The 57,671-nt window shown below is 39.8% G+C and carries 57 protein-coding genes, 1 tRNA gene and 1 rRNA gene (1 of these 59 cut by a window edge); 1 reads left to right on the top strand and 58 read right to left on the bottom strand.

Annotated elements, in window-relative coordinates; translation table 11 throughout:
- From CEF19_RS10050 to CEF19_RS09805, 50 genes are all read right to left on the bottom strand, one after another.
- Window positions 1-509, bottom strand: a 16S ribosomal RNA gene (locus CEF19_RS10050) (it extends 1,044 nt beyond the left edge of the window).
- Between the two features lie 421 nt (window positions 510-930).
- Complete coding sequence (gene lysS / locus CEF19_RS10045) at window positions 931-2,418, bottom strand: lysine--tRNA ligase (RefSeq protein ID WP_100405962.1); 1,488 nt, start codon at window positions 2,416-2,418, stop codon at window positions 931-933.
- A 122-nt stretch (window positions 2,419-2,540) separates the two neighbouring features.
- Complete coding sequence (gene dusB / locus CEF19_RS10040; protein ID WP_100405961.1) at window positions 2,541-3,542, bottom strand: tRNA dihydrouridine synthase DusB; 1,002 nt, start codon at window positions 3,540-3,542, stop codon at window positions 2,541-2,543.
- Between the two features lie 31 nt (window positions 3,543-3,573).
- Window positions 3,574-3,777, bottom strand: a complete 204-nt coding sequence (locus tag CEF19_RS10035; protein ID WP_100405960.1) for a helix-turn-helix domain-containing protein — start codon at window positions 3,775-3,777, stop codon at window positions 3,574-3,576.
- The gene (folK, locus tag CEF19_RS10030) at window positions 3,729-4,256 is read right to left on the bottom strand and encodes a 2-amino-4-hydroxy-6-hydroxymethyldihydropteridine diphosphokinase (RefSeq protein ID WP_100405959.1); all 528 of its coding nucleotides are present in this window, start codon (window positions 4,254-4,256) and stop codon (window positions 3,729-3,731) included. Before folK ends, CEF19_RS10035 begins: the two co-directional genes overlap by 49 nt.
- Window positions 4,256-4,615: a dihydroneopterin aldolase gene (gene folB, locus CEF19_RS10025; protein WP_100405958.1), complete on the bottom strand. Its 360-nt coding sequence runs from the start codon at window positions 4,613-4,615 to the stop codon at window positions 4,256-4,258. Before folB ends, folK begins: the two co-directional genes overlap by 1 nt.
- On the bottom strand, window positions 4,608-5,426 hold the full coding sequence (folP, locus tag CEF19_RS10020; RefSeq protein ID WP_157800927.1) for a dihydropteroate synthase: 819 nt from the start codon (window positions 5,424-5,426) through the stop codon (window positions 4,608-4,610). The genes folB and folP overlap by 8 nt, the downstream gene beginning before the upstream one ends.
- Window positions 5,427-5,430: 4 nt before the next feature.
- Window positions 5,431-6,291 carry an aminodeoxychorismate lyase gene (pabC, locus tag CEF19_RS10015; protein WP_100405957.1) on the bottom strand — a complete coding sequence of 287 codons (861 nt, stop codon included), beginning with the start codon at window positions 6,289-6,291 and terminating at the stop codon, window positions 5,431-5,433.
- A complete protein-coding gene (gene pabA, locus CEF19_RS10010; RefSeq protein WP_100405956.1) occupies window positions 6,276-6,872 on the bottom strand; it encodes an aminodeoxychorismate/anthranilate synthase component II in 597 nt (198 codons plus the stop codon). The genes pabC and pabA overlap by 16 nt, the downstream gene beginning before the upstream one ends.
- 14 nt (window positions 6,873-6,886) lie before the next feature.
- On the bottom strand, window positions 6,887-8,302 hold the full coding sequence (gene pabB / locus CEF19_RS10005; protein ID WP_100408274.1) for an aminodeoxychorismate synthase, component I: 1,416 nt from the start codon (window positions 8,300-8,302) through the stop codon (window positions 6,887-6,889).
- A gap of 134 nt (window positions 8,303-8,436) precedes the next feature.
- Window positions 8,437-9,363, bottom strand: coding sequence for a cysteine synthase A (gene cysK, locus CEF19_RS10000; RefSeq protein ID WP_198510270.1), 927 nt, complete (start codon window positions 9,361-9,363; stop codon window positions 8,437-8,439).
- A gap of 99 nt (window positions 9,364-9,462) precedes the next feature.
- The gene (hslO, locus tag CEF19_RS09995; RefSeq protein WP_100405954.1) at window positions 9,463-10,341 is read right to left on the bottom strand and encodes an Hsp33 family molecular chaperone HslO; all 879 of its coding nucleotides are present in this window, start codon (window positions 10,339-10,341) and stop codon (window positions 9,463-9,465) included.
- 1 nt (window position 10,342) lies between these two features.
- The gene (locus CEF19_RS09990) at window positions 10,343-11,122 is read right to left on the bottom strand and encodes a type III pantothenate kinase (protein WP_100405953.1); all 780 of its coding nucleotides are present in this window, start codon (window positions 11,120-11,122) and stop codon (window positions 10,343-10,345) included.
- Between the two features lie 84 nt (window positions 11,123-11,206).
- Window positions 11,207-13,216: an ATP-dependent zinc metalloprotease FtsH gene (gene ftsH / locus CEF19_RS09985; RefSeq protein WP_100405952.1), complete on the bottom strand. Its 2,010-nt coding sequence runs from the start codon at window positions 13,214-13,216 to the stop codon at window positions 11,207-11,209.
- Window positions 13,217-13,285: 69 nt separating this feature from the next.
- Window positions 13,286-13,825, bottom strand: a complete 540-nt coding sequence (hpt, locus tag CEF19_RS09980) for a hypoxanthine phosphoribosyltransferase (RefSeq protein WP_198510364.1) — start codon at window positions 13,823-13,825, stop codon at window positions 13,286-13,288.
- 38 nt (window positions 13,826-13,863) lie between these two features.
- Complete coding sequence (gene tilS, locus CEF19_RS09975) at window positions 13,864-15,264, bottom strand: tRNA lysidine(34) synthetase TilS (protein ID WP_100405950.1); 1,401 nt, start codon at window positions 15,262-15,264, stop codon at window positions 13,864-13,866.
- Window positions 15,245-15,694 (bottom strand): threonine/serine exporter family protein, encoded by a 450-nt coding sequence (locus CEF19_RS09970; RefSeq protein WP_100405949.1) that lies wholly within the window; start codon window positions 15,692-15,694, stop codon window positions 15,245-15,247. The genes tilS and CEF19_RS09970 overlap by 20 nt, the downstream gene beginning before the upstream one ends.
- A gap of 20 nt (window positions 15,695-15,714) precedes the next feature.
- Window positions 15,715-16,467, bottom strand: coding sequence for a threonine/serine exporter family protein (locus CEF19_RS09965; RefSeq protein ID WP_100405948.1), 753 nt, complete (start codon window positions 16,465-16,467; stop codon window positions 15,715-15,717).
- A 34-nt stretch (window positions 16,468-16,501) separates the two neighbouring features.
- Window positions 16,502-17,455 carry a serine/threonine protein kinase gene (locus CEF19_RS09960; RefSeq protein WP_100405947.1) on the bottom strand — a complete coding sequence of 318 codons (954 nt, stop codon included), beginning with the start codon at window positions 17,453-17,455 and terminating at the stop codon, window positions 16,502-16,504.
- A complete protein-coding gene (locus tag CEF19_RS09955) occupies window positions 17,421-18,164 on the bottom strand; it encodes a VWA domain-containing protein (RefSeq protein ID WP_100405946.1) in 744 nt (247 codons plus the stop codon). Before CEF19_RS09955 ends, CEF19_RS09960 begins: the two co-directional genes overlap by 35 nt.
- 85 nt (window positions 18,165-18,249) lie before the next feature.
- Window positions 18,250-20,724, bottom strand: coding sequence for a stage II sporulation protein E (gene spoIIE, locus CEF19_RS09950; RefSeq protein WP_100405945.1), 2,475 nt, complete (start codon window positions 20,722-20,724; stop codon window positions 18,250-18,252).
- 289 nt (window positions 20,725-21,013) lie between these two features.
- Window positions 21,014-21,090: transfer RNA gene (locus tag CEF19_RS09945), tRNA-Met, on the bottom strand.
- 181 nt (window positions 21,091-21,271) lie between these two features.
- Entirely contained in the window at window positions 21,272-21,751 is a 480-nt protein-coding gene (locus tag CEF19_RS09940) for a S1 domain-containing RNA-binding protein (RefSeq protein WP_100405944.1), read from the bottom strand.
- A gap of 87 nt (window positions 21,752-21,838) precedes the next feature.
- Window positions 21,839-22,207: an FtsB family cell division protein gene (locus CEF19_RS09935; RefSeq protein ID WP_100405943.1), complete on the bottom strand. Its 369-nt coding sequence runs from the start codon at window positions 22,205-22,207 to the stop codon at window positions 21,839-21,841.
- A gap of 14 nt (window positions 22,208-22,221) precedes the next feature.
- The gene (gene yabQ, locus CEF19_RS09930) at window positions 22,222-22,803 is read right to left on the bottom strand and encodes a spore cortex biosynthesis protein YabQ (RefSeq protein WP_100405942.1); all 582 of its coding nucleotides are present in this window, start codon (window positions 22,801-22,803) and stop codon (window positions 22,222-22,224) included.
- Window positions 22,800-23,081: a sporulation protein YabP gene (gene yabP, locus CEF19_RS09925; protein ID WP_406565386.1), complete on the bottom strand. Its 282-nt coding sequence runs from the start codon at window positions 23,079-23,081 to the stop codon at window positions 22,800-22,802. Before yabP ends, yabQ begins: the two co-directional genes overlap by 4 nt.
- Window positions 23,082-23,331: 250 nt before the next feature.
- Entirely contained in the window at window positions 23,332-23,595 is a 264-nt protein-coding gene (locus tag CEF19_RS09920) for an RNA-binding S4 domain-containing protein (RefSeq protein ID WP_100405940.1), read from the bottom strand.
- Between the two features lie 12 nt (window positions 23,596-23,607).
- Window positions 23,608-25,071, bottom strand: coding sequence for a bifunctional methyltransferase/pyrophosphohydrolase YabN (locus tag CEF19_RS09915; protein WP_100408273.1), 1,464 nt, complete (start codon window positions 25,069-25,071; stop codon window positions 23,608-23,610).
- Window positions 25,072-25,080: 9 nt separating this feature from the next.
- Entirely contained in the window at window positions 25,081-26,685 is a 1,605-nt protein-coding gene (locus CEF19_RS09910; RefSeq protein WP_100405939.1) for a putative polysaccharide biosynthesis protein, read from the bottom strand.
- Window positions 26,686-26,816: 131 nt separating this feature from the next.
- On the bottom strand, window positions 26,817-27,356 hold the full coding sequence (spoVT, locus tag CEF19_RS09905; protein WP_100405938.1) for a stage V sporulation protein T: 540 nt from the start codon (window positions 27,354-27,356) through the stop codon (window positions 26,817-26,819).
- A gap of 173 nt (window positions 27,357-27,529) precedes the next feature.
- Window positions 27,530-31,078 carry a transcription-repair coupling factor gene (gene mfd / locus CEF19_RS09900; RefSeq protein WP_100405937.1) on the bottom strand — a complete coding sequence of 1,183 codons (3,549 nt, stop codon included), beginning with the start codon at window positions 31,076-31,078 and terminating at the stop codon, window positions 27,530-27,532.
- 446 nt (window positions 31,079-31,524) lie between these two features.
- Window positions 31,525-31,752: an anti-sigma-F factor Fin gene (locus CEF19_RS09895; RefSeq protein WP_100405936.1), complete on the bottom strand. Its 228-nt coding sequence runs from the start codon at window positions 31,750-31,752 to the stop codon at window positions 31,525-31,527.
- Window positions 31,753-31,817: 65 nt separating this feature from the next.
- Complete coding sequence (pth, locus tag CEF19_RS09890) at window positions 31,818-32,375, bottom strand: aminoacyl-tRNA hydrolase (protein WP_100408272.1); 558 nt, start codon at window positions 32,373-32,375, stop codon at window positions 31,818-31,820.
- A 78-nt stretch (window positions 32,376-32,453) separates the two neighbouring features.
- Window positions 32,454-33,083 carry a 50S ribosomal protein L25/general stress protein Ctc gene (locus CEF19_RS09885; RefSeq protein ID WP_100405935.1) on the bottom strand — a complete coding sequence of 210 codons (630 nt, stop codon included), beginning with the start codon at window positions 33,081-33,083 and terminating at the stop codon, window positions 32,454-32,456.
- An 87-nt stretch (window positions 33,084-33,170) separates the two neighbouring features.
- Window positions 33,171-34,121 carry a ribose-phosphate diphosphokinase gene (locus tag CEF19_RS09880; RefSeq protein ID WP_100405934.1) on the bottom strand — a complete coding sequence of 317 codons (951 nt, stop codon included), beginning with the start codon at window positions 34,119-34,121 and terminating at the stop codon, window positions 33,171-33,173.
- Window positions 34,122-34,149: 28 nt separating this feature from the next.
- On the bottom strand, window positions 34,150-35,514 hold the full coding sequence (glmU, locus tag CEF19_RS09875; RefSeq protein ID WP_100405933.1) for a bifunctional UDP-N-acetylglucosamine diphosphorylase/glucosamine-1-phosphate N-acetyltransferase GlmU: 1,365 nt from the start codon (window positions 35,512-35,514) through the stop codon (window positions 34,150-34,152).
- Between the two features lie 194 nt (window positions 35,515-35,708).
- Entirely contained in the window at window positions 35,709-36,002 is a 294-nt protein-coding gene (gene spoVG, locus CEF19_RS09870) for a septation regulator SpoVG (RefSeq protein WP_100405932.1), read from the bottom strand.
- Window positions 36,003-36,191: 189 nt separating this feature from the next.
- The gene (locus CEF19_RS09865; protein ID WP_100405931.1) at window positions 36,192-36,569 is read right to left on the bottom strand and encodes a RidA family protein; all 378 of its coding nucleotides are present in this window, start codon (window positions 36,567-36,569) and stop codon (window positions 36,192-36,194) included.
- A gap of 16 nt (window positions 36,570-36,585) precedes the next feature.
- Window positions 36,586-37,419, bottom strand: coding sequence for a pur operon repressor (purR, locus tag CEF19_RS09860; RefSeq protein WP_100405930.1), 834 nt, complete (start codon window positions 37,417-37,419; stop codon window positions 36,586-36,588).
- 58 nt (window positions 37,420-37,477) lie between these two features.
- Window positions 37,478-38,341, bottom strand: a complete 864-nt coding sequence (ispE, locus tag CEF19_RS09855; protein WP_100405929.1) for a 4-(cytidine 5'-diphospho)-2-C-methyl-D-erythritol kinase — start codon at window positions 38,339-38,341, stop codon at window positions 37,478-37,480.
- Between the two features lie 145 nt (window positions 38,342-38,486).
- Window positions 38,487-38,669 (bottom strand): small, acid-soluble spore protein, alpha/beta type, encoded by a 183-nt coding sequence (locus CEF19_RS09850; protein ID WP_100405928.1) that lies wholly within the window; start codon window positions 38,667-38,669, stop codon window positions 38,487-38,489.
- 107 nt (window positions 38,670-38,776) lie between these two features.
- Window positions 38,777-39,043, bottom strand: coding sequence for a biofilm formation stimulator Veg (gene veg / locus CEF19_RS09845; protein WP_100405927.1), 267 nt, complete (start codon window positions 39,041-39,043; stop codon window positions 38,777-38,779).
- Between the two features lie 223 nt (window positions 39,044-39,266).
- The gene (gene yabG / locus CEF19_RS09840) at window positions 39,267-40,124 is read right to left on the bottom strand and encodes a sporulation peptidase YabG (RefSeq protein ID WP_100405926.1); all 858 of its coding nucleotides are present in this window, start codon (window positions 40,122-40,124) and stop codon (window positions 39,267-39,269) included.
- A 49-nt stretch (window positions 40,125-40,173) separates the two neighbouring features.
- Window positions 40,174-41,055, bottom strand: a complete 882-nt coding sequence (rsmA, locus tag CEF19_RS09835; protein WP_100405925.1) for a 16S rRNA (adenine(1518)-N(6)/adenine(1519)-N(6))-dimethyltransferase RsmA — start codon at window positions 41,053-41,055, stop codon at window positions 40,174-40,176.
- Window positions 41,055-41,615: a ribonuclease M5 gene (gene rnmV / locus CEF19_RS09830; RefSeq protein ID WP_100405924.1), complete on the bottom strand. Its 561-nt coding sequence runs from the start codon at window positions 41,613-41,615 to the stop codon at window positions 41,055-41,057. The genes rsmA and rnmV overlap by 1 nt, the downstream gene beginning before the upstream one ends.
- Before the next feature lie 96 nt (window positions 41,616-41,711).
- The gene (locus CEF19_RS09825; RefSeq protein WP_100405923.1) at window positions 41,712-42,944 is read right to left on the bottom strand and encodes a G5 and 3D domain-containing protein; all 1,233 of its coding nucleotides are present in this window, start codon (window positions 42,942-42,944) and stop codon (window positions 41,712-41,714) included.
- Between the two features lie 230 nt (window positions 42,945-43,174).
- Window positions 43,175-43,942, bottom strand: a complete 768-nt coding sequence (locus tag CEF19_RS09820; protein ID WP_100405922.1) for a TatD family hydrolase — start codon at window positions 43,940-43,942, stop codon at window positions 43,175-43,177.
- 125 nt (window positions 43,943-44,067) lie between these two features.
- A complete protein-coding gene (gene metG / locus CEF19_RS09815; RefSeq protein WP_100405921.1) occupies window positions 44,068-46,062 on the bottom strand; it encodes a methionine--tRNA ligase in 1,995 nt (664 codons plus the stop codon).
- Between the two features lie 1,737 nt (window positions 46,063-47,799).
- Entirely contained in the window at window positions 47,800-49,632 is a 1,833-nt protein-coding gene (locus CEF19_RS09810) for an ATP-binding protein (RefSeq protein WP_100405920.1), read from the bottom strand.
- A gap of 137 nt (window positions 49,633-49,769) precedes the next feature.
- Window positions 49,770-50,729, bottom strand: coding sequence for a DNA double-strand break repair nuclease NurA (locus tag CEF19_RS09805; RefSeq protein ID WP_100405919.1), 960 nt, complete (start codon window positions 50,727-50,729; stop codon window positions 49,770-49,772).
- A 210-nt stretch (window positions 50,730-50,939) separates the two neighbouring features.
- Here CEF19_RS09805 and CEF19_RS09800 point away from each other — a divergent pair, with 210 nt between their 5' ends.
- The gene (locus CEF19_RS09800; RefSeq protein ID WP_100405918.1) at window positions 50,940-51,227 is read left to right on the top strand and encodes an AbrB/MazE/SpoVT family DNA-binding domain-containing protein; all 288 of its coding nucleotides are present in this window, start codon (window positions 50,940-50,942) and stop codon (window positions 51,225-51,227) included.
- Between the two features lie 45 nt (window positions 51,228-51,272).
- Here the strand turns inward: CEF19_RS09800 and rsmI are convergent, their stop codons facing one another.
- From rsmI to CEF19_RS09760, 8 genes are all read right to left on the bottom strand, one after another.
- Complete coding sequence (gene rsmI / locus CEF19_RS09795; RefSeq protein ID WP_100405917.1) at window positions 51,273-52,133, bottom strand: 16S rRNA (cytidine(1402)-2'-O)-methyltransferase; 861 nt, start codon at window positions 52,131-52,133, stop codon at window positions 51,273-51,275.
- A 30-nt stretch (window positions 52,134-52,163) separates the two neighbouring features.
- The gene (locus tag CEF19_RS09790; RefSeq protein ID WP_100405916.1) at window positions 52,164-52,904 is read right to left on the bottom strand and encodes a tRNA1(Val) (adenine(37)-N6)-methyltransferase; all 741 of its coding nucleotides are present in this window, start codon (window positions 52,902-52,904) and stop codon (window positions 52,164-52,166) included.
- Between the two features lie 93 nt (window positions 52,905-52,997).
- Entirely contained in the window at window positions 52,998-53,342 is a 345-nt protein-coding gene (yabA, locus tag CEF19_RS09785) for a DNA replication initiation control protein YabA (protein WP_100405915.1), read from the bottom strand.
- A gap of 15 nt (window positions 53,343-53,357) precedes the next feature.
- Window positions 53,358-54,179: a PSP1 domain-containing protein gene (locus CEF19_RS09780; protein ID WP_100405914.1), complete on the bottom strand. Its 822-nt coding sequence runs from the start codon at window positions 54,177-54,179 to the stop codon at window positions 53,358-53,360.
- 4 nt (window positions 54,180-54,183) lie between these two features.
- Window positions 54,184-55,173 (bottom strand): DNA polymerase III subunit delta', encoded by a 990-nt coding sequence (gene holB / locus CEF19_RS09775; protein ID WP_100405913.1) that lies wholly within the window; start codon window positions 55,171-55,173, stop codon window positions 54,184-54,186.
- Window positions 55,174-55,187: 14 nt separating this feature from the next.
- Window positions 55,188-55,517 carry a cyclic-di-AMP receptor gene (locus CEF19_RS09770; RefSeq protein WP_100408271.1) on the bottom strand — a complete coding sequence of 110 codons (330 nt, stop codon included), beginning with the start codon at window positions 55,515-55,517 and terminating at the stop codon, window positions 55,188-55,190.
- Window positions 55,518-55,524: 7 nt separating this feature from the next.
- Window positions 55,525-56,172, bottom strand: coding sequence for a dTMP kinase (gene tmk / locus CEF19_RS09765; protein ID WP_100405912.1), 648 nt, complete (start codon window positions 56,170-56,172; stop codon window positions 55,525-55,527).
- Window positions 56,173-56,174: 2 nt separating this feature from the next.
- Entirely contained in the window at window positions 56,175-57,611 is a 1,437-nt protein-coding gene (locus CEF19_RS09760) for an aminotransferase class I/II-fold pyridoxal phosphate-dependent enzyme (protein WP_100405911.1), read from the bottom strand.
- Window positions 57,612-57,671 lie beyond the last annotated feature (60 nt).

Genomic DNA, 57,671 nt, shown 5'->3' with positions numbered 1-57,671 from the left:
GCTTTCTGGTTAGGTACCGTCAAGGTGCCGCCCTATTTGAACGACACTTGTTCTTCCCTAACAACAGAGCTTTACGATCCGAAAACCTTCATCACTCACGCGGCGTTGCTCCGTCAGACTTTCGTCCATTGCGGAAGATTCCCTACTGCTGCCTCCCGTAGGAGTCTGGGCCGTGTCTCAGTCCCAGTGTGGCCGATCACCCTCTCAGGTCGGCTACGCATCGTCGCCTTGGTAAGCCGTTACCTTACCAACTAGCTAATGCGCCGCGGGCCCATCCCTTAGTGATAGCCGGAGCCATCTTTGAGAACATGCGCATGAACGCTCGTTCTATCATCCGGTATTAGCACCGATTTCTCGATGTTATCCCGGTCTAAGGGGCAGGTTGCCCACGTGTTACTCACCCGTCCGCCGCTAACCTTTAGGAGCAAGCTCCTAAAGGTCCGCTCGACTTGCATGTATTAGGCACGCCGCCAGCGTTCGTCCTGAGCCAGGATCAAACTCTCCATAAAAGTGTTTGAGTTGTTTTACCAACAGGCTCAAAAATATCGCTAACGATATTACATAATAAATTGACGAGATTTGATTTATCGAAATAAAACAATCTCTATTTTTTCGCTTGGCTTTTGTTCAGTTTTCAAAGAACTATACTGTCGCTCGATGGCGACTTTATTAATATACCACAACTGATTTTTAGTGTCAATAACTTTTTTCTATCAACTCAATTGCGTCTGTCGTTGTTTTAGCGACAAGAAATAATATACCATGAATAAATTCTATTAGCAAGTACTATTTAAAAAATCTTTTTTGTTTTCTCCTTTTTTAATTATCCTCAGCTTCACTTAAAATTAAAGGATTCTTTCTACCGAAGCTCAAAAACCTAAATAAAAAAGCAAACACCGTTTCTAAAGATAACGGTGTTTGCTTTTATCTTTATTGATTACGCATTTGTGGGAATAATAATACATCACGAATTGACGGCGAGTTTGTGAGCAACATGACAAGACGGTCTATCCCTATCCCTAATCCACCCGTTGGGGGCATTCCGTATTCTAAAGACTCTACGAAATCTTCATCCATCATATGAGCTTCATCATCACCCTGCTCTCTTTCAACAAGCTGTTGTTCAAAGCGTTGACGCTGATCGATAGGATCATTTAGTTCAGAAAAGGCATTTGCATGCTCTCGTCCCACAATAAATAATTCAAATCGGTCTGTAAAGCGGCCATCGTCCGGGTTCTTTTTCGCTAAAGGCGAAATAGCTAAAGGATGTCCATATACAAAAGTAGGTTGAATTAATGTCTCCTCAACAAAATGCTCGAAGAACTCATTTACAACATGACCATATGTCATCGTATCTTTCACAGGAACCTTGTGTTTCTTTGCGAGATCACGCGCGTCTTCATCGCTCATTTCTGGCCAGAAATCTACTCCAGATTGCTCTTTAATCGCATCAACCATATGAACGCGTCTCCATTTAGGCTCAAGGTCAACTTGATATTCTCCATATGATATACTTGTTGAACCAATTACTTCTCGAGCGATATGAGCGACCAATTCTTCTGTAAGTTCCATAATGTCATTATAATCGGCATACGCTTCATATAATTCAATCATCGTAAACTCAGGATTATGGCGCGTAGAAACACCCTCGTTTCTAAAAACACGGCCAATTTCATAAACCTTCTCCAGTCCACCTACTATCAAACGCTTCAAATGAAGTTCAATGGCAATTCGCATAAAAAGCGTCATGTCGAGCGCGTTATGGTGAGTAATAAATGGACGTGCAGATGCTCCACCGGCAATTGAATGCATCGTTGGTGTTTCTACTTCTAAATATCCACGGTCATCTAAGTAGCGGCGCATCGATTGAAGAATCTTACTACGCAAAATGAATGTGTCTCTAACTTCTGGATTTACGATTAAATCAACATAACGCTGACGATAGCGTTGTTCGACATCTTTTAAACCATGGTATTTATCGGGAAGCGGACGCAATGATTTTGAAAGCAATTGAAAGTCTGTCGCTTTTACAGAAAGCTCTCCTACCTTTGTTTTAAACGCAACACCCGTCACACCAACTATATCTCCAATATCAATACTATCAAAAACTTCGTACCGCTCTTCTCCTACTCCATCTTGACGAACATAGATTTGAACCTGTCCTGTTAAATCTTGAATATGAGCGAAACCAGCCTTTCCTTTACCACGCTTTGTCATAATTCTACCAGCGATGGTAACCTCCTGTTTAGTTTCTTCTAGCGCCTCCTTTGAAAGCTCCTCAAACGCTACTTCCATTGAAACCGCAGAATGTGTACGTACAAATTTCCCTCCAAACGGGTCCAGTCCTTTTTCTTGTAACTGATTAAGCTTTTCCCTGCGAACCGCTAATAAATCATTAAATTCATGCTCCTGGCTCATCGCCTTCTCATCTCCTCATCTAAATTATCTATGTAATAACCTATTATGTACAAAAACTGCCAGTGACACACTGGCAGTACCTTTAATCTCAAGTCGCATTATATTCAAGTCTCTTCTAAAAGTCAAACAACATTAACCTCTTCATTCATTTTTGCCTCAAGCTCTTCAACGAAAGCGTACATCGACTTAGCAACATCATCTCTCGTTTCGAAGCTATTGATTTTATCACGAACACGTCCGTTTCCACGCAAACCTTTTAAATACCAAGCAGCATGCTTTCTCATTTCACGAACAGCTACATTCTCACCCTTTAAATCAATTAAACGTTCTAAATGAATCATACATACATCAATTTTTTCCCTTGCTGTTGGTTCAGGAGCTAGCTCGCCATTTTGAAGATATTGAATTGTACGATAGAGCATCCATGGGTTTCCTAATGCTGCTCGACCAATCATTACTCCGTCAACACCTACCTCATCAAGCATACGTCGTGCATCTTGAGGCGTAGTCACATCACCATTCCCGATAACAGGGATATTGACCGCTTGTTTTACTTCTCTTATAATATCCCAATTGGCGACCCCTTCATACATTTGAACACGAGTACGTCCATGAACAGCGACCGCACTACCACCTGCGCGTTCTACAGCAAGTGCATTTTCAACTGCATAAACGTGATCCTCATCCCAACCAATCCGCATTTTAACGGTTACTGGTTTATCGACAGCATCAACAGTTGCTGCCACCATTTCGTAAATTTTGTTTGGATCGAGTAACCATCTTGCCCCCGCATCACACTTTGTAATTTTCGGTACTGGGCAACCCATATTAATATCAATAATATCAGCGTTCGTATTCTTATCTACAAACTTTGCCGCTTCTACTAATGTTTCCTTTTCTCCCCCAAAAATTTGTAAGCTGAGCGGTTTTTCTCTTTCATCAACATAAAGCATACTTAACGACTTTTCGTTTCCTTGTAAAATCGCTTTATCACTTACCATTTCTGCACAAACTAATCCAGCCCCAAATTCTTTCGCTATTAACCGAAACGCTGGATTACATACACCTGCCATTGGGGCTAGAACAACTTGGTTTTTCATTTCAATATTACCTATTTTCAACATTTCTTTTCACCTCCATACCTTCGCATCTAATTTATTTATAAGTCATTTCATTTCTTGATACCTTTAATACATTTGTAATTCGATCAATAAGATGATCATCCGGATCGCGAACTCCTCTTTCAATTTCACCCAATACAGATACTGACACACCAATTGCCTTGGCAAACCCTTCTTGGGTATAGCCTTTTAATTTCCGGAAGGCTCTAATCCTTCTCCCCCAATTACTGGCCTCCATATCTCTACACCTTCTTTATCTGGTATTTCCTTATATACCTCTTGAATCGTTTTATCCAAAGTTGCCACAAAAAGCTTCGGATTCAACTCGATTAAAGGAACAACGACAAATGCACGTTCCCACATGCGGGGATGGGGGATGCATAGGTTCTCCATCTCCATATTCTCTTCATCATAGAGGAGAATGTCAAGGTCTAATGTTCTTGGCCCCCATCTTACATCTCTTATTCTCCCACATTCCGCCTCGATTTTTTGGACTTCTTCCAGTAATTTCTCAGGGGAAAGTGTTGTCTTCACATTAACCACCATGTTTAAAAATGACTGCTGATCGATATAGCCAACGGGTTCTGTTTCATAAATCGAAGAACGGGATACGAATTCTATTTGGTCATGATTTAATAACTGATTAATTGCTTGCTCTAGGTAAGAAGAACGATCTCCAATATTTGATCCTAACGCTAGATATACATTATGCTTCATTATCTTGACCTCGTAATCTCAACTGCAACGGATCGGTAATGCCCAGGAATAGGTGGGTCGGGTTTTACAACTTTTATCGTACATTGTGTTAATTGATTGTAATTGGCTAGTAACGCGGCTGCAATTCTCTCTGCAACAGCTTCAACAAGTTTATAAGGCTTGCCCTCAACAATCTCCTTCACCCTATTATAAACATCCCCATAATTAATCGTTTTCTCTAAATTATCGTCTTGACCAGCCTGTTGTAGCTCAAGCTCTAGAGTCACATCCACATAAAATCGTTGACCAAGTTTAGTTTCTTCTTTAAAAACACCATGATATCCGAAAAATGCCATTTCATTTAAATATATTTTATCCATACACGGGTGCTCCTTTTCCAAGCATCGTATCCATCATTTTCGCCATGCGACACATCTCTTTTACATCATGAACACGTACGATGCTACAACCTTTTGTAATACCTAAACAAACAGTGGCCCCTGTTCCTTCAACACGGTCATCTACCGGTAAGTCTAAAGCTTTGGCAATAAAAGACTTTCTAGATGTTCCTAGCAAGACAGGATAGCCGATTTCAACAATTTCATCAAGCCGTCTCATCACTTCAAGGTTATGTGCATACGTTTTAGCAAACCCAATCCCGGGATCTAAGATTATTTTTTCTTTTTTTACCCCTTGTTCTAGACAAAGATTAATACTTTCTTGTAAATCCAATTTCATATCAGTTAACAAATCGTGATAATGGCGATTATCGCGATTATGCATCAAAATAATTGGAGCATCGTATTGAGCAGCAATCTCCGCCATGTTTGGGTCTGCCTTTGCCCCCCAAACATCGTTAATGTAGGTCGCGCCTGCATTTAGTGCTTGTTTTGCGACTTCTGCTTTATACGTGTCGATAGAAATTGGCACACTCACCGCTTGGGATACCGCTTGAATAACTGGAATGACTCTTTCTAATTCTTCTGCCTCGTCAACCTTTTCGGCCCCTGGCCGCGTTGATTCACCGCCAATATCAATGATACCAGCTCCTTCTTCAACCATCCTTTTCGCATGTTGGACCGCTGCTTCTAATTCCGTAAAACTTCCACCATCAGAAAAAGAATTTGGAGTGACATTCAAAATCCCCATAATAACCGTCTGGTGAGACTTTCCAAATTGCATTTTATTCATTTCCTCACTCCTTTCTTAACTCATCCTTACTCATCAACATCTTTCTAGCTTGTTTATAAGCTCCCTGTAAGTAAGTTATTACAGGTCTATCCTCTGAAAATAAAACATCGTCACAAGCTGTTAGGGAGATAATCTCTTGAATGGAATTTGTCACGAACGCCTCATCTGCTTCAAAAAGCACTTCTTTTTTATAAAGCCCTTCCTGATAACGTATCCCTTCCCTTTTTAATAAGGCCAACACAAATTGTCGAGTTACTCCATTTAGGATCCCTGTTTCGAGTGATGGAGTATAAACCACCCCATTTTTCACCCAGAAAAGGTTAGATACAATTCCTTCAGCTAAATCTCCTTTTTCTGTTAAAAACAATCCTTCTATATCTAAACGATCCCCAATTTCTCGCTTAGCTAGTACATTATTTAAATAATGATGCGATTTAAGGCGCTCACTTCCCTCAGGTGTGTTACGAGGAATACGAAGTATTTTTGCCTTCTTAGAGGTTTCCATCCTCTTTGGTAATGGTTTCATGTAAACAATTGTAGTTGGTTTGTCGTAAATACCCGTATAGAGACCAACATCCCCATATCCTGCCGAAACATTCCATCTTACGTAAGCATCTTGCAATTCATTTTTTTCTAATAATCCACCTAAAATAGCAAGAGTTTCTGATTTAGTCATTGACCAATGAATAGCAAGATGTTGAAGACCGTCTTCCAAACGGCGAAAATGGTCATCCATAAGGAATGGATGACCGTCATATATACGAAAAGTTTCAAATAAGCCTAATCCGTACATATAGCCGTGATCAAACACAGAGATTTTCGCATGCTCAGCAAGAACAAAGCTGCCATCTATATAGATGTACATGGGGGTTGTTCCTTCTTGTAGGTATCAAGAAAATTACGTAGTAGCTGCTTACCCGCATCTGTCATAATTGATTCCGGGTGAAACTGAACACCCTCTACCGCAAGTTCACGATGCCGAAGGGCCATAATTTCTCCTTCTTCTGTTTCTGCGGTAATCTCTAAACAGTCAGGAAATGTATCACGCTTAACAATTAATGAATGATACCGCGTTGCCGTAAATGGTGACACAATCCCTGCGAAAACGGTTTGCTGATTATGGTTTATAGCAGAGGTTTTCCCATGCATTAATCGATCGGCTCGAATAACGTCACCACCAAACACTTGAGCAATTGATTGGTGTCCTAAACAAACACCGAATATAGGAATCTTCCCTGCAAAGTGTTTGATCGCTTCTAAACTTATCCCTGCCTCATTTGGGCTACAAGGGCCAGGTGATATCATTAAATAATCTGGATTCATCACTTCAATTTCTTGAATTGTTATTTGGTCATTGCGTTTAACAACGAGCTCATGTCCCATTTCACCTAAATATTGAACAAGGTTATACGTAAAAGAATCATAGTTATCAATCATCAGAATCATTTTGCTCTTCCTCCTCAGCTCAGCTGGACTTTTTTTTGTGCAATCTCTTCTTCACTCAACTCAAGCGCACGCCATAAGGCTTTTGCTTTTTTCAATGACTCTTTGTATTCATAGCGAGGATTCGAGTCAATGACAATCCCTGCACCTGCTTGAACATAAGCATATTCATCCTTGCAAACCATCGTTCGAATTGCAATATTCAACTCCATTTCGTCGTTAAACCCAATCCAGCCGATAGAACCAGTATAAACCCCTCTTCTCACAGGTTCGAGTTCTTCAATAATCTCCATCGTTCGGACCTTTGGAGCCCCTGTAATAGTCCCGCCAGGAAACGTGGCACGAATGATATCATATAAATCTACATCGTCTCTAATCACCCCTTGAACATTAGAAACAATATGCATGACATGTGAATACTTCTCGATAACCATTAGCTCGTTTACACCAACAGTCCCATACTTACACACTCGACCTAAGTCATTGCGCTCCAAATCTACCATCATAATATGCTCTGCTCGTTCCTTTTCATTTTCGATAAGCGTTGCTGCCAATACAGCATCCTCAGTTTCATTCTTACCTCTTGAACGAGTCCCAGCAATAGGTCTTGTACTTACTTCGGATCCTTGTTTTTTCACAAGCAATTCCGGAGAAGCACTCACAAATTGAAATTCTGGTGTATGCAGATAACTCATATATGGTGAAGGATTCAGTCTTCTTAGAACATCATACACATGAAAAGGATCGGTTTTCATTTTTTTTGACTGACGGACTGATAAATTAACTTGAAACACATCGCCAGCTTGGATATAACCACGAATTTTTTCAACCGCTTCACCAAAGGCTTGCTCACTTAATGAAGACGTCAAGTGCTGCTCGCCTTCAAAAGGACTCCCCGTCCAATCGAAATGGGCATTTACTTCATTCCACATCTTTTCATGATCAATAAGGCGCTTTTGGATAGCATCTTCCGTTCCTTTTTCTCCATGGACAATGATCCACATCTTCTCTTTTTTGTGCTCATAAATAAAGACATCGTGAAAAAGCATGAAATATAAATCTGGTAAGTTTAAATCATCTTCTGCATCTGATGGAATTTTTTCGATTTCTCGAACGATATCATAGCTTAGGTAACCAATGGCTCCCCCTTGAAAAGGAGGTAATTCAGGAATAGATTCACTTTGATATTCCTTCATCACTTCTTTCATTAAAGTTAGAAGAGATCCCGTTTTCGTATACTTTTGATTGTCGATTTCAACGGTTAGCTTGTCTCCCTTACCTTCAATAACTGCAAAAGGATGTAAACCAATAATACTATATGTTCCACCACGTCCACTTTCCAAGAGAATGTGTCTAGGGTGATTAACGGCCAATTGCTTATAACGAGCAAACCAATCTTCCGCTTTCATCGTAAATGATTTAGCCTTGCTCATCCAGCTTTTCTGTTTTTGTTTTAGTTGCAAGGGCTTCACTCCCGTTTATTCCTTTTTATCTATTCTACATGACATCGAAAAAGAAGAAAAGCAGTCCTAATCAATTAGGACTGCTTAAAAATTTTAATAACTCATTAATCTTCAAAGTTATAAAGTGGTGTGCTTAGGTAACGCTCACCATTTGAAGGAATAATCGCAACGACTTTCTTACCAGCTCCAAGCTTTTCAGCTAATTGAAGAGCCGCAAAGATGGCCGCACCAGACGAGATACCCCCTAGTATTCCTTCTTCTTTTGCTGCACGACGCGCATAATCAAATGCTTCCTCAGTTGTTACTTGGATAACTTCATCATATACTTTTGTGTCTAAAATTTTCGGTACAAAGCCAGCACCAATTCCTTGAATTTTATGTGGACCAGGATTTCCTCCAGATAAGATCGGTGAATCTTTAGGCTCAACTGCAGCGATTTGAAGATTCGGGAAATGTTCTTTTAAGAAACCTCCAGCACCTGTAATCGTACCACCTGTACCAATACCTGATACAAAACCGTCTAATTGCCCCTCGGCTTGCTCTAGAAGTTCCTTACCTGTTGTTTCACGATGAATTGCAGGGTTTGCTTCATTCTCAAATTGTTGAGGCATAAAGTAACCTTCTTCTTCAGCTAAAGCAGTAGCTTTACGAATTGCTCCACCCATACCTTCTGGACCTGGTGTTAAAACAAGATCAGCACCATATGCGCGAAGTAAGTTACGACGCTCTAAACTCATTGTTTCAGGCATAACAAGCTTTGCTTTGTATCCTTTTGCTGCAGCAACCATTGCAAGACCGATACCTGTATTGCCGCTTGTCGGCTCAACGATTGTATCACCTGGCTTGATTTTACCAGCCTTTTCTGCTGCTTCGATCATGGCTAAGCCAATACGATCCTTAACACTACTACCTGGGTTCATGTACTCAAGCTTCAAATAGACATCAGCATGCTTTTCAGAAACAAGACGATTAAGCTTTACTAGTGGCGTTTGCCCAATTAAATCCGTAATTGAATTTACAACTTTCATCATTCGGCCTCCTAATTCCAAGTAACTTTATTGGTTTTATTAAATTTATGATAACAAACGTTTTTATATCCGTCAATTGATAGATTATCATTTTACCATTTTTTATTTTGATTCAGTATAAAGCTCTTCCAAGTCATCAGCAGAGAATTGGTATACTTCGTTACAGAAGTTACAACGTGTTTCTGCCCCACCATCTTTCTCGACCATATCTCTAATTTCCTCTTTACCTAAGCTAATAATTGCATTGGCCACTCGTTGCTTTGAACAATTACATGAAAAGGAAATCGGCATCTTATCAAGGATCTTGAAATTACCATCGCCAAGTAGTGCATTTAGCATCTCTTCTGGTGGCATGCCGGCTTCAACCATTTTTGAAACAGGTGGAATGGATTTTAAGCGATTTTCGATCTCCTCAATAATCGCCTCGTCAGCTCCAGGCATTAATTGAATAACGAAGCCTCCTGCTGCAAGAATTGAATTATCTGGGTTAACTAGAACGCCTACACCTACAGATGAAGGAGTCTGTTCCGATGAAGCAAAATAATAGGTAAAGTCTTCGCCTAATTCGCCCGATACAAGTGGTACACTACCTGTAAAATTATCTCTCATCCCAATATCTTTAACCACTGATAAATATCCATCAGTGCCCACTGCCCTGGCAACATCCAGCTTTCCTTGCGCATTTAAATCAAAATGAGTTTGTGGGTTGCTGACATAACCCCTTGTTTCACCTTTTGTATTGCTATCAATAATTATTGCACCTATGGGTCCTTTCCCTTCTATCTTTACCGTTACCTTAGCATCCCCTTTTGACATTGTCGCTATCATGGTGCTTGCCATCATCGCTCGTCCAAGTGCTGCAGATGCTGTCGGCCAGGTCCCTTGGCGCCGAACAGCTTCATTGACCATATCAGTGGCTACTAGAGCATACGCCCGCACTTTCCCTTCAAATCCAGTCGATTTTATTAAATAATCGCCCATTTTATCTCTCCTTCACCTTAGCATTTTTTTCGTAAATCATTTGAAGTCCTTTCAATGTTAGAAAGCGGTCGACTACATCAATTGAGGATGCTTCTTCTGCAATAAGCGTAGCCAGCCCCCCTGTTGCGATAACAGTCGGATTTGAGGAGGCTTGCTCCTTTAGACGAGTGACAATACCATCAACTTGTCCAACATATCCATAGAATATCCCTGCTTGCATCGCATGAATTGTGTTTTTCCCCAATACGTTTATAGGCTTAGCAATTTCAATACGCGGAAGCTTAGAGGCCCTTGTATAAAGTGCTTCCGTGGAAATTGAGATCCCAGGTGCGATAGCGCCACCTAAATATTGTTGCTTTTCATCGATATAGCAATAGGTTGTTGCTGTTCCAAAGTCGACAATGATAAGCGGACTTCCATATAAATGAATGCCAGCTACAGCATTAACAATTCTGTCAGCACCAACCTCTCTAGGATTTTCATACTTAATATTTAGACCTGTTTTAATTCCAGGCCCAATAATCATCGGCTGTAACTGAAAATATTTTTTGCACATTTGTTCTAATGAAAACATAATGGGGGGGACCACTGAAGAAATAATAATACCTTCCACATTATCAAAACTAAGCTTTTCGTGATCAAAAAACGTTTTGACCACCATCGCATATTCATCCTCTGTTTTCTGACGGCTTGTCGCCATCCTCCAATGATGAAGAAGCTCTTTTCCTTCGTAAACACCTAAAACAATATTTGTGTTCCCAACATCTATTACTAAAATCATTCCAAATCGCAACCTTTATGTCTTGGTATGGACAATCGAGTAGAAAAAAGAGGATGTCAATTGCGGACATCCTCTCCATGTTCATTAGTCATTCTTCTTTGGATCTTCCTTAGTCGATGAATCCTCAGAGATTGATTCTTCCGAAGGTTGTTCAGGCTTATCAGAATCTGTAGGTTTTTCATCTTTTTTAGAATGAATATTAACCTTCATATCTGATTCCTGGCCATCATCCTTCTGCTTATGAGCATTTGTATGATGATTGTCCGGAAGCTTTCCTTCATTTATTAAGGACTTAATTTGTTCTGCATCAAGCGTTTCAAGCTTAAGTAACGTTTCAGCTACTAAGTCTAAACTCGCTTTATTTTCTGTAATGATTTCCTTACAACGCACATAGCACTCTTTAATAATTCGTTGAACTTCAAGGTCAATTTCATATGCAATGGCGTCACTATAATTTTGTTCGTTTTGAATGTCGCGTCCAAGAAATACTTGCCCGCCTGATCCTGATATAAATTGCATCGGTCCGAGCTTCTCGCTCATTCCGTACTCAGTAACCATTTTCCGTGCAATTCCTGTTGCACGTTGGAAATCGTTATGAGCACCTGTACTAACCTCTCCGAATTGTACTTCCTCAGCCACACGTCCCCCGAGCAAACCAATAATTTTATCAAGAAGCTCTGGCTCCGTCATGAAGTAACGGTCTTCTTTTGGAAGCATGACCGCATATCCACCAGCCATTCCTCGAGGTACAATAGTAACCTTATGTACCATATCTGCATTCTCAAGCTTAACTCCAACCACAGTATGACCTGCTTCATGCCAAGCAACTATATTCTTTTCTTTCGGAGAAATCACGCGGCTTTTCTTAGCCGGTCCAGCAATGACCCGATCAATCGCCTCTTCAATATGAATCATACTAATTTTCTTATTGTCTTGTCTCGCTGCGATTAAAGCAGCCTCATTCAATAAGTTTTCAAGATCAGCCCCAGAAAATCCAGGTGTTCTTGTAGCAATTGTTTCTAAATCAACATCGTCATTTAACGGTTTGTTCTGAGCATGTACCTTTAGAACATCACGACGACCATTCACATCAGGACGATTCACTTGAATTTGACGGTCAAAACGTCCCGGACGTAACAAGGCAGGATCTAGTATATCGGCGCGGTTTGTAGCGGCAATAATAATAATCCCTTCATTGGCACTAAAGCCATCCATCTCAACGAGTAACTGATTTAACGTTTGCTCACGCTCATCATGCCCCCCACCAAGACCGGCCCCACGTTGCCGACCGACAGCATCAATTTCATCAATAAAAATGATACAAGGTGCATTCTTCTTAGCATTTTCAAATAAATCACGAACACGCGATGCCCCAACCCCGACAAACATTTCAACGAAGTCTGAACCACTGATTGAGAAAAATGGTACGCCTGCTTCACCAGAAACTGCTCGCGCAAGCAACGTTTTACCTGTTCCAGGAGGACCTACAAGAAGAACCCCTTTAGGTATACGTGCACCAATAGCAGAGAACTTCCGAGGGTCTTTTAAGAATTCAACAACCTCAATAAGTTCTTGCTTCTCCTCATCTGCACCAGCGACATCTTTGAATTTCGCTTTCTTCTTATCATCACTGACCATTTTCGCCTTTGATTTACCAAAATTCATTACGCGGCTACCGCCACCTTGAGCTTGGCTCAGTAAGAAGAAAAAGAGTATGAAAATAATAATAAACGGAATAATCGATGTAAAAAAGGTGACCCAACCACTTGCTTCATCTGCACCTTCAACTTCAAGGTCAAGACCAGCGGTATTTTGAGCGGTAGCGAGTAATTCAGCCGTTTGCTCACTTCTCAATAACCTAGTTTGGAACCCTTCGTCATTTTCCTGATTAGTAAATTGCCCAGTAACTAAATAAACTTGTCGATCAGGCTTTACGGTCAGGGAACGAACGTCACCTTGCTCCAAGCGTTCAATAAATTGACTGAACGTAACTTCTTCGGTTTGTGTTTGATCTGAACTAAATACACTCACAATCCCAATTATGACTAAAAATATAAGTAAGTAGAATATTGTATTACGAAATATCCGATTCATTCTTGACCTCCTCCCACGTGCAACAAAGCTTTGTTTATCGTATCACATCTGTTCTTTTGTTCACAAATATTAGCTCTCATAGATTTCAGGTTTTAGTACACCGATATAAGGCAAATTTCGATATCGTTCCGCAAAATCAAGACCATACCCTACAACAAAAGCATCAGGAACAACAAAACCAGTGATATCCGGTACTAAATCGACCTTTCTTCCCTCTGGCTTATCAAGCAGTGTAACGACTTTTACAGAACTTGCTTTTCGGTAATGAAACAATTTTATAAGATAACTAAGCGTTAACCCACTATCGATAATATCCTCAACAATAATTACGTGCCTACCTTCAACAGATGTATCTAAATCCTTCAAAATCTTCACTTCACCAGAGGTAACCATTCCTTTTCCATAACTTGAAACGTCCATGAAGTCCATTTCAATATGAGTGTCGATTCGCTTCACCAAATCCGACATAAAAGGCATAGCTCCTTTTAAAACACCAATAACTAGCGGAAAACGATTTTCGTACTCATCTGTTATATGTTTTCCTAAATCTCTTACTTTCGCTTGTAATTCTTCTTCAGTAATAAGAATTTCTTTTATCTCGTCCCTCATCAAGTTAGTGTACCCCTCCTGTTTTTACAAATCATACGTTATTTCTTTACATTTGAATTAGGTATAAATGATAGTATGAGTTTTTTTCGTATTTGTAAATCATCATCGAACGTTCGTACTTTCTGAAGCATAGGTACCCAAAGAATTTCACCATTACCACTAACGACTATCGGCCAGACATCTCTCAAATGCTTACTTACTTTTTTGTCAATAAACAAGCGACTAAGCTTCTTTGTCCCCATTATTCCTTGGATTGCGATCCGGTCACCTTCCCGTTTTTGACGAGTCAACAATGGTAACACAATCTCATGGGCATCGAGAATGAGTAATTGTTCATTCTCTTCGAATGTTTCTTCATCCGCGTAGTATGCTTTAATAACACCTAAGGCAGTTTCAATTTCTCCGGGAACGGAGAGACGTCTTTCCTCTTCGGACAGTTTCATTCTCTTTTCATTTGTAAAATGACAAAGCTGATAATCTCTCCAGACAAAAAGGTCACCCGTTAAATGAACCTCATTAGAAGGTGCATCAGTATGAATCAACTCAAGAAGCTGTTCAATATGTATAGATGTAATAATTGGTGAATTTTTCCCTGTAATATACTTTAATATTAGATGAATCAATCTTCTTTGTAAAGGGACGCTTACTTTCATAAAAGCCTCTCTTGAAATTGTTATCAATTGTTCACTTTTTTCAAGAGAAATAGATGAGAGCGTTTTTTCAGCTAACTCCATTAAAAACTGTTGATCTTCTTCCAACCATTCACTATAACGTTGTATATGGTGATGTACTTGCTTATTTTCCTTTTTCATAAACGGCAGCATATGAAAGCGGAAGCGATTTCGCGTATAGTGATGAGACTGGTTGCTTGAGTCTTGGCGAGGATTTATCTGTTCTTCTTTACAATAGTGCTCAATTTCTTGTTTGGTTATTCCTAAAAATGGACGAATAATGACACTTGTTCCTATTTTTCTTTTCACACTAATTCCTGATAAATGAAAAGGAATTGATCCGCGAATTAACTTCATCATCACTGTTTCTACTTGGTCATCTCCATGGTGACCTGTAGCAATATATCTTTTTGGCGTTTCTGACAATAAAGAATCAAACCACCGGTATCTAAGAAGTCTCCCTGCTGCCTGAATATTCATTCGCTCGCTTTTGGCATACCCTCTGACATCTAACTTAGTCCGAAAAAGGGGAATGGCTAAATTTCTACAAAAAGCTTCAATATATTCTTCATCCTCATCGGCCTCAGTCTCTCTCAATTGATGATGAGCGTGAGCTGCATAGACATCAATTTGATACATCTTACGTGCTTCCCAAAGGTAATGGAGCAATGCCATAGAGTCAGGGCCTCCTGAAATGGCAACAATGACTGTTTCTCCTCCATTAAAAAGCCGATGTTTCTTAATAAATTTATGAACGGCCTGTTTCATAACGCTGTCCAATTCCTCCTTTACCGAAAGAGAAGATCGATAATGCAAAAACAAGGCCAGCTGCAATGGCTCCTGCTTGAAGCATCGTCTCAATCCCTAACTGCAAACCAAGTAGATAGTCCCCATCAACAAACGCTCGCATTGTAAAATATGCCCGGCTTCCAGGCACGAGCGGAATAATTCCAGGCACACTAAACGTAGTTACTGGAACACGGTACCACTTAGCAAGAAGGTGGGAACATGTTGCACTGACAATTGATGCAACCGCTGTTGCAAAAACCACCGTAATCCCCAAGCCTGGTAATGTTGAATAAAGAAACCAAGCTATTGTACCGACTAGCCCCCCTAACCAAACAACTCGCTTTGGGACATTAAAAATGACACCAAATGCCACAGTGGCCATAAAACAAAATACTAATTCTATTACCATAATATCCCCCTTTATGAACTCTATAGTAGGAGTGCAATAGCTAAGGCAATCCCTGTCGCTATCGAAAGTGCTGTAATAATTGCTTCAGCCCCTCGGCTAACTCCAGCGAGTAAATCTCCTGACATAAGGTCACGAACAGCATTAGTAAGGGGAATACCAGGCACTAGTGGCATTAGTGTACCTATAATTACTTGGTCCAAATTCTCTCCAATGCCTAGTAAGACAAGACAAATGGCAACTACGCCACCCAAAAAAGCAGACATAAATTCTGCAAAAAACTTTACCTTCATATATTCCTGCAACTTTACTACACACCAACTTGCGGAAAACCCTGCAATAAAGGCTGGGATGGTATCCATAAGTCCTCCCCCAAACAAAAAGGAAAATGCTCCACCCGCTATACCAGAGCAAAAGTGCAGAAGAAGGGCTGAATAATTAAAGGGCGCCCTCATAATTGCCTGCAATTGGCTTAACGCTTCTTCAGCGTCGATAAACCCACTTACATATTCTCGTGATAATTGATTAACGAGCGTCACTTTATTTAAATCTTGCATCCTGTCATCGACTCGAATCATTTGCATTAAATCTTGATCGTCTTCTCCTTCAAATGAGAGAAAGATACCTGTTGTCGTTACAAAGCTATGGACGTTTTTGAAATTTGAAGCCTTTGCCATCCGTTCAAGTGTTTCTTCTACACGGTAGGTTTCAGCTCCATACGTAAGCATAATTTCGCCTGCTAGCATGCAAATATCCATCATTCGATTTGCATTCATGTAAGGGCCCCCATCCTATGTGGCTAATAAATGCCTACATCATTTGTCCAAATAAGTATAGGATATATGCCAGGATAAGAAAAGAGAATAGAAGAAAGAATTCAACAAAATAGGATGACTTTTTCTTTTTTTTCTTATTCTTAAGAGTCTCTTTCTTCGCTACATGTTTATAGCTTGACCGGTTTGATATGGCTTGGACAACATCCTTTCGCATGAATGTTGCTTCACTGTACTTACCTTGAAGAGCCTTAAATAGAACATCACGATATGGCATTAGTTCTGGGTGGGCTTCTATCTTTTGTTTTAACTGTTGTAGCGGTTTTTCTCCCTGTTTATCAAATCGCTTTGGATACATGCAGTTAATAACAATCATCGCAACAGCAAATAAATCATAGCTGGGCTCAGCTTTCCTTGAACCTAGCCCCCAATATCCTCGGTCATAAAATTCCGTATATTCCTTAATCGAACGCCCTATTAATGTCGTCCCTCCCACATCGAGCCAACGAATGCGTGGTGGAGGACCGACAACTAGTAAGTTATCTGGCTTTAAATCACCAAAGACCCATCCTTCCTTATGAAGTCTAGCTAAATCTCCTAATAACTGAATGACAAGAATACCTATCCATTCCGCTCCCTTGTTTTGAGTATAGTCGATGAGACTCTTTCCTTTTAAATATTCCATTGCATAAAAAGGAAAGGTCCCTTGTGCTATGACCAAATCATCAACATCTAGTAAAGAAGGTCCAAGAACTTGACCTTGGACCTTCGAAAAATGCTTTAGTACATTGACTTCGGAAGTAATTGCCATGTTATCTTCCCCGACCTTTAAGGCAACTTGGCCAATATCTGACTCTGCTAAATAAACAGTTCCTGTTGCACCTGAGCCGAGAATACGAATAATTTTATAAGGCTTTGTGTGCCACTTGCCCACAAATTTACTACCTAATTGAAGATTATAAGCCGGATTCTTCGTAGAGTTGTTCTTCATCACCAGCCATCAAACTCCTTCTTGAACTTGATTTTGCAAACTTCTGCAAGGCTGCTTGAAGTGCAGGGCCTGTTGGTGTAATTCCTCCTGAAGAAAGCTTATGAAAAATCCCTGTTAATGAATTTAATTGTGGCGTCCAATCAAGCAAACGATCAATTTCTTTTCGTTTCCCAGGAAATGAATAAAGAGAAAATCGATTTTCCCCCATTCTCGATGTAAGACTAATTGATAAATCTGTTAACGCATCTTGAACCATAGGTAACTTATTTGTCATACTCGCACTTGTATCAACAAGGATAAGCACATCAAGATGTATCGTTTCCCCTAGTTCATCTACGACCTCCATCACTTCACCGCGCTTTTCAGGAGATAAGTCTTCCATCTCATGCGCTTTACCGAGAATTTGTTGAAGCTCCTTGTTCACTACTCCATGAAGGGTTTGAGTCATGGCCTTTCTTGTGACCATTTGAACTGTCTTTGCAAGCTGCTTTGCATAAACAATTTGACTTACTCCCCCTCCAGCCATTGCAATCGCCTCTATTTCTTCTATACCTTGTTCATTTAAATGGTTTCCATCTACGACCCCAATAACGTTGACTGTAATACCCTGTTCCATTGCAAGCGAAGCAATGGCAACAGGATCCTCACCTTGATTTGAGTGACCATCCGTTAATAATAAAATTTGCTTTAAAGTACCCTTAGTAGCCATAATTCATCCCCTCCAAAAAGTCCGAATGTTACCATTATTAACCACTTGGTAGGGTTTTATACTTTTTACGATTTCTATTTTTCTATTATTGCGCCCTCTTTTTCAAAATATTCGGAGACTTATATAAAGGGATAGCAGCCCATTTCGGTGTGTTTTGTTTTACTTGAGCCACAATGACCGTCATATCATCATTAATATTTCCTCGGTCCGAACGAATAACTTTTTCTAGCATCATATCAGCTATTTCTTGTGGATCCTCTGTATCTAACTCACTAATTAATCGTTTCATCCACATATCTTTATTCTCCACATGCTTTGGGGCATCGAATATTCCATCACTCATCATAATGAGTAAATCACCAGGCTTTAATTGTTCACTTACGACATCGACATCAAATTCTTGGATAATTCCCATTGGTAGATTGCCTGCCTCTATTTTTATAATCTTATCACCTCGTTTAATGAAGCTTGGAATTGAACCTATCTTTAAAAATCTAGCGGTTCCATCCTGTAAGTCAATCATCGCTAGATCAAGTGTTGAAAAAATTTCATCCGTCGATCGTAATGAAAGAACAGAATTTACTGACTTTATCGCCACTGTTTCTTCAATTCCGGACTGAAGCACCTTCTGTAATAATTGTAAGGTTTCATTACTCTCCAAATGTGCCCGTTCACCATTTCCCATACCATCACTAATAGCTATCGCATACTTTCCAGCCCCTAGTTCAATCATTGAATAACTATCACCCGATAACCAAGCACCACCCTTTGCTACGTTGGCAACACCTGTTTCAATCACAAACTTCTTAGCCGAACAAAAAGAGACATGACTAAATCCATTTGGGTAAAATGCCATTTCCTCACGTTTGACAATAACGGTTTCTCGTAAAATGTCCGATAAAATTGGCGCAATAATCTTTTCACATTGTCCATTTCCATGATCCGCAGACAAGCTCATCTCGACCTCAATATTCCCTTTTTCTAAACTGTAAATATCGACATGTCCGATTTCAAGACCGACCTCTCTCAGTGCGTCAAGCATTTGTTCCTCTTGATAGTGGTGCGCCTCCTTCTCCTTTTGAATTTCCTTTGCAAAATCCCCCATCACTCGGGAAACACCTAATAGCTGATCTGCAACAAGCCTTCTGCTCTCAAGAACTTGTCGTTTAAGTTTCTGATTTGCCTGATATTGACCGTGTTCATGTTGGATTGATTGAATAACCCTCTCAGACTTTATGCAATGCTTCTTCCATTCTGATAGCAAAGCCTGATCTCTTATTTCACCTAGTTTTTCTGTTTCAGTCATAATTCTCTGCATCGAATCATACGTTTTATTAAAGTTCTCCACCCAACACCGTTCCTTCTTAAAACATGATTGGCATGTCTTCTCCGTGACATTGCTAAGAAAATAGTCTATCTCCTGCTCCTCATCCAAGACTTCTGTTGTTTGCGAAGGAGCTTGAAAGCTATTGGATAACGTTTGAAATAGTGTTGAAAATTGTTCAACCCTACCAGCGGTAACATCTCTTATTTTCCGCAAATATTGTTGCTGTTCCTTAGAGTACTCTACCGTTCCTGGGATAAAGCGGGCAAGTTTACTAACTAAATCCTTAGGTGTTGCGAAGAATATCGCAATCGCCACTAAAGACTCAAGTAAGGTAATAGTAACATTTGCCCCTCCTTCACCATACATTCCTATAAGCAACGTACCAATGAGCAAACCAAGCCCCACGCCTACTTTCTTTCCTTCCTTTAGTAAGCCACCTAGTAATCCTGCAAAGGCTAATAAACTCATTTGGTAGAGACTCGCAACTGTGGCTAAGCTCAGTATCAGACCAGTCACTACGCCAACCGTAGAACCAATTGCTGCCCCTCCTACGAATGCAAACAGCAGAACTAAATATCTAGCTAGTACGTGCTCAACCGTCATCTCATACATCACCCAGCCAACTGTTCCTGTCATTACAGAGGCTAGTAAAATAATAAGGCAGACAATTTCTTCATTTTTCAAAGGTTGTTGTAACTTTTTTGACGTTAGAAGGGGAACACTCTGAAGGAAAATCATTGTTAAAATAAAACTTAGTCCTGCTTCAACTGTCGCCATCATCAATGAGTAATTTGAAATCGTTTGCTCTGTTAAAAAAACGAGGAGCAACCTGGTTACAACACTTGCCGAAAAAACTGTATAAGGAAGTGCCTTCGTCGTGTCATTGATAAACCGACTTACGACTTTTTGCATTAGCACATATATAAAAATGGCCCCGACCACAAAAAGAAACTCTCCATGATAGCTTGTCAGTGCACCTGCTAAAAGCGACAATGCAGCCAAACCCGCCCTCTCTCGCTTAACCATATAAATGGCAGCTAGAAATGGCAACACAAATGGTGTTAACTCTGAAAGAATCATAGCTCGTCCTAATAAAAAACCAATAACAGCAACTAATAAACCCCATTGGTAAAACGCCTTATGAAACAATCCCTTCGTTTTATCGAGTACCAATTCAACGCTAAACGCCATTCGTTCCATTCCTGTCCAAGCCTTCGTTTCCTTTCGTATCATCTTTCTCCACCACCCATTTTTAATCGTGGTTTCATTATAGACAGAAGAAGCTCACATTTTTTGTCAAAATTACCACGTCGAATAAAGAAAACGTTCGACTTCTTTCGGGATAAATAGAAACCAATACACATGTGATCGCAAAATAATCAAAGAGTTGAAGGGATTTAGTGAAGGATTCTTAGGTATGGTGAGGAAACATGAGGATTAAAAGTTTGTCTTTGTAAAAGAAAGGTCGTATAGGATCTAAAAAAACCTACATTCATAGAATGTAGGTTTGAGATTATGTATATGGTAGCGGCGGAGGGAGTCGAACCCACGACCTCACGGGTATGAACCGTACGCTCTAGCCAGCTGAGCTACACCGCCATATGTCACTAATTGCGACAAGTATTAATATACAATCTTTAGATTAAATAGTCAAGTGTATTTAAAAACAAAATTAATTTTATTTAAAAGATCGTTAAGCAAAAAAAGAGTTCTATCATACAAGAAGCTGTTGAGACATCCTCAACAGCTTTTTCTTTATATTCGATAAGCGAGCAACAAGCTACCCTCGACGCGCGCCACGACCACCACGCTTAGACTCTGTTTGACGTTTTATCGTCGTTAAACGTTCTTCACTGTCCTTTAAAAAACGACTGACCTTGTCTTCAAATGTTACAACAGTGCGTTGGTTCATGCCTCCGCGTGGCCCACGATTTCCACCTTGTGGACGTGAGGGACGTTGAGATTGATGGCTACTAGGACGAGCTGGTCGTTCTGGACGAGTTGAACCCTCAGGACGGGCTGGACGATCCACCGCTTTACGGATAGACAAGCCAATTTTTCCGTCTTTTTCTACGTTCACTACTTTAACTAGAACCTCGTCTCCAACTTTTAGAAAATCGTTAATATCTTTAACATAATTATCAGCGACTTCGCTGATGTGGACAAGGCCTGTAGAACCACCTGGCAGCTCCACAAATGCTCCAAAATTCGTGATCCCTGTAACCTTACCCTGTAACTTGCTGCCTGCTTCGATTGACATGAAAAAATAGATCCTCCTTAAGAAATCTGTAAAATGTTCATTTTGATATATTATACCCGAACAAAAAAAATGGTGTCAATCTGATGATTATTCTGGTAATTTAAAAAGTGTTTCGCCTGGCTTAGATAAATAATAATCTCTTCTAGCAATCTCTGCTATATAATCGAGATCATTATAGTTATCAATGTCTTGCTCAAGCTTCTTCTCTTCCGCTTGTAAATGTACTAACTGCTTTTCTAACGCTAGTTTTTCCATTTCTTTATCTTCAATCGTATTTGCTTGGGCGTAAATTGTCACAAAAGCCAAACAAACTAAGCATGAAGCTATAATCCCTAGAACGCTTAGTCGCCGAATTAATCCACGTCTTTTCTTCGATTGCTGCTCAAACTCTTGCTCTTTTTGTTGGATATAAGCCGTATCCATTTCTCGAACCATTGAAGAACGTTTTGTGACCACCGATTTATCACCCCTTACTCCTTCTTTTTCCTCACTCGACCGAGAAACCCTTTTATTTTACGAAAAAAAGGAAAGCCCTTTTCAACAGCCTTGTTTAGTCTTGTTAGTCTATAGATAAAGAGTAGCATCCATTTAATCGGTCTCCAAAAAAGCCGGAACAACCATAATCCTACCGTCAAGATAGCCGATACTATCATAATACATAAGGAATAAAGGAGTTGCAATACGTACTTTATAGGGTTGAAAATAAAAATAAAAAATAGCCTTTTTAAAAATCGGTAAAAACCGACTGCGAATTGAATAATTCGTTCTAAAATTAATTGAAAAAAGCTTTTAAACAGTGCTTGATACGCAGCGTAACCACACAAAATCGCTAAAAATATATAAAACCGGATTTCTCCATTATTTGTTTGCAGGAGGACATAAAAAACAATTAGCCCTTGGATAAGCCAAAATAACACATCGTTCAGGGCGACGAACCAGTTAAACGATTTTTTTTTAGGGGAAAAACGACTATATGTATCAATGGCTGCTCCGATCCACAGACCCATTGCAGCCATTGATAGCATTGTATATAGTTGAACAGTCAAACTCACTTGAATAACTTCCCAAAAAATCCTTTAGATTTATCCTGTTGGTTTTGGTCAAGATACACAAAATCATAGATTTTTCCCTCTATGGAGACAAGCCCCTGTTCAACATTTAGGTTCTTCATGTGCAGATTTTGTCCTCGGATTGAGAGAAAGCCCATTACAGTTTCAAGTAAAAATTCCTCATTATCGAAACTCTCTACTTGCTTGACTCCTGTAATGTCTAATAACTTTCTTCCTTTTAACGTGACATCATGATCATTTGACTTTCGTTCACGTCCCATTGGCGTCCCATATTCATAATCCATGGCTTATTCCTCCTCATGTGCTTTGTTTTTAGTTTATGAATCGGAGCCATGAAATAGAACAAGCCCTTTAGGATACGAACGTTATCCTCTATTATCTGCCATTCTATATGTTTGGCGCTAGGCATCGGCAGTAATTTGTTGATTTGAATTAAATTTTTATAAAGAAAGAGGGTATCCTTAAATTCATTTAAGAAGACCCTCTTATAAATGTAGCATCATCTATGGTTCATTCTTCGTTCAATCGTTCTTCTTTGACAATCGTATACATCATTGCCGCCTCTTCTTTTCGACTCATTTCCTTCACTTCATTTATTTTCACTGTAACGAGCTTTTGACCAAAGCGAACAACTAAGTCATCGCCCGGCTTCACGTTTGAACCTGCTTTTGCGGTTTGTCCGTTAATTTTAATTCTCCCTTGGTCACACACTTCCTTAGCCAATGTTCGTCGCTTAATTAGTCTTGAGACCTTTAAAAACTTATCTAAACGCATCATTCATCCCCCTTATTTGTAAATGGACTTACTTTGCTCCCATTTCTCATCTAACTCCGCTAACGTTAATTCGCTCATTTCTCTACCTTCTGCCCGGACATCCCCTTCAATTTTTTGAAAACGGTTTGTAAACTTAGTATTAGTCATCCGTAGCGCTTCTTCGGGATCAAGACAATAATAGCGAGCTAGATTAACAATGACAAACAAAACGTCCCCAAGCTCCTTATGCATATTATATTGGTCTTTCTTCTTAACCTCCAACATAAATTCACCAAGCTCTTCTTGCAGCTTCATCCACATCGGTGCATCTTCATCCCAATCAAAGCCAACTTTCGCGGCTTTCTTTTGGATATCATAAGCCGCCATTAACGCAGGAAGTCCTTTTGGAATCGAATCAAGCTGTGACTCTCCCGGCTTTCCTCCTTTTTCTAAACGCTTAATTTCATCCCAATTTGTAACAACCTCTTCTGCATCCTTTACCTTTGCATTTGCAAATACATGAGGATGACGACGGATCATTTTCTCTGTTACTGTCCGAATCACATCCTGAACCGAGAACAACCCTTCATCTTCTCCGATTTGTGCATGCAGCATTACTTGTAGGAGCACATCTCCTAGCTCTTCGATAAGATGCTCATCATCCTCTTCATCAATTGCTTCAAGTACCTCATAGGTTTCTTCAATTAAGTATTTCTTTAATGATTGATGTGTTTGCTTCTGATCCCATGGACAGCCATCGGGACCTCGTAAAGTAGCAATCACATCACGTAATGTATCAAATTCTTCATAAAGGAGAGACTCTTCTTTTACAGGCGGAACATAAACAGCGGTTAGGTTGTTTAATGACGTCACACGGTCTAACTCATATAAGGGAATTCGAATGATTTCTTCTCTTTTTGACCCTACAGCTGTTGCAACAACAACTTCATAGTCATCGGGGAGTCGTTCCATTAATGTAAGCTTTACCTCGGAGGCAATCATCGCATCATAGACTTGAACAATAATTTGATGATGGCGTAACTCGAGTTCATCTCTTTTGAGTGCTGTTCCATCGACAATTTGACAGCCTTCAATGGGGTCAATTTTAAGAGCTGTATACATCGAATCTAGAAAACTTTGCCCCCCGAGGAAGGATAGTTCAATATTTTGCCCAGGTGCTTGTTCGATTAATAATTGAATGGTCCGTTCAGCAACAAATGGATGTCCAGGAACAGCATAGGTTAATGACTGGTGTTTGGCCTCTCCCAAAAGTTGATTAACAATTTCGATATATACATCTTCAAACTGATCGTATTGTGTATAGATATCATCAAACGTATGAAACGTGATACCCTCACTTTCTAGTTCATGAAGGGCGGGGTGGTCGCCAGTTCGAACATAAAGATGTTTTTCCTTTTGAATATGTCGGTATAAACCTAAGGACATTTGCTGTAAATCTCCTGCCCCTAACCCTACTATGTAAATGGTATTCATTATACACACACCTTACTTTCTTTTGATAAGACCACGAAGCCGAGATAATTTAGGAATCGTAGCCCACTCTGATTCATCGAGAACGTTAAAACGCAGTAAGCATAGAAACACGGTCAAACCTCCAATAACAACGGTAGATAAAGCTAATATACTATCCGTACTCCTTGTTGGATAATCAATGAAAAAATATTCAAGAGACGTCCGCCATAGCCAGGTTGTGCTAAATAAACAGCCTAGCGTTATCCATACTCCCTGGTATGCTTGCGGTTTTAATAAAAGGATACCAGTTATTCGTTTTAACATGATAAGTTGAATAAAAACGATGATAATAAATGAAAAGACCGTTGCTAGAGCAGCACCCATTGTACCAAATAGAGGAATAAGCAGGAGGTTCCCTAATGTTTTTATCAGAAGCCCTATTCCGATCGTAATGACAGGAAGATGGACATACCCATACCCTTGTAAAATGGCTGATAAGGTAACATACAGTGTACTAACAATAATAGCCAACATTAAAACTTGTAAAACATCTGATCCTTCCCTATCTGTAAAGAGCATGCTGTTTGTTGGTTCAATAATAACTAATAAGCCAATTGTCGCAGATCCACCAATGAGCCATGTCAATCTCAACGCAAGGTCATGATAACGATTTGCCAAAGCTTTTTCTTTATTTGCCGTGGCTCTTGCGATAAGTGGAACTAACGTCAATGAAAAAGCTGTTGTAACGACCATACCCAATTGCAGTAGCGGCTGCCCTCGATCGTAAATTCCTTTTGCCTGATATGCCATCTGCGGCTCAAGGCCATACCAACCAAGAAGTCGAATAACTGAAAAAACATCAACAAATTGAAACAGAATGAACACAAGTGCGCTTAAGCAGATATACAGGCTTTCCTTGAAAACATGATAGCTTTTTTTCAATATGAGTAAAAATGATCCCCCTTTCAGTTGGAACCATTCCCAACGATTTTCTACATTTCTAAAGAAAAAAAATAAAATGCAAATAGAGACGAAGCCTCCAAGTAAAGAACCATATGCTGCTCCTAGTCCTGCTCCATAAACCCCTGCACCACTCTCAATGAAACAGGAAGCGAGAAACAAAATTGCACATACTCGAACAAATTGTTCAATTAGATGAGAAATGGCCGTTGGTTTCATGTTGCCATGTCCTTGATAAAAGCCTCTCGTACTACTTAAAAAAGGAAGCAGTAAAAACGACAAACTAACCGCTCGTAGAGGAGTGGAGAGTAATGGGTCTCCTATCACTTCTGATAACAAAGGGGCCCCTATAAAAAGAAGTATGGTTGAAATAAATGAAAAGATAACCAAACCATAAAACGATAAAGCGAAAAGAAATTTTGATATATCTTCATTTTGATTCACTTGAGCTTCTGCTATATATTTCGAAATAATAACTGGAAACCCATACATCGCCAATATCATCACGAATCCATAGAAAGGATAAATCTGTTGATATACGTAATATCCAAGGTCTCCAGCTATATTTTGATAAGGTATACGGTAACCTGCACTTAATACTTTTGCCAATAAAGCAGCCATTGATAGCAATACGGCACCTTTCCACACGTCTAACTTATTGCCTTTGTCTTGCTCCAAACTCTTTCCCCCTTAAACCTATAACCCTATCATACTCAATTCGAGTTCTATAGCCAAGTTAATTAGCTACTGATGACCTTGACTCAAAAAAAAACCCGCCCTTAATTAGGACGAGTTTATTTGAAATATATTTATTGCTCCATCTGGCGTGCTAAAAAGCTTGCTGCTGTTTCGGCCATTTTCTGCTCAAGCGCTCCAGAGAGAGCTTGTTCCTTACTGAAAATAACAACTGCTCCAATCGGGTCTCCATTGGCGATAATTGGCGAAATAACATATCCTTTTAACTCATCCGTATGGTCACCAACAAGATTATACTCACCAGTATTGGACTCAATTTTTGATTTGCGTTCTTCCATGACCGACTCAACAATTTCACCGATGCTCTTGTTAGCAAATTCCTTTTTTGAAGCCCCTGCTACCGCAATGAATGTATCTCTGTCAGCAATTAGCACATAATGGTTTAGGCTGTCGTGTAAAGCTTCTGCATACTCCTTGGCAAAATCACCCAATTCAGAAATCGGTGAATACTTTTTAAGTATAACTTCTCCATCACGGTCTACGAAAATTTCTAACGGGTCACCTTCGCGGATTCTCAATGTTCTACGAATTTCCTTAGGTATAACAACCCGTCCTAAGTCATCAATACGTCTTACAATACCAGTTGCTTTCATAACTAAGATGCCTCACTTTCTAATGATGTTATCACTTGATGAATGTGTGAACTTGTTGTTAAATCATTTCGTTTCTTACCTCTATTATCCTTCGTTGCATAAGAACTATTCACCAATTTATGAATTTGTTTGTTTACCTAATTATTCCATTTATCATTAGAAAGAGGACAAAGTTAGGATATTGTTGTTTGAGCAGTAGCGCTTTGCTTCTTACATTTAGAAATACTTTCAATTATTTTTTCAAGGATGGAAACAAGTTCTTCATCATTAAGAGTTTTGGTTTTGACTGATAATTTGATTTTCTCCCCGACGGTCCCAATAGAAACCTCTTTCCCGAGTGTATGGGCCACTTCAAAAAGTTTGGCTCCGTCCATTTGATTTGTTGTCTCTTTTGATAACACAATAGAAACTGTATCTTTTTCTTCAATAACCTGTTCAATTCGCTCATAATTTGCAATTAATTTAATTTTTGTTAAGCGGAATAGAAAATCAACTTGTTTGGGATATTCGCTAAAACGATCAAACATTTCATCTTGGAGATCACGGAGTTCTTCAAGATGCTCTATACCTTTAAAACGTTTGTACATCTCAATTTTTTGTTTTGCATCATGAATATATGTTTCAGGAATATATGCATCAACTTTGACATCAAGATCAACCTGAAAAAGTGGTTCCTTTGGTTTATCTCCCTTACGCTCTTCAATTGCCTCTTTTAACATTTGCGAATATAAATCAAACCCAACCGACTCGATATACCCGTGCTGTTGAGCACCTAATAGATTGCCTGCCCCTCGGATTGTCAAATCACGCATAGCGATTTTAAAGCCTGAACCTAGCTCTGTAAATTCTTTTATCGCTTGAAGACGCTTTTCCGCAACCTCGGTCAACACTTTATCTCTTTGGTACGTAAAATACGCATAAGCGACCCGGTTTGAACGTCCGACACGGCCACGAATTTGATAGAGTTGTGAAAGACCCATTTTATCAGCGTTGTAAATAATTAGTGTATTAACATTTGGTATATCAACACCTGTTTCAATAATAGTCGTTGTGACAAGAACATCACTATTTCCTTCCAGAAAATCAAGCATGATTCCCTCTAATTCACGCTCATTCATCTGGCCATGGGCATACGCAACACGAGCATCTGGAACAAGCATTGATATCTGTTCAGACATTCTTTCAATGTCTTCTACTCGGTTATAAAGGAAATACACTTGTCCCCCTCTTGTTAATTCACGCTCAATCGCCTCCCGGACGAGAGAAGCATTATACTCAACAACATAGGTCTGAACCGGAAAACGATTTTCTGGTGGGGTTTCAATCACTGATAAATCTCTTACTCCTAGCATCGACATATGTAGCGTACGAGGAATAGGTGTAGCTGTTAATGTCAACACATCAATATTTGCTTTCATCTGCTTAATTTTTTCCTTGTGCGTTACACCAAAACGTTGCTCTTCATCAACGATTAATAATCCTAAATCCTTAAATACAACATCCTTTGATAAAAGACGATGTGTTCCTACCACTAAGTCAATTGATCCAGCCTTGACCCCTTTTAAAGTCTCATTTTGTTCTTTACGGGAACGAAAACGACTAAGTACGCCAATATTTAAAGGATGGTCAGCAAATCGTTCACGAATCGTCTCATAGTGTTGTTGAGCAAGAATAGTTGTCGGCACAAGAATCGCTACTTGTTTTCCATCCATAATCGCTTTAAACGCAGCTCGAATAGCAACTTCCGTTTTACCGTAGCCAACATCCCCACAAAGCAAGCGATCCATAGGACGCTCTTTTTCCATATCCTCTTTAATTTCAGCAATTGTCCTAATTTGATCCTCGGTTTCTTGATATTGAAAAGAACCTTCAAATTCGACTTGTTCACGATTATCCCCCGAAAATGCAAATCCTTTACTTGCTTCACGTTCAGCATATAACTTAATTAAGTCATCAGCTATATCTTCAACAGATGACTGGACACGCTTTTTAACCTTTTTCCAATCGGTTCCGCCTAATGCGTAAATTTTTGGGTCTTTTTCTTCTGAACCCACATATTTCTGAACTTGGTCTATTTGTTCGACAGGTACGTAAAGCTTATCATTCCCCGCATAACGAAGATGGAGATAATCCTTATGCAAACCATTGATTTCAAGCGTTTCAACTCCAAGGTACTTTCCAATCCCATGGTTGGTATGAACAACAAGATCGCCTACTTTAAGCTCAGAATAACTCTTAATTCGTTCGGCATTAGAAAGTTTTTGTTTTCTTGGTGCCCGCTTCACTTGCTTCGCAAAGATCTCTTCTTCTGTAATAACAACAAGTTTATGCATTGGCAATTCAAATCCACTTTGTAATTGACCGACCATAATGTAAATTTTTCCTGGATTTAGTTCAGTTGCCCGTTCAACAATACTCGTCTTAACGTCTTCATCCTCTAAATTTAAAGAAAGTCGGTTCGCACGTTCCTTTGAACCAGCAATAAAAACAACAGCATTTCCAGCCTTCTCCCACCTTTTCACTTCAGATTGTAGAAGCTGAAGCTGCCCATGAAAGCTCTGCATAGATTTGCATGTAAAACTAACAACGTTTTCGGGATTAGTCGACGTCACATGCTTTAAAAAGAGAGAAAGATAAATAATTGGAACCTGTGAATGTTTCACATCTTCAAACACATCGATTGACATTGTTATATCATGAACCACTTCTCCTTGTTCAAGTAACGCTGTATTCCATTCAGCCTCTTCCTTTTGAAGGTGATCCGACATTTCCTTTACTCGACTCATCTCATCAACAATTAATACCGTATCTTCAGGCATGTAAGATAGAATCGTATTCTTTTTTTCATAATACAGGGACATGTATTTATACATTCCCTGAAAACCGTTTTGTTGTTTTAATTGTCCTATTTCATAGGAAATATTTTGAGACAGTTTTTCTTTTGTTTGTTTTGATTTAACTTTCTTTAGACTAGTAGCTAAGCATTCTGATAACCTACTTGCTGCTTGTTCATAGTGACTTGATAACAATACAACTTCTTGAACTGGCCCAATCATTAGTTTCTTAAGCTCTGACTTTGAGCGTTGATTCTCAATTGTAAAACTCCGAATAGAATCAATTTCCGTATCAAATAGCTCCATACGAATTGGATCTTCGCCTGTAAATGGGAAGAAATCAATAATCCCGCCTCTAACACTGACTTCTCCCGGTGAAGAAACCATATCAACTCGTTGAAATCCTAGTCGAATTAGTTTTTCTAGAAACTCGTGGATATTGCCAATATCCATACCCACTTCAACAAATATTTGCGATTGTTGCCAAAGTGACTTTGGAGGCAATAGACGTCTTACACCAGCTAGAGGCACAATAACAATACCTTTAAAAGGCTTAACAAGTTGGTTTAAGACATCAATTCGCTGTGCTCTCATCTCAGGACTAGCAATGGCAATTTCCGAGGAAATGAGCTCATTCACTGGATAAAGATAGACACTTTCTTCACCTAATAAGTCCGATAAATCATCATAAAGTTTTTGGGCTTGAAACAGATTATGAGTTACCACTAACTGTGTTCTCTTTGTTTCACGAAACAATGAGGCCATGACTAGCGTTCGTGCCGAACCGGTCAGTCCCGATAGAAGTTGCTCTTTCATATTTGACTCTAACGCTGTCGAAACAGCTTTAATTTCATTACTTGAACGAAAATAGTTTTGTAAACCTAACATACCCTTCCCCCTGTTTCCACACCGAAGCTATAATTATTCTCAAAGTACCTCTTTGATTAATCTTAATATTTTTTAAATTACTCTCCGCTTACTTAATTTATGTCTATTACTAGACTTATTCTCTATAAGAAAAACTACGCAGCAGCCTTTTCTTATAAGCAAGTAGCGGAACCACTGTAAGATTTAAAGTCTTCTTACAGAAGACACACAGTGTATGGAGCCATTGCTCTTCTGTGAACAAGCTTCATAGTCGTTTAAACTTTTTCTGAGTTTCCACTCAACTTTTATACTTTTTCCCTTGTTATTTTAAAAGCATAACCAAAAACCTCTATCTCCCTAAATTCTTTGAAAATACGAAAAACCCTCTTTTTTTGAAGGAAATGCTCTTCAGATAGAGAACAGAAAAATGCTTTGGCTGTAAAGCCAAAGCTTTGTTGCAAGTTTTATTATTGAATAAATTGATCTAATTCATAAAAGTTAGGGTTTCTCGTAAGCGCCTCATGACAATCGTCACAAATCACTTGAACCTCTATGTCACCATTATCTTGATAATTTATCATACTCGTTCGTTCCTCAGCATTTAAATGATGAAAACCAAGTGTGTTTGAATCAATTGGCTCTACAAGTTGCCCAACCTTCGTCCCGCAATGACGACATTGATAATGAATTGCCATAGTTGCATACTCCCTTTTTTGTCTCATATAGATAGTATGAGCATCTTAAGGAATAGCTATACAGCTTAATTGAATTGGTTCATCACATCTAAAAATGGAGTTCCGATTGAAGCCTCAATGGCTTTTACTGACTTCAAAATTGATTCGGTTACTGCTTCCCGTTCATCTGGGTGATACCGACCCAACACATAATTCACGATTGGTTCTCCCGATCGTGGACGATCAATTCCAACACGAATACGATTGAACTCTTGTGTTCCTAAATGCTGAATGAGTGATTTCATCCCATTATGTCCGCCTGCGCTTCCCTTTTGGCGAAGCCTAATTTTCCCAGTCGGTAAATCAAGATCATCATAGATTATAATCAGATCTTCAATTGCAATTTGAAAGTAATCCATAAAGGGTCTTACTGATTCACCTGAAAGATTCATGTATGTTAGCGGTTTTAATAAGTAGACTTTTTCACCTTTTATTATCGTTGATCCATAAACGCCCTTAAACTTTGACTGAACTAATTCAATTTTTAACTCTTTAGCGCAATAGTCAATTACATCAAAACCTATATTATGTCTAGTTCCACTATACTTCTCGCCAGGGTTTCCTAGTCCGACGATTAACTTCATTCTTTTCCCTACTTTCAAACAAGCCTTTATATCCTTCGAAAAAGGTATAACCTTCTTGGCTATACCCTTTAACATTATTTATTCTGCTTCGCCGGCCTTTTCTTGCTCAGCTTCACCTACTGCTTCTGGTTCCTCTAACTGCTCAGGTTCTTTCTCAACAGCTGGTGGTTGGATGGTTACAATCGTTTCTTCATCCTCATTGGTGATTTCAACCTTCATCGTTTTACGAATGTCGGCCACTTGAATGGAATCCCCAATATTTAGTGAGGAAATGTCTACGGTTATTTCTTCAGGTATTTCTGAAGGTAAACATCTAACGGAAAGATTATATAGTAAATGAGAGACAACGCCACCTTCATTTGCCCCTGGAGCTTCTCCACTTAGGTGAACTGCTACCTCAGCAACAATTTCGGATGTCATATCTACTTCAAAAAAGTCAATATGAGTATACTCATTTTTTATAGGGTCACGTTGTAAGTCATGAATCATCACTTGATGCTTAGCTTTCCCGTTAACATCTAAAGAGAAAAGCCCATTCTTCCCTACCTCACGTACCATCTTTATAAATTCAACACTTTCTACTGACACAGGTTGGCTTTCAATCTTATTTCCGTATAAAATTCCAGGAACATAACCTTCCTTGCGAACCTTTCTCGTTGCTGAACCCCTTAAATCATTTCGTGGATTTGCTTTTAAGATTGCTGCCATGTTTTTCTCACCTCTATTTAGATTTCGACTACTCTACTACTTGTCTTCCCTCTATATAGAAAAAGTAAACCTGTTTACAAGAAAAGTTTAATCGAATAATGTACTCACTGAAGCATGTTCGTGTACACGTATAATTGCTTCTGCCATAAGTTGAGCTACTGATAATGTTGTAATTTTATCTATTTTCTTTTCTTCTTCAAGTACAATTGTATTCGTAACAACTAATTCTTTAATTTTCGAATTTTGAATTCGCTCAATGGCTGGACCTGAAAGGACTGGATGGGTACAGCATGCATAGACTTCCTTCGCACCATATTCTACTAATGCATTTGCAGCTAATGTGATTGTACCCGCTGTATCAATAATATCGTCAATAATAATGGTTGTTTTCCCTTGAACATCACCGACGATGTTCATGACTTCTGACACATTTGGTCTTGGGCGACGCTTATCAATAATCGCAATCGGTGCTTTAAGACGATCAGCCAACTTACGAGCACGCACCACACCACCATGGTCTGGAGAAACAATAACAACGTCCTCAAGCTGCTTTTCTATAAAGAATTCGGCTAAAATTGGCACACCAACAAGTTGGTCAACTGGAATATCGAAGAAACCTTGAATTTGCGTAGCATGTAAATCTAACGTTAAAACACGTGTAGCCCCAGCTGTTTCAATTAAATTTGCAACAAGCTTTGCGGTAATTGGCTCACGGGCGCGGGCTTTACGATCCTGTCTCCCATATCCATAATAAGGCATAACAACATTGATTGTTTTAGCAGAGGCGCGTTTAAGAGCATCAATCATAATCAACAGTTCCATAATATGTTCATTTGTTGGAGCGGACGTTGATTGAATTAAGTATACGTCACAACCACGAATGCTCTCCTCAATATTAATTTGAACCTCTCCGTCACTAAAGCGCGTGACGGAGCTTTTACCCATAGTAACCCCAATTTTCTCAGTAATTTCATACGCTAAGTCCTTGTTTGAATTTAAAGTAAATACTTTTAAGCTCGGATCGCCATATTTAGCCATTTCTTTTTATTCCCTCCGCATGAATTGATCAGTTATTTTTCTTTACATACTCTTCTTTATTCGTTTGTCTAGCACGTGCAATCGATAATGCTTCACTTGGAACATCGTCAGTAATTGTTGATCCAGCGGCTATTAAAGCATTTTTCCCAATTGTTACAGGGGCTATTAAATTAGAATTACACCCAATAAATGCACCGTCTTCGATCTTAGTTAAAAATTTATTCTTACCATCATAATTAACCGTTACTGCACCACAGCTAAAGTTGACTTCACTTCCAATGTCAGAATCTCCAATATAGCTTAAGTGGGAAGCTTTACTTCCTTTACCGAGAGTTGACTTTTTAATCTCTACGAAATTGCCAATTCGGACCTCATCGTTAATCTTGCTCTGTGGTCGAATATGTGCAAAAGGACCAATTGCTACATTTGCACCAATATAACTATCATATACGACAGATTGTTTAATTGTTGTAGAATCTCCAATTTGGCTATCTTTAATTTCGCTATTTGGTCCAATAATACATTCTGTACCGATTTCTGTAGAACCTGAAATCACAGTCCCTGGATAGATGACTGTATCCTGACCTATCATGGCTTCTGTTGAAATATAGGTCTGTTGTGGATCGATAATCGTCACACCATTTCTCATCCACATTTCATTAATTCGCTTTTTCATTATTGCTTCTGCTTCAGATAATGCAACACGATCGTTTACACCTAAAGTTTCTCCAAAATCCTCTGTTTGATAAGCGGCGATTGTTTCTCCACTTTTCTGAAGGATTTCAATAACATCCGGTAAATAGTACTCACCTTGAGAATTTTTATTCCCAACATGCTTTAACGACTCAAATAATGCTTTATTATCAAAACAATACGTGCCAGTGTTAATCTCGTTAATTTCTTGTTCTTTTTCAGACGCATCCTTTTGCTCAACAATTCGTTCAACAAGCCCATCCTGATTACGAACCATTCTCCCATAACCGGTTGGATTTTCTGCATACGCAGTTAAAACTGTCGCTTTTGCAACTTGAGACTCATGATGTTTCAGCAAATTTTCGATCGTTTTAGCGGTTATAAGCGGTGTATCTCCACAGAGAACGACTGTGGTCCCTTCTTTTATACCAAGCACATCTTCAGCTTGCATAACTGCGTGACCTGTCCCTAACTGTTTCTCTTGAACGGCATAAGCAACTTTCTTGCCAAGCTGTTCACGCACGATCTCCGCACCATAACCAACGATCGTTACGATTTCATCAAAGCCTAGCTCAGTGACTTGATCAACGACATGTTGAACCATAGGTTTCCCGCATACAGGATGAAGAACTTTATAAAGTTTTGATTTCATCCTCGTACCTTGACCTGCTGCTAAAATAACCGCATAACGACTGCTCATGGTTTCCCCCCAAGTGTTCCGTTTTCCCTTACGAATATATCTCAAAATGCCTTTCTTTTCAAGGCTTGATACCATATACAATCAATTAAGTATATGTCAAGTTCATGAACAACGCGAGAGAGTCCTTAAAAACATTTTTTAACTTCGACAAAAAAGAAGCCTCACATATGCTGTGAGACTTCGCAGATACACTTTTAAGAAGCTCCTGCTTCTTCAAACTCTAACCCTTCAAACTCGCCAACGCGCTCATACTCTTCTAGTACAGCGGTTTGAATCTTTTCTCTTGTTTGGGACGAAATTGGATGAGCAATATCTCTAAACTCACCATCTGGTGTACGTTTGCTAGGCATTGCAACAAACAACCCATTGTTCCCATCAATGACACGAATGTCATGTACAACAAATTCATGGTCAATAGTAATTGAAGCAATTGCACGCATACGTCCTTCAGTATTTACACGGCGTAACCTTACATCTGTAACTTGCATGATGACCACCACCTATAGATTGTTTTTCATAATATACCAATTCTCGATAAAAAACCTAATTCCTTCTTTTGCAAAGATTATTTTTTACTTTTTTTCAAAATATTTAAAAAGCGCTTGGCAGCGCTTTCACTCATAAGATATGTAAGTGTGGCAAATGCTAAATTTACCACACTCTAACGTCACCGGTTATTACGCCTTTACAAGTGCAATGACTTCAATTTCCACCAAGGCATCTTTTGGTAGCCTTGCTACCTCTACACAAGATCGGGCTGGTTTATGTTCGCTAAAATACTCTCCATAAACTTCATTAATCGCCGGAAAATCATTCATATCCTTAATAAAGACCGTAGCCTTTACAACGGTTTCAAGGGAAGCTCCTGCCTCTTTTAAAACCGCCTTAAGATTTTTGAAGACTTGGTGTGTTTGCTCTTGAACATCACCTTCTAAAAATGTTCCTTCTGCAGTTAATGGAATTTGACCAGAACTGTAGAACATATTATTTACAACAATTCCTTGTGAATAAGGTCCAATCGCTCCAGGAGCTTGATCTGTATGTACAACTTTCATTCTTCTTTTCCTCCTATCAATACGGAAAAAGTTGCTTTAGCACATTTCCCGTTTCAACTTTGATTTTCTTTTCGCGAACATTTACTTCAGATAATCTGGTAACCGACATATATTCATCGATTAGACGCTCTTCCACTCCAACCGACTCAACGAGAACACCAATACCAACTAAATCTGCTTGAAACTCCTCGAGTAAGTCCATCATTCCGCGGATTGTCCCACCGGCTTTCATAAAATCATCAACAATAAACACACGTGAACCAGGAGAGAGACTACGACGCGCAAGGGTCATCGTCTGAATTCTCTTTGAAGATCCGCTTACATAATTAATACTAACCATCGATCCCTCAGTCACACGATGATCCCTTCTAACAATACTCACTGGTACGTCTAAATATTGACCCACTGCATAAGCTAAGGGTATTCCTTTTGTTGCAACAGTCATCACCGCATCAATCCGTTTATCTGCAAGGACGGCAGCAAATAGACGCCCTACCTCTTGGATAAAACGAGGATTTCCAAGTAAATCCATCATATATAAGTAGCCACCAGGTAAAATTCTCTCAGGCACAGCAAGCTCTTTAATTAGGCTCTTTACAAGTGTTTCCGCGTCTTCTTTTCCAATTCTCGGTATGTACTTCACTCCACCACTAGCGCCTGGTATAGTTAGTAAGGAACCATATCCTTCGTCCTCAAAGATTTCTTTGACAATGACAAGATCTTCGCTAATAGAGGATTTTGCCGATTGATAACGTTCTGAAAAATGCGTAAGTGAAATCACTTCATGAGGATGTTGCAATAAAAAGTAAGTCATGTCAACGAGACGCCCACTACGCTTAAGTTTTTTCATAATACCTCCGCCAAAACCGAATATTTACCTTTAACATTACACTTTCGTACGGTTTTTATCAAGTATTGTTGGAAGGGATTAACCGAACAGCATAGACATTACTACAAAATCCTCTTAGTCCATTATACACACGGTGAAGTCTTGATTCTTTTTCAACTAAGCCGAATACCGTTGGACCACTCCCACTCATCAAAACACCGTCCGCTCCAAATCGTTGCATTTGCTCTTTAATGTGGCGCACCTCTGGGTATAAATCAAGAGTAACTGTTTCAAGAACATTATGAAGGTTGTTACAAATCCCATGAAAGTCTTGAGATTTAATGGATTTAATCATTTCAGCCGTTTTAGCGTGTTGAATAGTACCAACATCTAAACGCTTGTACACATCTGCTGTGGACACGCCAAGGGGCGGTTTAGCTAGAATAACCCAACAAGGCGGAGGAGAGGCAATCTTTTGAATGATTTCACCTCTACCTGTTGCAAGAGCTGTACCTCCATGTACACAGAAGGAGACATCTGATCCTATTTCCGCTCCTAAATCGGCAAGCTCGTCCAAGGTTAGTCCTAATGACCAAAGCTCATTCAAACCTTTTAACGTAGCCGCTGCATCACTGCTGCCACCAGCTAGGCCAGCTGCAACGGGAATACGCTTTGTAATATAAATAAATACACCTTTTTTCACTTGAAAACGCTTTTGTAAGAGATCTGCAGCCTGATAAGCAAGATTTCGCTGATCGTTTGGAACAAAACCCTCTGAGACATCTACCTGAATCTTTCCATCATCTGTCTCTGTTAAATCGATACGATCTGCTAAATCAACAGTAGTCATAATCATTTCGACTTCGTGATAGCCATCATTTCTCTTTCTTAGCGCATCAAGTGATAAATTAATTTTTGCTGGTGCTTTGATTGAACATTTCACACTTGTCACCTACTATAGTTTGCTTACGCTATTTTATCACTTGTTTGCTCAACATACCACAGCTAGTAAAAAATCATTCTAAAAACCACGATTTATAACAAAAATAAGAGCCAAGGCGAATCGCCTTGGCTCTGTCACCACTTCCCTAACGCTGTTGATTATTAGCTAATTGTTGTTCGGCTATTTCAATGGCCCTTTTGACCATATTCCCTGCATCTTTTGCACGGATTCCGCCCCAACCTTCTCTTTGGACCGTTTCATAAAAACCAAGCTCTTTCGCCAACTCTTCCTTAAAGCCTTCTGACATAACTCCTCGTCTTCTGCTCATCGGTCAACAACTCCTTTGTCCTCGAGTAATGGTGACTTTTTTAGTATAATCAAGTACAAATAAAATATGACTTCCTCTATTATCTAAAGGAAGTCAACTTATCGTCGCTACGCCTCAATAACAGGGGCACCTTCACCCTCGTCACAAAGCATCAGTTCAACGGTTTCAGTTAGAATATCAGCATAGCTGTAGGATACTCGTTCAAAGGCATTTTGCTGTTCATCTAGCTTGACAATAAACACTGAAGGGTATGTTTCCTCAAGAAGCCCGGAACGTTCCATCGTTTTCCGACGCCCCCCGTTTGCCTTAATTGTAATCCGTTTTCCAACATTGGCATCTAATGCACGCTTAATGTCAATCAACGTTTTTCCCATTAATACACCCCACCTCACTATAAGTTCAATGATACCATGCAACACGCCTTTTGTCAAATAAATTAAAAATTATATCAACTGTACGAGAGTATTGTCAATGATTTCGACTAAATCTATACATTTTTTTTTACTTGCATGACTCTATACTTAGTTTGTCTTAAACAAACTGAAAATATGTGCAACAAATTCAAAAAAATGCCTGCTCATCATGCAGGCATTTTCACTAATCTTCTTTCATTGGCATTCCTCTACGCATAACTCCTCGCGTTTCAACACCACCTAAGCCCTTTTCCCCAGTAATTGTATTACGGAGAACATCCCATAATCCAATATTATCCATAAATGAGGTCATACTCACTTTTGCAGCAATATACACAGGATCTAAAGCATGAATGTTAATTCTATCAGGTGAACTAGCAAAATTTGCTCCTGCTTTAATAAGCGTCTCAAAATGGGACTGGCATGCACCTGCAAAAATAATTAAATTATCCCGATTCATTACTTGCTTTCTTGCAATTCGTACACACTCTGCGAAATACTTTGTATTGCGATAAGCTCGAATATCTTCACCTGTACCTCTAGACTTTAAGTAAGCATCATGCCCTGTTACGACTACAATATCTGGCTGAACCATTTCTAGTAGAGATTCCATTTGTTCTGGCATTTCCTTTTCATGAAGATGGACACCATAGACAGGTACCCCTAATCGCTTATAAAGTTCGGTGCATTTTTGCAAATATAGGGGATCGCCATCAATGTGTAATACCCTACCTCGCAACTCAAAAAAAGAGGAATCTGTTGAATATCCTGACGTAACGTCGTAGCCATTTCTATATTTAAGCAACTTGGCATCTTGACGAAATAGATAATACGAATTCTCTTCTTTCTCCTTGGACTTTTTTCTTCGTTCTGCTTGTTCAGATTCAGTTATTTTAACGAGGTCATCAATATATGCATCCGCTAATAAGCGCATATCTTCTCCAGCTAACTCAACGTGTTTCCCAATTATAGAGACAACACGAAATAACAAATCACATTTATAGGAAAGACGGGCCACAATATCTCCAGCTTTAAATGTCATCGGCACTCCTCCTCTTCACTTAGCCTATGTGTAAAGGGGGAGAACGGTGCTACACGTCAAGAAATTTTAATAATGAATCACTCAGTTTCGCAAATTCCTCTATAGATAAAGTTTCTCCTCTTCGTCTTGAATCAATATCAGCCTCTTCTAGCGCAGCTTCAATTTCCGATTTTCTTTCTTTTGGGCCTAAATTATGAACCAAGTTATTTAAAATCGTTTTTCGGCGGTTAGCGAAGCTTGCGTGAAATACTTTAAAGAAATATTCCTCATCCTTAACAGCAACGGCAGGCTCCTTTCGAATCGTTAACCTTAAAACTGCTGAGTCCACCTTAGGCTGAGGGACAAATACCGTAGCCGGGACCGTCATAACTTTTTCTGCGACCGCATAATATTGGGCTGCAATCGACAATGACCCATATTCCTTCGAGCCCGGTTTAGCTGCTATTCGGTCCGCAACCTCAGATTGAATCATCACAACGATACCGCGAATTGGAAGTTTTTCTTCAAGCAATTTCATTAAAATTGGTGTTGTAACATAATACGGTAAATTAGCAACGACCATTAAGTCTTGTCCATCGTCAAACTTGTCGTTAATGACTTGTTGCAATTCTGCCTTTAGAACATCCGAATGAATAATTTCTACATTTGGATATGGACTTAATGTATCAGCTAGTACTGGTAGCAACCGCTGATCAATTTCAAAAGCAATCACCTTTTTGACTCGCTTTGCCAACTGTTCAGTTAGCGCACCAATTCCAGGACCAATTTCAATAGCTCCTGATTGTTCAGTAATATTTGCTGATTCAACTATATTTCGGAGAATATTTGTATCGATTAAAAAATTTTGACCTAAGCTTTTTTTCATATGAAATTGGTACTTTTCTAATATCTGCTTCGTACGGATCGGAGTTGCTATATCTTTTATTGTCATTATTGCCCTTCCTCCTCAAACACTTGCTGTATAGCTTGCGAGAATTCGATTTCACTAATCTTAAACATATGTAAACGTTTATGCAGTTGTTTTCCATTCGCATACCCAATACTTAAAATATCACCGAGTCGTTCACGTCTTTGCTTTGCACAATGACCTGCAATAAGTCCCGCTGCATGCAAGTCTTGCCACGTCACAATTTCTTTTGGTTCATCATCATATTCTTGTTGCAATTTATTTAACGCTTCCCTTATTACCTCAGGTGAAGCATTTTCCACGCCTAAATCATCTCCATTTTTAGAGATTGCTTTATGCTTTGGAATAAACGCATGCTTACATCCTGGTACATGCGAACTAACGATTCGACGAATTCTATCCCCCGGATAATCAGGATCTGTTAAAATAATAATCCCTCGACGTTCTTGTGCTAAAGCAATTTGAGCAAGAACTTTAGCATTGACGGCCGAACCATTTGTCTCAATGGTATCTGCATCTACGGCTCGTTTTATTGCAACAGTATCATCTCGCCCTTCAACCACGATTATTTCCTTTACTTTCAATTTACTCGCTCCTCAAATCTTTGTCCTTTTATTGTAGCCTGATTCAGGGTAAAACAAAAGCACAGAGCAAAATGAGCTCTGTGCAAAAAGAAGAACTTAATCTAATATTGTTATTTTGACTTGCTTGCGTCCCCAGCGGCGAGCTTCTGCCGTAGATGGAACATGCACATCAATTTTATGTCCATTTATTGCTCCCCCGGTATCGCCAGCTATCGCGTTGCCATAGCCTTCTACATACACGCGGCTCCCAAGCGGGATCACATTCGGATCCACTGCAATGACTTTCATATTACGGTTATTATTTAAATTAATACCGGTCGCTGTAATCCCACTACAACCAGCACAACTAGCCGTATAAGCAGTTGCAGTTACGGTAAATGAACGTCCACTTGGACTTTTAGAGGACGGACTTGCACTAGTTTTTGAACTTGGACTCGAACCACGTGAAACTGTTGGAGCAGCAGGACGTGTTCCAACTGCAACAATTCGATCCGTGCTTTCACTAATGGTTTCTTTTTCAATTAATTCACGTGAAATTTCCTTGCCATCTTCAAGGACGACTTCATAATGCTTATTAATGCGTCCTTCTTTACCTGCTTCTATAACTTTCTCTTTTCCGTTTTCTAGCTTATTATCTTTTCGAGTAACCGTACCAAATGCTACGGTTTCTTCCACCACATCGGTGACTTTTTCTACACGAACCACTCGAATGTCAATTCCTTCGTCCACTTGTTCATCCAGCGCTGGTTCAACGCGGTCAAGTTCTCCTAATGAAACATTCTCTCTCTCTAAAAAGTCAGCGACAGTCGTCGAAGTTGTCCAGATCTCTTGTTGCTCACCATCACTTGTTAACTCAACTTGAAAAGCAGATTCATAGATTACATTCATTTCTTCAGAAATTTCTGCTGAAAGTGCTGGTTCAATTTTGTCATGTTCAGTGAAAACAATATCTAGTTCTTGTATTAGTTGTTTTACGGTATCTGCTGTTGTCCAAACAGCTTGCTCCGTATCCTCAATTGTCACGAAGACTTCCTTAGCAGGCTTCCAGGCTATTGTCATATTACCAGTTATTCTCTCTTCTAGTCCTGGCTCAATGGCATCAAAGTCTTTTACTTCCCATTCTTGCTCCATCATCAATTCAGCAACTGTCGATGCATGTGTTTGCACCCTGAATTCTTCCCCATTTAGTGAAATGGTTACCGTTGCCTTCGTTGTCTCGTATACAGCGTAAATCATCACGCTAACGAAGAGAATGAGACTTATGATGGAGATGACTAACCTCTTTCCAAAAGCTTTCTCTGGAAGAAGTTTGCGTTTGCTCGCTTCCATGTCATCAATTCCTCCTTCTCAACGACCGAATTATAAACACTGTACCTCCCTTTTGTCAACTTTTTATTTTATTTCAATTGTTACAACGTCCTTATTATCTATGATGTTAGAGCCAATTGAAATAAAATTTTCTCGACACGTCCAATCTATGCATGCATGCTCTTTTGTAGAACAAAAACGAATAAGAGAAATGTTTGACAAGCTTAGACAACGGTCTCCACTATTCGTTATCAAGTTATGCCAAAAAGTTTTTTTGCATTTATCCTTGTTTGGTTTGCTAACTCTTGATAATTCATTTCTCTTAATTCGGCTATCTGTTCCGCAATTAATTTAACATAGGCCGGTTCATTCCTTTTTCCACGAAAAGGATGTGGCGCTAAGTAAGGACAATCCGTCTCTATTAATAACTTTTCTAAAGGTATTTCTTTCACCACTTCCTTAGGTCGTTTTGCGTTTTTAAACGTAACAGGCCCACCGAAAGAGATATGGAAATTCAAATCTAAACACATGCGAGCAATCTCAAGGCTTCCTCCAAAGCAATGCATAATTCCACCAACTTGATCTGCACCTTCCGCTTTGAGGATGTCGACGATATCTTGGTCTGCATCGCGGTTATGTATAATAATTGGTAAATTTATTTTTTTAGCCAAGTAAATTTGCTTACGAAACACTTCTTTTTGGACCTCTTTTGGGGACTTGTCCCAATGATAATCGAGTCCCATTTCTCCTAAGGCAACAACTTTGGGATGTGACGCTAATTCTTCTATCCATCTCAAATGCTCTTCAGTCATATCAATAGCGTCAACTGGGTGCCATCCGATTGCCGCATAAAGATGTGAATAAGATTCTACTAATTCCATCGCTCTATTAATCGTCTTTTCATCAAAACCGACAACGACCATCTCTGTTACACCTTTTTCTTTAGCTCGCTCAATGGTTTCTGTCACATCTTCATCGAATTGATCTGCATTTAAGTGAACATGTGTGTCAAAAAGCATATTAGATAACCTCCTCCTTACTTTAATTTCAGCTAATAGTATTTTAATATAGTATGTTCTCTTTAGAAAAACAAGGGAGGAATCAGTGACTCCTCCTATATAACTGATACCTTTTCTGGACTTTTTTATTTAACTTGAGCTCCATTTGGCAAGCTTCCATCAATGGTTGCAAGCTTTAGTTTTTTTCCTTTCGATCCTGCCAATATCATCCCTTGCGAAAGTTCTCCACGGAGTTTTACAGGCTTTAAATTCGTTACACAAATAACCTTTTTTCCAACAAGTTCATCAGGAGAATAATATTTTGCAATACCTGATACGACTTGTCGTTGCTCAGAACCTAAGTCTAGTTGAATTTTTAAGAGGCGATCTGCTCCTTCAACAGGCTCAGCCCGTAAAACCTCTGCGACTCGTAGTTCAACCTTTGAAAAGTCCTCAATGGTTATTTCATTTTCATCTTGGACTTCTTTGATGTCTTGATTTTCTGTTACTTCCCCTTTTTTAACTGTTCCACCCATTTGTTCAACAATGTATGTAACTTCTTCTTCGACTTCCAAACGAGGAAAAATTGGCTCGCCTTTTTGAACAATTGTATCCTTTGGTATTTGCGCAAACGATGAAAGTGAATTCCATGTCGTTATCTCCTCTGTTAAGCCGAGTTGTTGCCAGATTTTTTTCGGTGTTTCCGTCATAAAGGGCTGTATTAAAACAGAGACATAGCGCAATGACTCGGCTAAATGGTACATCACTGAACCGAGCTCTTCCTGCTTCGAATCATCCTTTGCCAAAACCCAAGGCTGTGTTTCATCAATGTATTTATTTGTCCGACTAACTAGTTGCCAAATGGCTGTTAGTGCAACTGAGAATTCCATTTCCTCCATTGACTTTTCTACCTTCTCAACGGTTGCTTCCACAAGTTCTAATAGTGGAGCATCGAATGGCGTTGCGTCCTTAAGATAAGATGTAATTTTCCCATCGAAATATTTATTAATCATAGCCACCGTACGATTCAAAAGATTGCCAAGATCGTTTGCCAAATCATAGTTAACCCGCTCAACAAAGCCTTCTGGTGTAAATGTTCCATCTGATCCAAATGGCACTTCTCGTAATAGATAGTAGCGAAGGGCATCCAACCCATAGCGGTCAATTAATGGCACAGGATCAACGACATTTCCTTTAGATTTTGACATTTTGCCATCCTTCATTAAGAGCCAGCCGTGACCGAATACTTTTTTCGGTAATGGTAAGTCAAGAGCCATAAGCATTATCGGCCAATAAATCGTATGGAATCGTACAATTTCCTTACCCACAAGGTGAACATCCGCTGGCCAAAATTTGTCATACAGTTCCGTATCTTTACGCCCATATCCAAGTGCTGTTATATAATTCATCAAAGCATCGATCCAAACATAAATCACATGTTTAGGATTACTTTTAACCTGAATCCCCCATTTATATGAAGTACGAGAAACGGCTAAGTCTTCTAATCCTGGCTTAATAAAGTTATTAATCATCTCATTTTTTCGAGACTCTGGTTGAATAAATGTTGGATTTTCCTCATAAAACTCAAGAAGACGATCGGCATATTTACTCATTCGGAAGAAATACGACTGTTCCCTTACCTTTTCAACTGGATGTCCACTATCTGGACTCTTCCCACCAATAACATGTTCATTCTCATCATAAACTGGATCCACTAATTGACGTGCTGTGTAAAAGGTTTCATCTGGAATAGAATACCATCCTTCGTATTCATCCAAATAGATATCACCTTGAGCCAATAATTTCTCGAAAATGTCTTCAACGACTTGTTTATGTCGCCCTTCGGTTGTTCGTATAAAATCGTCATAGGAGATATCCAGCTTGTTCCAAAGTTTTTGAATACCACTTACAATCTCGTCAACAAATTCTTTCGGCGTTTGACCTTTTGCAGTTGCCTTTTGCTCAATCTTTTGTCCATGTTCATCCGTTCCTGTTAAGTAACGAACCTCGTACCCTCTCAATCGCTTGTAACGTGCCATTGCATCGCCCGCAACAGTTGTGTAGGCATGACCGATATGAAGCTTGTCACTTGGGTAATAAATTGGTGTTGTAATATAAAACGTCTTCTTTTCATTTGACATCCAAAATTCCTCCTCATTTTTTAGAACACTTCATTAAAACCTCGTTCCTCGGCTGCCGGCGCCAACGAGTTGTCGCCTATACAAAACCAAGATCCCTAAACCTTTACCTTAGCCTCGTTCCTCGGCTGCCGGCGCCAACGAGTTGTCGCCTATTTAAAACCAAGATCCCTAAACCTTTACCTTAGCCTCGTTCCTCGGCTGCCGGCGCCAACGAGTTGTCGCCTATTTAAAACCAAAATCCCAAAACCTTTACCTTAGCCTCGTTCCTCGGCTGCCGGCGCCAACGAGTTGTCGCCTATTTAAAACCAAAATCCCAAAACCTGTACCTTAGCCTCGTTCCTCGGCTGCCGGCGCCAACGAGTTGTCGCCTATTTAAAACCAAAATCCCAAAACCTGTACCTTAGCCTCGTTCCTCGGCTGCCGGCGCCAACGAGTTGTCGCCTATTTAAAACCAAAATCCCAAAACCTGTACCTTAGCCTCGTTCCTCGGCTGCCGGCGCCAACGAGTTGTCGCCTATTTAAAACCAAAATCCCAAAACCTGTACCTTAGCCTCGTTCCTCGGCTGCCGGCGCCAACGAGTTGTCGCCTATTTAAAACCAAAATCCCAAAACCTGTACCTTAGCCTCGTTCCTCGGCTGCCGGCGCCAACGAGTTGTCGCCTATTTAAAACCAAAATCCCAAAACCTGTACCTTAGCCTCGTTCCTCGGCTGCCGGCGCCAACGAGTTGTCGCCTATTTAAAACCAAAATCCCAAAACCTGTACCTTAGCCTCGTTCCTCGGCTGCCGGCGCCAACGAGTTGTCGCCTATTTAAAACCAAAATCCCAAAACCTGTACCTTAGCCTCGTTCCTCGGCTGCCGGCGCCAACGAGTTGTCGCCTATTTAAAACCAAAATCCCAAAACCTGTACCTTAGCCTCGTTCCTCGGCTGCCGGCGCCAACGAGTTGTCGCCTATTTAAAACCAAAATCCCAAAACCTGTACCTTAGCCTCGTTCCTCGGCTGCCGGCGCCAACGAGTTGTCGCCTATTTAAAACCAAAATCCCAAAACCTGTACCTTAGCCTCGTTCCTCGGCTGCCGGCGCCAACGAGTTGTCGCCTATTTAAAACCAAAATCCCAAAACCTGTACCTTAGCCTCGTTCCTCGGCTGCCGGCGCCAACGAGTTGTCGCCTATTTAAAACCAAAATCCCAAAACCTGTACCTTAGCCTCGTTCCTCGGCTGCCGGCGCCAACGAGTTGTCGCCTATTTAAAACCAAAATCCCAAAACCTGTACCTTAGCCTCGTTCCTCGGCTGCCGGCGCCAACGAGTTGTCGCCTATTTAAAACCAAAATCCCAAAACCTTTACCTTAGCCTCGTTCCTCGGCTGCCGGCGCCAACGAGTTGTCGCCTATACAAAAAGCCCTCATCCGCATCGGGACGAGAGCATATCTCACGTGGTACCACCCAAAATTCCCTTTTTGCTTCGCAGCAGAAAGGCTCTAGAAGTCAAAGACCTCGACTGTTAACGCCAGCAACGTTGCCCCCTTATGTTCTAAACACTCGAAGGTAAATTCCTCCCAGGACCATCTTCCACCTCACATCTATACCGGTTTCCAGCTTCCCCGGCTCTCTGATGTAGCACTCGGCTACCTTTTTATAGATGATAAGCTGTACTCATCCCTTCATCGGAAATCATATTCTCTAACATTTATTCCTCAAATCTATCCAAAATATACCGAATGATACAGGTCACTGTCAAGAGCGGTCATACAAAGTTGCGAATGGCGTCTTTTGTTTTTTTAGCTTTCCTTTCTCACAAAGACGCTCTAGCTCCTTTTTCCACGTTTGGATATCCCATGATTTCTTCGCTCCCTTGTTGATGTCGGTCAAGTAATTCATTAAGCTCATTTCCGCTAATGGCAGAAACGGCTCGATAGCTGACAATACATCGTCATCACCCTGGTTATTCATTTGCAGAAGCTCATCAAATGGATTTAATGTATGAGGACTCGTTGAATGAGCTAACCGTATCCGTACAGCCATCGTACGACCCATAATGGCTGAAGAAACAAATACGTCGCCAGACCGTAAATATGGAAGGCGCTTTCCTTCTTCGTTCGTCAAATCCGTTTCTTCTTTTATCGTTTGAATATCCGTTCCCCTTACAGTCCGAAACACAAACTTTGAATTTAATTGTGCGGTAATCGTTTCATCGAGTAATGTTGGACGTTGAGTGGCTAAGATCAGGAAGGCTCCGTACTTTCTTCCCTCCTGGGCAATTTCCTTCAAGACAGATTTTGCTGGCGAATCATAACCTTTAGGTGCAAAATTATGCGCTTCGTCAGTAACAATTACAAACGGGGGGAAAAATTCACCTTGCTGCTGTTGGAGCTTTGCGTCTTTGTAGGCACGTCGTTTTCCATAAAGAGCACCAATGACATAACTCGAAAAAACCTGAAGCAACCAAACAGCTCCTTGTACAACAACAAGTTGTCCTCCATGGATTCCTTGTTCAATTGCCCGAATATTCTGTTGGAAAAGACCCGCATGGTGAAGACGATTCGCCCTCCACTGAATGCCTTTAATCGAAGCAAGGGGCAGGCTACCAAATTGATCAAGAAGTTTCTTAAATGTCCCGTACCGCTGAATATCTTCACGAGACATTCCTCCATCATGTACCATTGCGTCAATCTTTTGTTTCCCTAATTCTAATGCCTCTGCAACATTCGCAACGCGATCACTAAATGATTGGTAGCTATCCCGTCGTTTATGAATGCTTTGAATCACGTTAATCATCGACTCTGTTAATGATCCCGCAGCCGATAACAGCCGTTCCACATCTCGTGTGGATAAAGCGGAGAAATCTACTCCTACGTCCCGTCCAATTTGTACAACGGTATAGTGGTCCTGATAAGAAGGTACATCACCGACCCCGTCTGCTGTTGCTTCAAAGTTCATTTCAAAATGTGGATCAAACACTAGAGTAGGGATCCTGAGCTTCATTAGTTCCTCTAACATGACACGTAATCCAAATGACTTTCCAGATCCTGACCCCCCAAATACACCAATATGGGGATATTGCTGCATCGCTCGAATATCAAAAATAAAGGGTACGCCTTGTTGCAGTCGGACGTCCTCGGTATCTTGTATATGAAATAAACCTTGTAGATGGCTTGGTACTGTCTTTGCTATAAAGTCTGTTGCTTTGATTTCCCCTACTATCATACCCGCCTGGGGTGTTGACTTTACTAATAAAGGAGCTATTTCATCAAAGGCAGGATGACGGACATGCGCTCCGGTCTGTAGGGGCTGTGTCGCCTCCTCAAAAAGGCGAACCTTTGCTAAGTGGATGTCATCTGCACCTATATCATAGCCAATTTGTTCAAGCGTTTTTAAAACTTGACTATCAACAAGCCCCTTATCAAACCCCATTGGAATATAGCGATTGTAGGAAAATGTCTCAACGACTTCCCCTTTAGGCTCATTTAGCTGCTCATCTTCAATTACAAATATCTCATTCATTCGAAATTTATGTGTTTTTGATGCAACAAACACTTCATGTTGGGTAGTCACACCTACAATTTGCATGCTGATTTCCTCCTTTATACATGGAATCTTTACTAACCCGAGCCTTCTTTCACGCGGCTGCCGTCGCAAAGGCTTGCGACTCTTTAAAACCTTGAGCCTTCCTTCGCGCGGCTGCCGTCGCAAAGGCTTGCGACTCTTTAAAACGGGCGTTCTTGGCGTTTTCTTGTGAAGAACTTTTGTCTTGTTTCTGGAGCAATGTATTGCTCTATTAATGCATCAACGAGCTTGTCTGTTACACGAACATCGCGGTCAATATGATCTAGCCATAATGGAATTCCCCTTCCTTCACTTGGTGTCAATGTATACAACATATCTGCAACCTCATCTTTTTGATTTGCCTGCTCTTCAAGCATGTCAAAACCAGTAATCGCAGGACTTGAGCTTGGACGCATCCAAATCGACTGTAAGCCTGCTTTTTGTTGTATTTCTTCTATATAAACTGTTTCACCTTTTTCTAGTACTCCAAAAAGTAAATCCCGGTCATAAGAGAAAGGTTGCTTTTCAAACAACGTAAACCTAGGTAATTTCACAATGTTCTCTGTCGTAATCTCTTCCGACACACCAACAAGAAGAACTCTCTTTTCTAAAGCTTGCATTCGTAGTTTTTCCCATTCCTCCGGGGCATCAATGCGATAATGATATAAGGCCCCATCCATCATCATTAATTTAATAGGCTCTGATTCAATTAGCTTTAAAGCTACGGTTAATTCTAGCTTTGCTAACAAATGAGCTCTCCATTTCATTGGTTGCGGTCGTTCCTTCTCATCTCTATCGTCTAAGAGTGGCGCATATACATCTGATTCACGACACTCATTTCCTGTAGTTGTTTTCGCAAGTGCCTGAAATAAGTAAACTACATGAGGTGCTTCACCAAGAGTCTGATTTACTGACCCATCAACAGCGGCCAATTTACCTTCTCTTAATTTTTCCGATAATGATTCAGGGGAAAGACGAGACATTTGTCGAAATACAGCATTGGATTCGCTTAGTTTTTGTCGAATCATCTTTCTATCACCTAAAGATAATTGGTAAGTATGCTGAAGGGATTCGCCTAATTTTTTGATTTTTTCGGCGAAATCTGGTGCTAGTTCAAACATAATCGGCCCCCCTTAAATATAAAAAAACCTTGATTTAGTCGGACTTAAAAGTAAAAAATCTGCCTTTTTTATAAAAATAAGCTATGAAAAACAAAAAAAAAGTAATTGACTTGTTTTGGAAACATTGGTATTCTTAGTTCAGAAAGAAAAATGTCGAATAATGACACAAATAAATAAAGTTGTTCTGTCTGAGAGGAGACAAAATTTATTATGAAATCTACTGGTATCGTTCGTAAAGTTGATGAACTAGGTCGCGTTGTTATTCCTATTGAACTTCGTCGTACACTTGATATTGCTGAAAAAGATGCGCTTGAAATCTATGTTGATAATGACCGTATTATCCTTAAAAAGTACAAGCCAAATATGACTTGTCAAATTACTGGGGAAGTTTCAGATGATAATCTTTCAATTGCTGGCGGGAAAATCATTCTTAGCCCACAAGGTGCACAAGATATCATTAAAGACCTACAAGAATACGTGGCACGTTCACAATCATAATCGTAGGAAAAGACTCTGAATCTCTCAGAGTCCTTTTTTTAATACTTACGTGTGATAGGCTTGATAAACCTCGCGTTTTTGGAGATCTCGTTCAACTGAAACTTTTTTTATTGCATCTTTTGAAGGAATTCCAAGATTTATATAATGTTCTACATGTTGAAGAAGTGTAAGTGAATTCCACCATTGTTCTTTCTCCTCTACTTCCGTAGCACCTTCAACAATCACACAAAATTCTCCTTTAATAGTACCTTTTTCACACCAAATCAATGCTTCCTCTAACGTACCCCTTTGATATTCTTCAAACTTTTTCGTCAACTCGCGACAAATACAAATCCTTCTATTTCCGAGTACTTCAAGCATCGCGGAAAGTGTTTCCTTTATTCGATGTGGTGCTTCATAAAACATCATCGTCGCTTGCAAAGATTTTAGCCCTTCTAGTATCTCTACCCTTTGTTTTTTCTGACGTGGTAAAAAACCGATAAACTGAAATTGGGACGTCGACAAACCTGAGGCAATTAAACTAGTTAATGCTGCATTGGCTCCAGGTAGTGAAATAACAGCTATACCTTCAGCAATCGCAAGTTGGACTAAATCAAACCCTGGGTCGGATATTGCAGGCATTCCAGCATCACTTACTAGTGAAACTTGCTTTCCTTGCTTCATTTCTTCGATTAAAGTAGGACCAGCTGTTTGTTTATTGTGCTCATGATAACTGACGAGTGGGGTCTCTATTTCAAAATGCCTACACAGTTTTTTTGATTGTCTTGTGTCTTCAGCCGCAATCAAATTGGACTCTTGTAAGATTCGAACTGCTCTAAACGTCATATCTTCTAGGTTACCAATAGGAGTTGGGACTAAATAAAGGGCTCCTTTTTCTTGTTCTTGAAAACTATTTTGTTGCTGCATTGGCTTCACCTTTTTTCTTTGACATATCTTTTAATTCATTCCTTCATATACTTCCCGAAAAGCGGTAGTATATTGGCCGTTCTCCTTATAAATGTTTATAGGCGCTAAACAAGTCATTCCTGGACTGCCGTCTTTAATACCTTCCACTAGCACCATATTAGCAACCTTACCGGCTTTCGGGTAAATGAGTTGCATTCGTTTTGCCTCAATACGATATTTGCGCATAAGACTAATTATATCCGCTAGGCGTTCAGGTCTATGTACAAGAGCTACCTTGCCTCTTGACTTAACACACTCACTACAAACACGAATAACATCCTCTAACGAACAATGTATTTCATGGCGTGCAATCGCAAAGTGTATGTTGTGATTAAGCTCATCAGGAGTTACCGTCTCAAAATAAGGAGGGTTACACGTAACCACATCATAGTAACTTCGTTTAATGTCAGGTGATAATTGATTAATATCAGCATGAAGGAGTGAAACCTGACTTTCAAGTTGATTGATTACACTTGAGCGTTTGGCCATTTGATAAAGTCTTTCTTGTATCTCAATTCCTGTAATATGAGCACGACTTCTCGTAGTGAGTATAATTGGAATGATACCATTTCCTGTACACAAATCAAGAATTTGTCCCTTTTGAATTGGTACAGAGACAAATCGCGCTAGTAGGACCGCGTCAATGGAGAAAGAAAAGACGGAGGGACTTTGAATTATTTTTAAATCAGTTCCTGCTATATAATCTAATCGCTCATCGAAGTTTAGTGACATCTACATGTCCTCCTCGTTTATGTAAATCCATAGCCACCAACACTGTGACTATAGAAAAAGCCTTCCGACAAGGTGCGGAAGGTCCTTCTATGGTTACTTTTGATGCAGAAACGATAGACAAAACAGACAATCATCCCCGTCAATACGTATACTTCCATAATGAGTGTTACACACGTGAAAACCTTCTTGATACAGGCGTGCTAAATTATCATAGCCTTCACCAACAGAAGGTTTCTTCTTCTCATTAGGTGTTTTACCACTGGTTTCATCTACTTCCTTATCGAGTCGTTCTCGCAAGTTTCCATTCTCAATATGCAAGTAATGGTTTTCTTCGATTAAATAAGCGAGCTGCTCCTTTAAACCACGTAGTTCATTATGGAGCTCGCCAAGTCGCTCTTCTATTTGACTTACTTGTGTAAAGATTGCCTTTTTGTCCACGTTGCTTCCACCTCATCATTCTGTGGATTCAGTCGGCACAGTCCCCATTAATTCGTCCATGGTAAAATCGAGCACACGCTCTCCTTCCCCTAAATCAACTTGAACCAATCGCTCCAATAAATTTAAACCAATAACTTTCCCTTTTCCATGCGGTGTAGAAATTCTCTTTCCTACATCAGGCAACTCTTGTTTAGCGGACTCATACATATCATTTTCGTATTTTAAACAACACATTAATCGCCCACATAAACCTGAAATTTTCGCTGGATTTAATGAGAGGTTTTGGTCTTTCGCCATTTTTATCGAAACCGGCTCAAAATCGCCCAGAAACGATGAGCAGCAAAGAACTCGACCACATGGACCAATTCCACCTAGCATTTTTGCTTCATCTCTAACACCAATTTGTCTAAGTTCAATTCTTGTCCGAAACACAGCAGCCAAGTCCTTCACTAAGTCGCGAAAATCAATTCGTCCATCCGCTGTGAAATAAAATAGTACCTTGTTCCGATCAAATGTATACTCAACATCAACAAGTTTCATATCAAGTTGATGTTCGTGAATTTTCTCGTTACATACGTCAAAGGCTTTTTGGGCCGCCTCACGATTCTCTTGAACGGTAAGTTTGTCCTTTGGAGTCGCGATTCGAATGACTTGCTTTAACGGAAGGACCACATCGTTATTTCCTACCGATTTAATCCCAATAACAACCCTTCCATATTCGACTCCTCGTGATGTTTCGACGATGACAGCTTCCCCCTTCTCAAGCTCAAAGCTTCCTGGGGAGAAGTAATAGATTTTGCCCGCTTTTTTAAAGCGAACGCCTACAACTTGATGCAATCGTCTATCCCTCCTGTATACTGAGCAACAGCTTTTCCATTAAAAGCTGGATGTTTACATTAGCGCTCAGATGCCGTTTTGCTTCCAAAACGGCAGACATATTTTGACTCGTTCTTTCCTGCGAACTAGATAGTGCTTGTTGTTCCAATTGGTTTCTTTGGTCAAGATATGTTAAATGCTCGTACCTACCAATCTGTATATATAAAAGGTCTCTCAACCATAAGAGTATCAAATCAAGACCAAGTTCTTGTTCTCGCCTTTCTTTAAAAAGAGGCAACCACTTTTCTTGAAGAGTAAAGAGCACTTGACTTGGTCTATCATAGAGCTCTTCTTGTAATTGTATCACTACGCTTCGTGCTTGTGCAATCCAATCCCCTTCAGAAAGCGCCGTGGCCTCCTCAAAACTTGTTGTCAAACTAGCCAGTATGCTGGAAATTTGCTTAGATATTCCTGCATCCTCCAATACCTTCATAAATTCTTCTCTAGGCAACGGAGAAAAAGTTAGTTGCTGGCTACGTGATTGAATAGTTGGAAGAATTCTTGAGCCATTCTCCGTTAATAAAAGAGCAAGTGTTGGGGCTGTCGGGTCTTCTAGAAACTTAAGAAGGCTATTTGCCGCACTTGCAGTCATTTTATCTGCATCATCAACAATATAGACTTTTTGAGTGGATTCCATGCCACGGTAGGAAAATTCCTTTTGTAAATGGTCAATCTGTGCTTTTTTTATAGATTGACCTTCTGGTTCAATGACATGCATATCTGGATGATTGCCATGTTCAATCCTTTTACAATCTGTGCAGACTTGACAAGGCTCGATGCCTGTCCGCTCCTTACAAAAGAAGCTCTTCGTTAACTGAAGAGCAACTCTCTTTTTGCCTGTTCCTTTGCTTCCTTCAAATAAATAAGCATGTGCTAGTCTTTTCTTTTCAATGCTTCGCAGCAGCATATTCACGACTAGAGGCTGCGTTACACGTAATTGTTCCCAAGTATTCATTAATTGCCTCACCCTTAAAATTGTTCAAACTCTTCCACTGGTAACACAAAAACCGTAGCGCCCCCAACCTGTACTTCAACTGGATAAGGAACGTAAGAGTCTGCATTCCCCCCCATTGGTGAGATTGGAGCAACTAACTGGTCACGACTCTTGCAGTTTTCTTTGATAATCGTCATGACAGGGTCAATGTTTTCATCCTCTGTTCCTATTAAAAAAGTCGTGTTTCCTGCTCTTAAGAAGCCTCCTGTGCTAGCTAACTTTGTTGCACGATAATCGGCCTTCACTAACGCATCAGATAAACGATTACTATCTTGATCCTGAACAACTGCGATAATTAATTTCATCATCCCATCACTCCTTCACTTTTTTAAGGTACAAATGACGTTCCAAAGCCTCCATGGCATCTTTAAAAACTGCTTCCAATGGTTGGTTTGCATTTACCTTTACCACTCGTTCACCATACATGGCATTTACTTTCTCGTAACCCTCTTTCACTCTTAAGTGGAAATCAAGTAGCTCTTTATCTAAACGGTTTATCTCTCTCTGTCCATCCTTTTCAATTCTCTCTAGCCCAATATAGGGATCAATATCGAAATATAGGGTTAAATCAGGAAAACACCCTTCAATAGCAAACTCATTAATGGCTTGAACCTCATCAAAACCGAGTCCACGTGCATGTCCCTGATAAGCAAGGCTACTATCAATAAACCGGTCGCACAGCACAATTTTACCTGACTGAAGTGCGGGTAACACCTTTTCAACTAAATGTTGTCTTCTAGCGGCTGCATATAAAAGAGCTTCGGTTCGCGAGTCCATTTCCGTATGGTTTACATTTAAAATAATTTCTCTAATTTTTTCAGCAATTGGGATACCACCAGGCTCACGTGTTCTAACAATATCGATTCCTTGATCGTCTAAATATTTTTCTATTTTATTTAATACTGTTGTCTTTCCGGCACCTTCACCGCCTTCAACCGTAATAAACAATCCTCGTTTCATTGCTAATCCTCCAACTCGACAATAAGTATTCCTTCATTTAATCGCTGATGTCCTTGAAAATGAGCACCTGCACGTTCTATTTCTACAATTTGATTAATGACTTCTTTTTTTACCTTTTCTCCTGGAAGAAGAATTGGAACTCCTGGTGGATATGGAATAACCGACTCTGCCGCTATTTGATTAACTGCTTTGGCAAGTGGTACCCTTTTTGTAGAACGCATTGCCACTTCCTCATAAGATAACGTAAGACTAGAGACCTTCTCCCCTACAAAAGGAACAGGTTCTTTGGCTTTGACAACAGGATACACAGAAAGAATTGAGGCTAGCTTCTCAATCATTTCTCGAATATCCGTAAGTTCTTCTAAACCAAGAACGAATAAAACATGATTCAAATCCGCTAACTCGGTATATATGCCTTGTTGATTAAAAATGTGTTGTAATTGATAGCCTGTTAAATTACTTAATGATTTAATTGTAACCTTTAAGGGGTCACAATGATAGCGTTCATCTTGCCACTCTATAACTTCTATTTGTCCAATGGTAGCTAATTCGCGTTTAAACGTACGAACTCCTGCAAGAATAGATATAATTCTCTGTTTATCTAACATTTCTGCATAAGCTCTTGCGGCGTCTAAGGATGCCAAAATAAGATAAGAGGGACTACTTGATTGAAACATACCAAGGGCATCCTGAAGCTTTTCAACTTTATTAACTTGATTCGGGTGAACGTGTAAATAAGATCCCATTGTTAGTGAGGGAAGGGTCTTGTGTGCTGATTGCACAACGATATCAGCTCCAAGCGACAGAGCAGAAGGAGGAAATGAGTCAGAAATTTGAAAGTGCGCTCCATGTGCCTCATCGACAAGCACATAGAGATTTTTTTCTTTTGCCACTGTAATAATTTCCTTCGGATCCAATCCCACTCCGTAATAATTTGGATATGTTAGGAGTACAGCTTTCGCCTCAGGATAGCTACTTAACGCTATCTGAAATGTTTTTGTCGCTACTCCGATTGGATGCCCTGTTTCTTTATCATATTCAGGAGCGAGCAAAATGGGTTTTACATTTGCTAATTTTAATGCGTGAAAAACTGATTTATGAGCGTTCCGTTGTACAAGTACTGTATCCCCAGGATTACAGATTGCATAAACCATTGCTAAATTGCCTACAGTCGATCCACCTACTAAGAAAAAAGTATGCCCTGCTCTATAAAAAGTAGCTGCTAATTGTTGTGCTTCTAATATTGGACCAATCGGGCTATGTAAATCATCAAGACCTTCAAGTTCAGTTACATCATACCGAAGGACCTGTTTAAAATCTTCAAAAAGCCCACTATGGAAAACCAATCCATTTTTATGACCTGGAACATGAAAGGATGTAGAGTCTTGGTTTAGGTGCATTTGGATTGCTTGTATAAGCGGAGTTGAAGTTTGGTTCATTCGTTATCACTCCTTTTTTTCATTATAAAATGGATTGAACCAAGAATCACTTTTTCTTGC

The sequence above is a fragment of the Bacillus solitudinis genome (assembly GCF_002797395.1).
Classification (GTDB): Bacteria; Bacillota; Bacilli; order Bacillales; family Bacillaceae_D; genus Halalkalibacter_A; species Halalkalibacter_A solitudinis.
Note: the sequence above shows the minus strand (reverse complement) of the source record. Positions and strands in the feature narration are given on the sequence as shown.

Excerpts from the sequence above, each read along its gene's own strand:
- CEF19_RS09920 (WP_100405940.1), bottom strand. The coding sequence starts at position 23,595 with ATGCGTTTAGATAAGTTTTTAAAGGTCTCAAGACTAATTAAGCGACGA.
- ftsH (WP_100405952.1), bottom strand. The coding sequence starts at position 13,216 with ATGAATCGGATATTTCGTAATACAATATTCTACTTACTTATATTTTTA.
- spoVT (WP_100405938.1), bottom strand. The coding sequence starts at position 27,356 with ATGAAAGCAACTGGTATTGTAAGACGTATTGATGACTTAGGACGGGTT.
- CEF19_RS09965 (WP_100405948.1), bottom strand. The coding sequence starts at position 16,467 with ATGAATGCAAATCGAATGATGGATATTTGCATGCTAGCAGGCGAAATT.
- CEF19_RS09960 (WP_100405947.1), bottom strand. The coding sequence starts at position 17,455 with ATGAAGAACAACTCTACGAAGAATCCGGCTTATAATCTTCAATTAGGT.
- cysK (WP_198510270.1), bottom strand. The coding sequence starts at position 9,363 with ATGATGAAAGTTGTAAATTCAATTACGGATTTAATTGGGCAAACGCCA.
- rsmI (WP_100405917.1), bottom strand. The coding sequence starts at position 52,133 with ATGCAGCAACAAAATAGTTTTCAAGAACAAGAAAAAGGAGCCCTTTAT.
- lysS (WP_100405962.1), bottom strand. The coding sequence starts at position 2,418 with ATGAGCCAGGAGCATGAATTTAATGATTTATTAGCGGTTCGCAGGGAA.
- CEF19_RS09805 (WP_100405919.1), bottom strand. The coding sequence starts at position 50,729 with ATGTTTGAACTAGCACCAGATTTCGCCGAAAAAATCAAAAAATTAGGC.
- pth (WP_100408272.1), bottom strand. The coding sequence starts at position 32,375 with ATGAAGTTAATCGTCGGACTAGGAAACCCTGGCGAGAAGTATAGTGGA.
- CEF19_RS09970 (WP_100405949.1), bottom strand. The coding sequence starts at position 15,694 with ATGGTAATAGAATTAGTATTTTGTTTTATGGCCACTGTGGCATTTGGT.
- CEF19_RS09865 (WP_100405931.1), bottom strand. The coding sequence starts at position 36,569 with ATGAAAGTTGTACATACAGATCAAGCTCCTGGAGCGATTGGACCTTAT.
- veg (WP_100405927.1), bottom strand. The coding sequence starts at position 39,043 with ATGGGAAAAACGTTGATTGACATTAAGCGTGCATTAGATGCCAATGTT.
- spoVG (WP_100405932.1), bottom strand. The coding sequence starts at position 36,002 with ATGCAAGTTACAGATGTAAGGTTACGCCGTGTAAATACTGAAGGACGT.
- CEF19_RS09850 (WP_100405928.1), bottom strand. The coding sequence starts at position 38,669 with ATGAGCAGAAGACGAGGAGTTATGTCAGAAGGCTTTAAGGAAGAGTTG.
- dusB (WP_100405961.1), bottom strand. The coding sequence starts at position 3,542 with ATGTTGAAAATAGGTAATATTGAAATGAAAAACCAAGTTGTTCTAGCC.
- CEF19_RS09790 (WP_100405916.1), bottom strand. The coding sequence starts at position 52,904 with ATGTCACTAAACTTCGATGAGCGATTAGATTATATAGCAGGAACTGAT.
- CEF19_RS09770 (WP_100408271.1), bottom strand. The coding sequence starts at position 55,517 with ATGAAATTAATTATCGCAGTTGTTCAGGATCAAGATAGTAATCGTTTA.
- CEF19_RS09760 (WP_100405911.1), bottom strand. The coding sequence starts at position 57,611 with ATGAACCAAACTTCAACTCCGCTTATACAAGCAATCCAAATGCACCTA.
- CEF19_RS09800 (WP_100405918.1), top strand. The coding sequence starts at position 50,940 with ATGAAATCTACTGGTATCGTTCGTAAAGTTGATGAACTAGGTCGCGTT.
- tmk (WP_100405912.1), bottom strand. The coding sequence starts at position 56,172 with ATGAAACGAGGATTGTTTATTACGGTTGAAGGCGGTGAAGGTGCCGGA.
- CEF19_RS09885 (WP_100405935.1), bottom strand. The coding sequence starts at position 33,083 with ATGGCAGCAATCTTAAAAGCAAATCCACGAAATGATTTAAGGGGTTCA.
- yabG (WP_100405926.1), bottom strand. The coding sequence starts at position 40,124 with ATGACATTTAAAGCTGGAGATATTGTGGCCCGTCTTTCCTATAAATGT.
- tilS (WP_100405950.1), bottom strand. The coding sequence starts at position 15,264 with ATGAAACAGGCCGTTCATAAATTTATTAAGAAACATCGGCTTTTTAAT.
- CEF19_RS09825 (WP_100405923.1), bottom strand. The coding sequence starts at position 42,944 with ATGGAAGCGAGCAAACGCAAACTTCTTCCAGAGAAAGCTTTTGGAAAG.
- metG (WP_100405921.1), bottom strand. The coding sequence starts at position 46,062 with ATGTCAAATGAAAAGAAGACGTTTTATATTACAACACCAATTTATTAC.
- CEF19_RS09955 (WP_100405946.1), bottom strand. The coding sequence starts at position 18,164 with ATGGCTACTAAGGGTACTTTAAAGCAAATTTTATTATTAACGGATGGT.
- CEF19_RS10035 (WP_100405960.1), bottom strand. The coding sequence starts at position 3,777 with ATGGAGGCCAGTAATTGGGGGAGAAGGATTAGAGCCTTCCGGAAATTA.
- CEF19_RS09880 (WP_100405934.1), bottom strand. The coding sequence starts at position 34,121 with ATGGCTAAATATGGCGATCCGAGCTTAAAAGTATTTACTTTAAATTCA.
- folP (WP_157800927.1), bottom strand. The coding sequence starts at position 5,426 with ATGAATAAAATGCAATTTGGAAAGTCTCACCAGACGGTTATTATGGGG.
- folB (WP_100405958.1), bottom strand. The coding sequence starts at position 4,615 with ATGGATAAAATATATTTAAATGAAATGGCATTTTTCGGATATCATGGT.
- purR (WP_100405930.1), bottom strand. The coding sequence starts at position 37,419 with ATGAAAAAACTTAAGCGTAGTGGGCGTCTCGTTGACATGACTTACTTT.
- CEF19_RS09940 (WP_100405944.1), bottom strand. The coding sequence starts at position 21,751 with ATGTCAATCGAAGCAGGCAGCAAGTTACAGGGTAAGGTTACAGGGATC.
- CEF19_RS09820 (WP_100405922.1), bottom strand. The coding sequence starts at position 43,942 with ATGCTTTTTGACACACATGTTCACTTAAATGCAGATCAATTCGATGAA.
- CEF19_RS09990 (WP_100405953.1), bottom strand. The coding sequence starts at position 11,122 with ATGATTTTAGTAATAGATGTTGGGAACACAAATATTGTTTTAGGTGTT.
- hpt (WP_198510364.1), bottom strand. The coding sequence starts at position 13,825 with ATGAGGGACGAGATAAAAGAAATTCTTATTACTGAAGAAGAATTACAA.
- CEF19_RS09895 (WP_100405936.1), bottom strand. The coding sequence starts at position 31,752 with ATGGCAATTCATTATCAATGTCGTCATTGCGGGACGAAGGTTGGGCAA.
- CEF19_RS09810 (WP_100405920.1), bottom strand. The coding sequence starts at position 49,632 with ATGCAAATTGTAGGTGTGACTACCCAACATGAAGTGTTTGTTGCATCA.
- rsmA (WP_100405925.1), bottom strand. The coding sequence starts at position 41,055 with ATGACAATAAAAGATATAGCAACTCCGATCCGTACGAAGCAGATATTA.
- holB (WP_100405913.1), bottom strand. The coding sequence starts at position 55,173 with ATGAATACTTGGGAACAATTACGTGTAACGCAGCCTCTAGTCGTGAAT.
- spoIIE (WP_100405945.1), bottom strand. The coding sequence starts at position 20,724 with ATGATACGAAAGGAAACGAAGGCTTGGACAGGAATGGAACGAATGGCG.
- hslO (WP_100405954.1), bottom strand. The coding sequence starts at position 10,341 with ATGGGCGATTATTTAATAAAATCGACTGGATTTGAAGGGAAAGTGCGG.
- pabA (WP_100405956.1), bottom strand. The coding sequence starts at position 6,872 with ATGATTCTGATGATTGATAACTATGATTCTTTTACGTATAACCTTGTT.
- mfd (WP_100405937.1), bottom strand. The coding sequence starts at position 31,078 with ATGTTAGGTTTACAAAACTATTTTCGTTCAAGTAATGAAATTAAAGCT.
- pabB (WP_100408274.1), bottom strand. The coding sequence starts at position 8,302 with ATGAGCAAGGCTAAATCATTTACGATGAAAGCGGAAGATTGGTTTGCT.
- pabC (WP_100405957.1), bottom strand. The coding sequence starts at position 6,291 with ATGTACATCTATATAGATGGCAGCTTTGTTCTTGCTGAGCATGCGAAA.
- folK (WP_100405959.1), bottom strand. The coding sequence starts at position 4,256 with ATGAAGCATAATGTATATCTAGCGTTAGGATCAAATATTGGAGATCGT.
- yabP (WP_406565386.1), bottom strand. The coding sequence starts at position 23,081 with ATGGGACGTGAACGAAAGTCAAATGATCATGATGTCACGTTAAAAGGA.
- glmU (WP_100405933.1), bottom strand. The coding sequence starts at position 35,514 with ATGAGCAGTCGTTATGCGGTTATTTTAGCAGCAGGTCAAGGTACGAGG.